Here is a 57,671-nt window from a genome sequence, read left to right as displayed (position 1 = left end):
CACTTCCAGTCGGTTTAAATACTCACTTTCAATCATATCGTCTGGATTCTCTCGCACTTTTGTTCCAACCCGACGGTCCACTACAATAATACCTTCCCTCTTCAAGGTTTGATAAGCCTTGTTCACCGTCATTGGATTGACGCCCAAATCTTGAGCCAGTTGCCTTGCGCTTGGTAAATTTTCTCCGTATTTTAAATCACCGCGGCCGACTCCTAACACAACTTGATCGCGAATTTGTTGGTATATCGGTGTTTCCGCTGATAAATCTATCTCCATTAACATGTTCTCACCCCTTCGATTCACTTCTTTCTATCTTCATTAGTTGTATTATATCATATAATACACCATATACACAAATCACGATAAAAAATAGACCGTTTAGTTAAAAACGCTCCATCTCATTGCTTACACCGCTTGAATAAAATTACCAATATTAACTGCACCTAGAATTAGAATCATAATAAAAATATAAGTTCTAAATTTGTCAGTGTCTATTTTGTTGTAAATTTCTCTTCCGATATACATGGCTAAAGCAACGACTGGAACTGAAAAGGCGAAGTAAATAGCCACATCCCAATTCCAAAAGCCACTTAAGGCATGACCGGAAATAACAAATACGCTCGAGATCAAGAAATGAGATTGAACTGTTCCTAGAAACTGACGTGGCGTCCAATCACGGGCCGCAGCATAAAGTACCACTGGAATACCGTTCATATTATAGGCACTCCCTAACATACCGCCTAGAAATCCGAATGGATAAGAGTAATTTGGATTTTCAAATTTTGCTTGTAAGTATTCTCGACGCGCGGGTGAGACCGTGAGTGAATACAGTGAATAAATCACTAAGATACTCCCTAAAATCAAGTTAATCACTGACTGTTCTGCAAAGCGAACTAGGATCAGTCCAACCGGAATCCCGATAATCGTTGCGAGTGTTAATTTCTTAATCACGACTGGATCTATATCTTTCCAACCTCTTTGAATTGACATCAATGCAGTTGTCATCCCAGTCAGACCAATTAATGACACCGATACGGAAAATGGAAACGGTAGTAGCTCTAATAATGGCATACTTACAACTGAGTCCCCAAAACCAAAGGTTGCACGCATGAGTGAGCCTAAAAAGACCGCTCCAACAACCATTAAAATTAGAGTATAATCCATCAAATAACCTCTTTCACTTAAATTTCAACTCTTTGAGTGTAGCATAGACTAAAGGGGGCGTCTATTAAGGAAAGGGGCATTTAGACAACAAAAAGCCCGAACACCCCCCATGTTCGAGCCTTCTTAAATTAAGCTTCTAAATCTTCACCATTTGTTGCGATAACTTTTTTGTACCACTCAAATGAATCTTTTTTCGAACGGTCGAGAGTTCCATTCCCTTCGTTATCACGGTCAACATAAATCATTCCGTAACGTTTTTTCATTTCACCGGTAGTGAATGAAACTAAGTCAATAATTCCCCAAGGAGTGTAACCCATTAATTCCACTCCATCATAATCGACTGCTTTAATTAACTCTTCGATATGGCCTTTTAAGTAGTTAATACGTTCTGGGTCATGGATGCTGCCGTCTTCTTCAACCGTGTCTACAGCTCCAAAACCATTTTCAACGATGAATAAAGGAACTTGATAACGATCCCACAAGCGATTTAATACATATCGTAAACCAATAGGGTCAATAGTCCAGCCCCAATCACTCGCTGATAAGTACGGATTGTCTACTTGATAAGGAATCTTACCATGAACGTTTGCTTCCTCATCTTCACCTTGCCCGCTATTAATATCAACCGCATTCGACATGTAGTAACTGAACCCTAGATAATCAACGGTTCCATTAGCTAAAATATCTACGTCGCCGTCTTTCATTTGAATATTCAGGCCTTCACGTTCGAATTCTTTTAGAGCATAATTTGGATAGTAACCATTTACTTGAACATCTGGGAAGAAGTAACGTAGGCGCATTGATTCTTCAGCAAGCATCACGTTTTTAGGGTCTGAATTGATTGGATAGATTGGAATATGAGAAACCATTGCGCCAATTTCGAAATCCGGATTAATTTCTTTACCAATCGCAACAGCTTTTGCACTTGCTAAAAGAACATTATGCGCAGTTGTATACATGACTTCTTTAGGATTCTCGCCTTCTTTAACTTGAACCCCGACGTTCGTCCATAAGAAGATTGGATTAGTATAATCCATCATGTTATTAATTTCATTGAAAGTCATCCAATATTTTACTTTATCTTTATAACGGTTAAATACAACTTCAGCGAATTTCACAAAGAAATCAATGACTTTACGGTTTCTAAATCCCCCATATTCATGAGTCAAATGCAGCGGCATTTCAAAGTGAGTTAAGGTAATCACCGGTTCGATATCATGCTTTAATAACTCATCGAAAAGATCATCATAAAATTGTAGACCTTCTTCATTCGGTTCTGCTTCGTCACCTTTTGGAAAAATACGCGTCCAGTTAATAGACGTACGGAACGCTTTTAAGCCCATCTCAGCGAATAACGCCACATCTTCTTTATAACGATGATAGAAATCAATCGCTTCGTGGTTTGGATAGTATTTACCGGCTTCAACGGTTTCTGTAATTTCACGAGGTTGTCCAATGGCACCTACGGTCATTATATCCGCAACGCTCGGCCCTTTACCACCTGCATTCCAGCCACCCTCTAATTGATGGGCAGCTACTGCCCCGCCCCATAAGAAATCTTTTGGTAATTTACTCATAAATATATCCTCCTCATTCTTTGTCAATCTTCATATTCTTAAAATTTTGAATAGTATAGGCATAATATTAATTATACCCGTACATTTTGTCAAGCTAAAGCTTCTATGGTATATTAATGAGGACAAACAAACTAAGTAAAGGACTAATAACATGCTTAAATACGAATATATAGCCAAAGAAATAATGAACTTGATTGAAGATAAAGATCTTCGTCAAGGTGACAAGTTACCAAGCTTAGATGAACTTGTGACTCAATTCGAAGTTAGCAAGAATACAGTCATTAAGGCTTTAGATGAGTTACAAAGTCATGGTCTGATTTACCAAGTACGAGGTAGCGGGATTTTTGTGCGCGGTCGTCGCCAAAAAGGGTATATTAATATGATGGAAATTGAAGGTTTCAACAGTATGCTACGCGAATTTGACCTCACATCAAAAGTTTTAGAACTAAAAGAAGTCATCCCGTCTGAAACCGTTCAGGAACATCTACACATCGACGCTGACCAACCAGTTTATTACTTGAAGCGACTCCGTTATATCGAGGGACGCATCTTTTGTATTGAAGAATCTTACTTTGATAAAAATATCGTCATGTATTTGAATGAACAAATCGCAGAAGATTCCGTCTTTAATTACTTAACGAACAATCTAAAACTGCAAATCAGTTTCTTAGACCATTACCTCAGAGTTGGTAAGTTAAACCAACAAAATGCCGTTTACTTAGAACTACAAGAAGGCGACCCAGGTATTCAAGTCGAATCGATCTTTTATTTGGCTAATGGTGTGCCATTTGATTATTCAAAAATCATCTACCATTATGAAGAGTCCCAGTTCTTTATTCAAGGAAATAGCTACTACAACTTAATGAACTAAAAAAAGAGCAGGCATCTTAGAATCATTGATTCTAAGATGCCTGCTCTCACTATATTTAATGTTCAGTCTTTCGGATTAACAAGTTAAAGATTAATTGTGTAATAAAAACGATAATTAAGATCAACACAGTTGCAACTAGGATAACGTCCATACGACTACGTTGGTAACCTCTCGCAATAGCCATCGTACCTAATCCACCCCCACCAACAGTTCCGGCCATCGCTGTTAAACCGATGACATTTATAACTGTTGAGGCACTTACACGTAATAAAGCTGTTAGCCCTTCGCGTAAATAAACACGCGTAATAATATCAAAACTTGATGATCCCATGGCTTCAGCAGCTTCAACTACCCCTGGATTAACCTCTAATAAGGCAATCTCAACTTGACGAGCAAAGAATGGAATCGTACTTACAATAATTGGAATTGTTGCAGCTGTTGGTCCAATCGTTGTTCCAACAATCGCTCTTGTTACATTTATTAATAAGGCCAGTAAAATAATAAATGGAATTGATCGGAAAATATTCACCAGTGAATCTAAGACCTTATAAACGACTTTATTCTCTAAAATCCCATTGAAACCAGTCACTGTCATAACAATACCTAGTATCAAACCGATTAAACCACCGATTCCAATAGATACGAGCATCATATAAACTGTTTCCCAAATGGCTTCCAAAAATTCTTCTCTTAATTCCCAGGCATATGGAATATGTGTTTCTAAAAATGTAACAATACCTGACGACACTTCTTTCGAACTACTTCCAATTGTTAAGACTAATTCGCTCATGTTATCCCTCCCTCTTCACGTATTCTTTTACTAAATCATTAAATCTTTGTGTGCTGACATCACTATTTTCAAGATGCTCAATCACTTTATCAACATTCTCTGATGTCCCTTCGACTGCGATTAACATATTCCCAATCGGTGTATTTTGTAAAATTTCCACATGTCCATAAAGGATATTGACGTTTACATCAAATTCGCGTACTAAGTTACTTAAGATTGGTTTCGTTGTTTCATCTCCAACGTAACTCAAGCGAATAATCTCACCATTCTCATCAATGTTTTGAATCATTGGATGCGTGAGAACTAAACCGATTTCTTGATCAAAATGGGTAGCTGTATTAATAAATTCTTTTGTCAATGATTTTTGAGGATTTGTGAACATATCAACGATTGAACCTTGTTCTAATACATGCCCGTCTTCCATAACAGCTACGCGGTGACATAGGTCTTTGACTACAGACATCTCATGTGTAATAATCACGATGGTTAAACCTAATTGTTCATTTAATTTGCGTAATAAATCTAGGATTGACGATGTTGTCTTGGGATCCAAAGCACTTGTTGCCTCATCACATAGCAGTACATCTGGATCATTCGCTAAGGCACGTGCAATCGCGACACGTTGTTTTTGACCTCCAGATAATTGACTTGGATAATTATCTGTCTTCTCTTCTAAACCAACGAGATCTAATAACTCAGCCACTTTATGAGCGACCTCATCTTTACTTAAGCCACTTCCTTTTAACGGAAAAGCGACATTATCAAAAATTGTACGCGAATCCATTAAGTTAAAATGTTGGAAAATCATTCCAATCTTTTTACGCGCTCCACGTAATTCTTTCTTACTTAATTTTTGCATTTCTTGTCCATTTACCGTAACCGTTCCTTGTGTGGGTGGCTGTAGTAAGTTAATCGTACGTACTAAGGTACTTTTACCTGCCCCACTGTAGCCAACAATTCCGAATATTTCACCGCGATCAACTGTAATATTCACGTCTTTAACCGCCGTGACAACTTTGTCATCATTACTAAAAATAACATCGATATCTTTTAATTCAATCAATTTTTTATCCTCCTATCTATACAAAAAAGCACATTCATCTCTTTAAAAAAGGACGAATGTGCATAAAAAGTTCGTGGTACCACCTTAATTCGCCAAACCATTACTAGTTTAGCCTCATACAGTACAAATCTCTAAAAAATATTTATACTGCGACGATGTTAACGGTTGTTTCCGTTCATTCTTACTTACCTTCAGAATGACCGCTCCATGGCCATGTTCACAAGCTATCTCTTTACTCACTTTCACCATCTGCGAGCTCTCTTTGAAAGTTGTCACTTCTTACTTACCATTTCATAGCGTTTAGTATTTTTTTATCTGTGTGTAAGCATATCTAAAAATGAGAATAATGTCAATGCACTTTATGTATTTCTCATAATCAAAAACAGCAAAAACTACAATACTTAAAAAGCACACTATCACTTCAATCTTCCTAAAGTTAAATAATTATGGTATTATGATGTTGATATTAAGATTAAAATCAGATGAGTTTATTCTATACAATGCAATACTCAGGAGGAATATATATGACAAAAAGGAATACAAAAGAAACGTTAAAATCTATCAAACCGAGTCCGATTCGTACCTTTAATGATAAAATTTCAGGTATCGAAGGCTTAATTAAATTAACTTTAGGTGAACCAGATTTTCCAACACCACGTTTCATTAAAGATGCAGCAATTCAATCCATCGATAAAAGTTTTAACGGATACAGCCATTCAAAAGGGTTGGCTGAATTACGTGAAACGATTAGCGGTTATTTAAAACGTAAGTACGACCTAGATTACCGTGCTGAAGATCAAATTATTGTAACCGTGGGTGCGACTGAAGCGATCTTCGTTTCATTATATACATTACTAAATCCTGGCGATAAAGTTGTTACCGCTGCGCCGAACTATGCAGTTTACAAAACTCAAGTAAACTTAGCTGGTGGGGAATTTGTACCGGTAGACGTAACAGAAGATGACTTCATCTTAACGCCAGAACGCTTAGACAAAGTGTTAACTGAAGATAAAGACATTAAAGTCTTACTAATGAACCACCCATCAAACCCAACAGGACATACTTATACAGCTGAGCAAATCGAAGGCCTTGCTGAAGTCGTTAAAAAACATGATATTTGGGTGATTTCAGATGAAATCTATTCAGAGTTAACTTACAAAGGCAAACACGTCTCAGTAGCCAAATATCTTCCAGAACACACGATTTTAATCAATGGTGCATCTAAATCGCATTCTATGACTGGATGGCGTATGGGAATTGTGGCTGGGCCTGCAGATGTCTTAAAACAAATTTTTGTTATTCATCAAGGTGCAATCAATGCGCCAACAACGCAAGCACAATTTGCTGGACTTGCTGCTTACTCAGAAGAAGGAGACGCAGCCATTGAAGAAATGCGCTTAGAATACAAGATCCGTCGTGATTACTTATTGGGCCGATTCCGCGATATGGGCTTCGATGTCTCAACACCGAACGGTGCCTTCTATCTATTCATCAAGATTCCAGATTGGTTTGAAGGCGACGACATGGACTTCTGTCTTAAAGTTGCTCACGAAGCAAAAGTTGGTCTAGTGCCTGGTCAAGCATTCGGTGAAGCTGGTAAAAACTACTTCCGTCTAAGTTATGCTGCAAATCTAGAAAACCTAGAAACAGCCGTTGACCGTATTGAAGCATTTGTTGAAGAGAACAAACCTAAATAAGTATAGTGATAATTATCAACACCTCCAAGTGATGCTTGGAGGTGTTCTTTGTATTGGTTAATCAGTGGTTAAGTAGAAGAATTATTATTTATTCTTCCGGTTAAACCAATTAAATGGAACTATTTTTATTTATTCTTATGGTTAAAGTGATTATATGGAACAATTTTTATTTGTTCTTCCGGTTAAACCGATTAAATGGAGGAATATTTTTTTATTGTTCCGATTAAACCGATTAGATGGAAGAATATTTTATTATTGTTCTGGTTAAAGTGATTAAATGGAACAATTCTCGCCTATTCTTCCAGTTAGCACCCGAATCTTTAAAAATCTGCAAAGAAAAAACACACAGCGGACTGTGTGTTTTTATTGTTAATGAAAACGGTCTGTTGCTATATGGTTCTAGAATTGAACGACACCTAAGAGTGTTGCAGCTATTAATGTAATGATACTTGCTGCCCACATAATTGGTAAGTTTGCTTTAATATGCTCACCAATGGTTGTACCAGCCAATGATACCCCAACGTAGTTGGCAGCAACTGTTGGACTGATGTAAGTACCATAAGTACCTGTAATTAAGAACGTTGCAGCAACTGTCGATGCTGAAATTCCAAACGGCTCTACAATTCCGATTACAATTGGGAGTAATGCGAAGTAGAAAGCATCTGTACCAAGAACCATCATTAATGGTACTGAGAATAATGCTAAGAACCAGTGAGTATGTGGTGCGATAAATTCTGGTAATGCGTTAATAATCGTTGTAGCCATTGCTTCAACCATTCCAGAACCTTCAATAACACCAATAAATATACCTACGGCGAATAATGTCATCGTCATAACGATAGCGTTATTACCATATTCTTGGATCTTCTTACCTTGTTCTTTCACTGATCTAAAGTTACCTAGGATTGCGAATGCGTAGGCAACCATGAAGATAAAGTGCATTGGTAAACCAGTATCAATGAATAATAAAGCTAACATAATTAATGTTACAACTAAGTTATAGATATAAAGACCTTTGCTTGTTTTTGGTTCTGAAGTAACATCTCCAGCTAAATCAACAATATTTATATTACCATCGACTGAGCCTTCACGTTTACGACGCGAGTTAATCACAGCGTTAATGATAGCTAATAAGAACATTACAACAACAGCTGGTAAGATGAATGAATAAAGATCTGAAACCTCTACCCCTGCAACAGAAGCTGCACGAATTGTTGGTCCACCCCATGGGATAATGTTCATTGCTGCCATTAATCCAGTCACTGTCCCTAAGAACACGACCGGTTTAACCCCTAATTTATCCATGATTGGTTTGAAAGCTGGAATGGCGATTAAGTATGTTGAAGCCCCACTACCATCCAAGTGAGCTACAGTTGAAACTAGTAAAACCGCGATAAAGATTGCAGTAATTTTGTTACCAACTTTACTAATTACAAAATCTACTAACGGGTCGAATAACCCCTGTTCTGACATTAATGTAAAGAACGAGATCGAGAATAAGAACAGCACTGCTGTATTTAAGATAGACGCTAACCCATCGTTAACATATAAACTTATATCCGCAATACTTGCTCCAGAAACTACCGCTGCGATTAATGGTAAAATGATGAAAGCCATCGGTGGAGACATTTTCTCTCCGATTAAGACAAACATCAATATGATTATGAGTATAAAACCTATTATTGCTAAATTCATTTTTTCCTCCTATATATATTATTTTGTGAAACTTCCCCCAAACACTCACTCAGAAACCGTTTACAGTTACATTCTAATATAGTAATCCTATTTAAACAATATGCGCACTGTCTTTTAACTGTTCTTTGCATGTATATTACTTCACATAAAACCCAATAGAAAATCGCTTATCCTAAAAGAATATTCGCGATTGCTTCTTGTGATTCTTCAATTGAATGTTTACGAGAACGAGCACATTCTTTAGCTGGACGGTCGCAAATATAACATTGACGCTTTCCTACTCCAACCTCTTCACGCTTCAAACTGCTTAATTTTCCGTCTTCTAATTTAACGACATCTAAATCAAAGACACGGCCTTTTGAATGCATTTCTTCAAGTGCTACCATTCTTTTTTTCAATTCAATACTATCAATATCCACAAAGAAATATGCTTCTGGCCCAGTTGGTAAGTTCAAAACTTCTGAAAACCGAATCGTCACATCGTCTAACTTTGTTTTTATCACTGTCAGCATTTCTTCAAAGACACCCACTAGATAAAGAGATGTTTTAATATTACCTGGTATATTCAAAGTGACAGATAATAATGAACCCGGAGAATGTTCATTTATAATCTGGGTCTGTCTGAATGCACGTTTTTCACGCGCATCCAGCATCTCCATTAAACTCACTTCCGGGCCATTAAATACTTCATCCTTATACATTGCGAACAACGTCGATCATCGTACCATCACGGTATTGAATTAAAGCAACGTCTTTCTCTCCATATTCAATTGGTTGAGGTGTTCCTACTATTGCGTAAGCTTTCTCTTTTAATTCTTCAATTGTAAATTGTGGAATATCAACGTTCTTGAAGTGTTCTACTAAATCTCGACGTTGTGGATTAATGGCAATACCAATTTCAGTAACAACTACGTCAACACTTGATCCTGGTGTAATGACTGTGTTAACTTGCTCAACAACTGTCGGTATTCTTCCTCGAACTAACGGTGAGATAACTAATGACATCTTACTTGCTGATGCTGTATCTGGGTGACCACCAATTGCCCCACGAATTACTCCGTCTGATCCAGTAACAACGTTAACATTGAATTCTGTATCGATTTCAAGTGCCGATAAAATACATACATCCAGCTGGTTGATCGCAGCCCCTTTAAATAATGGGGAAGCGTAGAAAATCGCGTCAATTTCCGTATGCTCAGGATTACGTCCTAATGATTCTCCTGATGGTGCATCGAAGTCTTGAACATCAATTAATTTATCTACTAAACCTTCTTCATGTAGCTCCACCATTGCATTTGTAATACCCCCTAATGCAAAACTAGCTGTGATATTCTCTTTAATCATATCTTCACGCAAGTAACGCGATACAGCTAATGATGCACCACCTGTACCTGTTTGGAATGAGAATTTATCTTTAAAGTATGGTGAGTTCGTAATCACTTGGTTAGCGTATTTTGCGATAACTAATTCTTTAGGGTTTTGCGTGAATCGAGTTGCCCCTTTAGCAATCCCTGAAGGATCTCCGATCGCATCAACTTCAACAACATAGTCAACATCTGTTTGAGGAATGCTGATTGGTGTATTTGGATAAGGCATTAATGAGTCTGTAATGGCTACAACGTTGTCTGCATATCTTGCATCCACTTTCGCGTAACCTAACGATCCACAAATTGCTTTACCTTTAGTACCATTTATATTTCCATACGCATCTGAACTTGGCGCACCTATGAAGGCAACGTCAATTTTGATTTCGCCTGATGCAATTGCTTGTGCACGTCCACCATGAGAACGTAGTACAACTGGGTTTTCCATAATTCCGTCAGAAACTGCTGCTCCGACTTTATCACGTAAACCACTTGATGTAATGTTTGTGACCACACCATTTTTAATGTGTTCGATTAATGGCTCATGAACGTTAGCAATTGAACTTGGTGCAATCGTTAAATCTTTAATTCCCATTGCTGCAATCTCATCCATGACCATGTTTAGTACATAGTCACCTTCACGGAAGTGGTGGTGGAAAGAAATTGTCATACCGTCTTTAAGTCCTGTTTTTTCAATCGCTTCACGTAAGCTATCTACTAATTTGTCATCACCTAGTTTAATAGGATTGATTTTACGGATAGTCTCTTCATATTGTGTGCTGTATTTAGATTCTTCTCCATAAGCACCGTATTGATCAACAATATGTTGTGGAATATCGCGACCGACTGTATTCTTAACCATAATTATAGTTCCTCCTCTGTAATGATATTCGCTGCTTTAGCTAAAGCAATCACACGCTCAGCACGTTCAACGATTGGCTTATCAACCATTTTTCCGTTAACAGAGATAACCCCTGAACCTTTTTCTTCAGCTTCTTGAATTGCCCAAATAATTTCTTTTGCATTGTCAATTTCTTTTTGAGTTGGTGTGTATTCATCATGAACAATTGGAATTTGACGAGGGTTGATAATTGATTTTCCATCGAAACCTAATTGTTTAATACGTTGTACTTCATTTCTGAAGCCTTCTTCGTTATCTACGTCTGAATAAACAGTATCTAAAGCTGCAATACCTGCATCTCTCGCTGCATGTAGAATGAAGCTACGTGCGAAGAATAATTCTTCTCCAGTGGCACTTCTTTCAGTCTTCATGTTTGTCACGTAGTCTTCTGCTCCTAGAGCGATACCGATTAAGCGGTCTGACGCGTGAGCAATCTCACGTACATTTAAAATACCTGTAGCTGATTCAATCGCAGCCATAATATTTGTTGTACCCACTTCGATGCCGTTTTCTCTCTCAACTCGTTCGATAACAGCTTCGACGTCTTTGATTTCTTGTGCATTTTCAGTTTTTGGTAAACGAATCACGTTCACGCCACCTAATACTGATGCTTCGATATCCTGATCTCCACCAGCTTTTAAATCGTTAATACGAACAACCGTTTCAACGTTACTATAGTCAATATTTTTTAATGCATTATGTACTAACATACGTGCAGTATCTTTCTCGTTCAATGATACAGCATCTTCTAAATCAAACATTACTGCATCTGAGCCGTATAAAGGTGCATCTCTAAGCATCGCTGCGTTAGCACCAGGCACAAACATCATCGTTCTTCTTAAACGCTCCATGTTGCAATCTCCTTCCAGTTAAATGTTGTTTCATCAGCAGCGCGGTAAACAGCTGCAATTGTTCTTGCTTGAACGGTACAATCTAATGCACCTTGGTCAACAGCCGTTACTTTTGCGTTTTCCACTCCAAGTTTTTCTAAAGTTTCTTTGATGACTTTACGGATTTGTGCTCCGAATTGTTTCTCTACACTACTTTCTAGTTCAATCACGATACCATTATCTGATTGAGCCACAGTGACCATAATGTCAGAAGACTCTACTGTCCCTGCGACACCATTTTGTTTAATTTCCATCTTTTTCACCTCAAATTTATTTTTTGTTTTGAATATAGTCATACGTTGTACTTGGAACTAAATTCTTAATGCTTTCCGGATGACCTTCCGAAAGTGCTTGACGTACTTTCGTTGCACTAATCACTTCACCTTCTACTTCTAGTCTTGGAATAATTTCTAATTCCAATTCATCTTGAAAAACTTCACTCATACTTTCGTTATAAATCTCTGTTACGCGTGAATAGGGCTCTTTACCGACGAGGCGGTGTTTGATATTAAGAATCGGAGCCACTCTTTCTTTAAATAACGTAGCATCAACCGTCGCTTGAATTCGTGCGACACTTTCTTGAGCACGATCTCGCAAGAAGTATGATGGGAATGTTGCCGAAGAGACCATGTAATCATTCGTTGGTAAGACAATGACATTTGACATGTCAGCGGTTGCACGTTTTACCAACATCATTCGCTCCTCATCATTAAATTCAGAACGATCTTCAGACAGAACGAATACATACACGTAATCACTTTGTTTGGCTGTTTCTTCAATTAAGTGAAGGTGTCCATGAGTAATCGGGTTGGCGTTCATAACGACTGCACCATTGTTTCCTTCTTTTTTATGATTACTTAACATAGATAAGTAATCTTCAAAATTAGGATGACCAAATTCCATGAAGGTAACATTCGACGTCTCTACAATTTTATTAAAGCCTAGTGATTTAAAGTAAACACTATTCTTTGGACATGTATAGACGAAATAATGATTTGAGCCATTACTTCTTAGTTGATCCATTAGATGGACAACAATATCCGTCAGAAAGTTTTCTGATCGATAGTCTGAATGAACGGCTACACATTTAATAACGTTGCCAGCATATGAACCAGTTGCAACGAGATCATCACCTTTATAAATCCCGACTGTATAATCGGTCTGTTCCTGAGTGCTTAAGTTGGAAGCTTCTAATAAGTTTTCCCAATCTTTGCGTGCACTTTGGCTTCGATGAATCCATAAACGTTTCGTTGTATACACTATCATCATCCTTTTTTATTGACTAAAAGTTCTATTGCCTGCCCCAAACCAATATTGTATGAAGAAAATCATTTATTTCTTCATTCCACTATTCATTATATATTAATTATATTAATCGTGTTGTTTTTCCCCTGTATTTTATAATTCTAATCCTTATTCTGCCTAACATGTTAACGTTATCAGTCGATTAGAATGTTATTCTGATGTAAATATTATGACAGAACAAACCTGTAAAACAGCTGCATTGAATTTACTTCTTCTATAAGAAGCCGTTTTAATTAGGCGTTTATATAAGTTTTTTTAGAGGTATATTTAGTCTTGTTTTTATTTTATGCAAAAATTTATACGCAAAAAAACACCATTAGAACAGTATTTTCCTAAAAAAGAATTTCATTCCGAGGTGTTTTCGCTTACAATAAAGATAAATATAACTTATGAGAAAGGTTGATATATATATGGTTGAAGTACGTATTAATGAAACCGTCTTGAGAGATGCGCATCAAAGTTTGATGGCAACTCGCATGTCGACAGAAGATATGCTTCCAATTATTGAGAAAATGGACTCGGCGGGATATTACGCACTTGAATGTTGGGGGGGGGCAACTTATGACTCAGCGATTCGTTTCTTAGATGAGGATCCATGGGAACGACTACGCGAAATTCGTAAACGTACGCCGAATACGAAATTGATGATGTTACTTAGAGGTCAAAACTTAATCGGTTACCGTCACTATGCTGATGATGTTGTTGATAAGTTTATTCAAAAGGCTGTTGAGAACGGCATTGATATCTTCCGAATCTTCGATGCGTTAAACGATTCACGTAATGTTCGCGCTTCACTTGAAGCAGTTAAGAAATACGGTGCACATGCACAATTAGCAATTGCATATACAACAAGTGATGTTCATAACGTTGAGTATTACACAAAACTAGCAAAAGAATACAACGATATGGGTGCTGACTCAATCTGTATTAAAGACATGGCTGGTATCTTAACTCCGGCTGTTACTCGTGAATTAATTCCAGCGATTAAAGCTGTGATTGATGTTCCATTAAACTTACACACGCACGCAACAAGTGGTGTGTCACAAATGACTTACTTAGCTGCTGTTGAGAATGGCGTTGATATTATTGATACAGCGATTTCTCCATTAGCTGAAGGAACAAGTCAACCACCTACTGAATCAATGGCATTAACATTAGAAGAATTAAATATTAATACACACTTAAACATTGATACTTTAGAAGAAATTGCGGACTACTTTAAAGGCATTCGTGATAAATATTTAGCAGACGGAACATTAGACAGTAAAATGATGTTCGCTGATCCTAAAGCTTTAATTTACCAAGTTCCTGGTGGTATGTTATCGAACTTAAACTCACAACTCCGCCAAGCAGGTGCTTTAGATAAATACGATGCTGTACTTAACGAAGTTCCTTCTGTTCGTGAGGACATGGGCTTCCCACCACTTGTAACACCCTTGAGTCAAATGGTTGGAACACAAGCGGTATTCAACGTCTTAGCTGGAGAACGCTACAAGATGGTGCCTAACGAAATTAAGGACTACTTAAAAGGCTTATATGGTAAATCTCCTGCACCAGTGGATGAGGAATTCCGTCGCTCAATTATCGGTGACGCAGAAGTCATCGAAACGCGTCCAGCAGATCGTTTAGAGCCAGAGTTCGAAAAACTTAAAGCTGAATTAGGCGACCTAGGTAAAAATGATGAAGACGTATTAACTTACGCTTTATTCCCACAAGTGGGTCAGCAATACCTAGAAAGAAAATATCAACCTAAACCAGTCGCAGGAGAAACAATTAAGATTCATGCCCGCTACGGTCAATAGTAAGTCGATGAACGAAGGAGGAATTTAATTAGATGGAATCAATTAGTATTATAGACGGTTTAATGTTAACAGTCGTTTCTATGCTTACAGTGTTCGTAGTCCTTATAGCTCTTTGGGGTATCACAGAATTAACTGCAAAGTTTGTTAACGGAAGCGAAAAAACAGAATCTACACCCGCACCTGCTGAACCAAAGCCTGCAGTAAACACTAATAACTTAGCACCCAACAAAAAACATCAACAAGTTGCTGAATTAGTTGCTTTAGCATTAGCGTCAGAAGATGAGCCCAACAAGAAGTTAGAAATCCAAGAATCAAAACGAATTAAATAATCGGAGGATATAAATCATGAAAAAATACGAAATCGAAATTAATAATGAAGTATACCGCGTATCGGTAAAAGAATTACCTGCTGATGCAGATATGTCAACGGGTCAAACAGCTGCTCCTGCTGCTCAAGAAACACAAAGTGCTTCAGCACCTGCTGCAGCATCAGGCGGAACAGAAATTAACGCACCAATGTCTGGAACTATCTTAAAAGTTGCTGTCACACCAGGTCAAACAGTTGCTCAAGGGGATACATTAATCGTCTTAGAAGCTATGAAGATGGAGAACGAAATTGTTGCACCAGCTGACGGTGTTGTTGGTGAAATTAGTGTCAGTCAAGGTGACAGTGTACAATCTGATCAATTACTACTGACTATATAGGAGGTATTCGTTTACATGTTAGACACAATTAATGAACTTATACAAACTTCCGGGTTTTTAAGTTTAACTATACAAGAAATCATCGTCATTATGTTGGCATTGGTTTTAATCTTTTTAGCCGTTTCTAAAAACTATGAACCCTATTTATTAATTCCAATTGGATTCGGTATGTTACTTGCTAACTTACCTCTAACTGGATTAATGGATCCTGCTACTGCGACTGAGAATGGTGGACTATTATACTACTTATATCAAGGGGTCGGGCTCGGAATATTCCCACCACTGATCTTCCTCTGTTTAGGAGCTTCAACTGACTTTGGTCCGCTTATTGCGAATCCAAAAACATTGTTATTAGGGGGAGCTGCTCAATTCGGTATTTTCGCTGCATTCTTCGGTGCTTTAGCCTTAGGAATGACGCCAAGCGAATCTGCTGCCATTGGTATTATTGGGGGAGCAGATGGCCCAACAGCTATCTATATTTCTTCTCAATTAGCTGAGCATATCTTACCAACAATTGCGATTGCTGCTTACTCATATATGGCGCTTGTTCCAATTATTCAACCGCCAATTATGCGCGCGTTAACAACTGAAAAAGAAAGAACAACTGTTATGAAGCAAGCACGTCCAGTATCACAGAAGGAAAAAATCATTTTCCCAATCGTTGTTACTTTATTCGTAAGTTTACTAATTCCTTCAGCTGCATCATTAGTTGGGATGTTAATGTTAGGAAACTTAATTCGTGAAAGTAAAGTTGTACCTTTAATCACAACAACTTTAGAGAACTCAATGATGTATATCATTACAATTCTTTTAGGTGTTTCAGTAGGTGCTTCCGCAGATGCTGCTACTTTATTATCACTTGATACAATCAAAATCATTTTCTTAGGTTTATTCGCCTTTGTTATTGGTACGACAAGTGGTGTCCTTATGGGTAAACTGATGTACAAAATAACAAATGGTAAAATTAATCCATTAATTGGCTCTGCAGGTGTTTCTGCTGTACCAATGGCTGCGCGTGTTGCACAATCTGAAGGGATTAAAGCAAACCCTAATAACTACTTATTAATGCATGCAATGGGACCAAACGTAGCTGGAGTTATTGGATCAGCTGTTGCAGCTGGTATCTTACTAAGCTTCTTTGGATAATCAATGTAACAAATGAGTTTATAACGAAGGTATACTTTTAACGAAGTATACCTTCGTTTTTTGTTAATATTTTATATATGTATGTTGAATTGAAGCTATTACCATAGCTTATTGAATTTCAACTCAAATAAGTATACAATTCAAGTGCAATGTTTAATCACATATTTTGTTCTTTGAAAAGAATAATAAATAATTTAGGAGGTATACAATGGATTCTACAGTTGAAGCCGTTAAGGCAAATTTAGATATCAATTCCAATCAAACGTTAAAAGTTTCTGTCTATCATGCATTTAAGCGTACCATTATCTTAGGTGAAATTCCCGCAGGTGAGCGTATTAATGAATCGGTTTTCTCAGAAGAAATGAACATTAGTCGAACTCCAATTCGCTATGCGCTCGAACAACTTTTAAAAGAAGAACTGGTTGAACATGTTCCAGGTATCGGGATGATTGTTAGAGGGATTAGCATTAAAGACGCTTATGAAATTTATGATATTCGTAAAGCACTCGACACACTTGCCTTTACTAAAGCTATGCACCTGATGACCGAGGAAGAATTCGATGAACTTGAGCGGCATTTACAAAGCGGTGATAGCATTCAGACAAAAGAATCTGATGACCGCATTGATAATTTAATTAATAATTTCTCTGGGTTTAATGCGTATGTTTATGAAAAGTCACAGATGCGTCGTCTACCGAAAATTATTGATGAGTTGCAGGCCTATCTCGTTTACTTTAGAGAATTATCCATTCGTTCAGAAGTACGCAGTAAAATTGCGTTAGAAGAGCACTTCTTAATCTTAAGAGGGATGCGAAATAAAGACGTTGAAGCGATGACTATGTTAATTCATGAGCATCTCGATCATTCATTGGAGTTTATTATTGAAGATATGGAGAATCGTAATATTGGATAATGTACACTCAATCCATAATCGCATTCCCCGTCTCGCAACGAAAGCGTTGATGTATGAAGTCTCTTTATCACCTAAACCAGGTTTAGTGGATCGTTTCAATAACGGTTCGCACCGAGATATGAACTTTTACACGTTTGTTGATAGCGTACTTTCTTTTGAACCCTTCTTTAAGCAGTATTATGACTTAGGAAGAAACTTACATCAAACAGAAGATTTAAGTGAATTATTTAACGGATCAAGACGTATTGGAATTAATGCGGAAATCGCTATGTTTGAAGCAACGCATGGTATTAATACTCATAAAGGTGCTAACTTTTCATTCGCCCTTTTTCTTGTAGCTGTAGGTTATATTATTGAGCGTGAGCAGTTGTCGACTTGGTCAGCTTCTCACACAACTGAGGCGTTTCAATTGATTCGTTTAATGACCAAAGATATCTTACTGAAAGATTTTGATGATGTTCATACAAGAGAAAAATTATCTCATGGCGAGAGATTGTATATTGAACATGGCATTACGGGGATTCGCGGCGAGGCAGTCAGCGGCTACCCTATCTTACAAGATATATTGATGCCTTATTTACGAAGTTTAGATGATCCAATACTAGAACATAATTTATTAAAAGCATTGCTACTCATCATGGGACACATTGAAGACGGCAATATTATTCACCGGGGTGGGTTCGAAGCTTGGGAAACCATTAAGATGGAAGCACTTACTTTGTTTGATGATCCTAATGAGCCGAGCGAATTTCTAGAAGCGCTGCACGAATATGACCAAGTGATGATTGAACGACATCTGAGTCCTGGTGGAGCGGCGGATGCTTTAGCTTTAGGTATCTTCTTGTCTCTATTAGAACAAGCGGAGTTTTAATACAGCGCCCTTCTTCCTTAGTGAGCTATATTTTCTAACAAAAATACAGTATAATGAAGATATAATTGGAAACAATTAAATAAAAGATAACAGAGTAAAAAATAAGCGTGAAGTGTTCTTAGATGGGATGTTGCTAAGAAACGAAACTTGGTTCACTGAACTAGGTGCGATTTATTTTTGCATTCGCTGCATATCACTATGTGGCTCTCTGTGAAAGAGGAGAGTATTCATATGAACAAGAAGGTAGACGTCGAGCAGAACATTAGACCAAGGAAAGTTACAACGTCGCAGTTAACTTTAATGGCGGTTATGATCGCCGCAAGGATTGTCTTAAGTTTCATACCGTCTTTAAATTTCGGTAACTTAGTTGAAATCGGCCTTGGCTTTGTCGGTACAGCCTTTAGTGGGATTTTATTTGGTCCACTTTTCGCTTTGCTCGTGTCAACAGTTACGGACTTAATCACTTTTTTCATTAGTGGGAGTGGGTTCTTTTTCCCTGGCTTCACGTTAAGTGCCGCTTTAGGTGGATGGATTTACGGTTGGGTTCTATGGCGTAAGCCAATCAGTTGGAAACGTGTGTTTGTTGCGGTTTTACTCGTGACATTAATTATCAATTTAGGTTTGAATTCCGTGTGGATTCGCATGATGTATGGCCGCGCATGGGCTGCCTTTATGCCAATGAGAATTGTTAAAAACCTAATCTCATTACCAATTAACACGATTATATTAACGTTCCTATTCAAGTCACCAACCATCGAAAAACTCATTAAAAAATATCAATTTTAAAAACATTCAATAAATACCCTCTGTCTAGCGTGCGAGTCCAGTGATTACTGGCACGTTGGGCAGAGATTTTTTGTTTTTTTACATAAAATTCCTTTATAATATAAGGAACAAGTAATCAGGAAAGGTGATAGTATGGTTAAAAAAATTGCAATTATTGGTGGGGGTATTGTCGGTTCAACGGCGGCTTACTATTTAGCGCGATCTGGTCACACAGTCACAGTCTTTGACCACGGAGTTGGCCAAGCTACGCGCGCTTCTGCAGGTATTATCTGTCCTTGGTTCTCTTTACGTCGGAATAAGCCTTGGTACTTTCTAGTATCTAAAGGGGCTGAGTTTTATCATCAGTTTATGCAAGATTTGAAAGATGATGGTTATAATACAGACGCCATCTATCAAATCGATGGTACGATCATGATTCGAAATACAGATAAACGCGTTCAAAAAGACCTTGATCAAGCAGAAGCGAAACAAGAAGCTTCACCTTCAATTGGAGAAGTTAAGAAACTTTCAACAGAAGATATCTCGGATTATTTACCTTTAATTGAATCGGATCATCCAGCGACGTGGGTTGAAGGTGGGGGTCGCGTTCATGGTGATGCCCTTATTGATACACTTCACCAAGCGATTCAAGACTTAGGTGGGAAAATTATTCGTGAAAAAGCCCAACTTAAGAAAGAAAGTGGGGATATCTACATTTCTACCCCTTCGGTGGCTAAGCATAATTTTGACCGCTTACTTCTTTCTCCTGGTCCTGGTTTAACAAACTTATTAGAACCTCTAGGATACAAGGTTGATATTCGTGCTCAAAAGGGTCAACTCTTTGTGCTTAAACATACTGACTGGATTTACCAGCATTGGCCAGTGATCATGCCTCCAGGACAAAGTGATATCATCCCATTCAATAATGGTGAAATTATCATTGGTGCAACACACGAAGATGACCAAGGCGACAACTTAGATGTTGATGAAGCTGTGCTACATGAATTACGAGATGAAGCTAGAAAATGGATGCCAAGTGTTGATGACCATGACATCGTTGAATCTAAAGTAGGAACACGGGCGCATACGTCAGATTTCTCAGTGCTTGTTGGTGTAGTACCAGACTTAGACAATGTCTGGGCAGTCAGTGGCTTAGGATCATCTGGTCTAACAAGTGGGCCATTCTTAGGCTATCAGTGGGCAAAGCTCGTTGAAACTGATGCTTGGGACATTGATAAAGAAGCTTTTCCGATTGAAAAGTATATTCAGGCAAATAACGCTCAATAGTCAGCTAACACTGCCAAAATAAGTAATTCTTATAATCACATGATTAGAGTTTTAATTGAAAACGTGGTATATTTGAATTAGCAATTTATTTTTATTATTATCATTGAGGAGGATGTTCTTATGTGGAAAGAGTTTAAAGGCTTTATTGCGAACGACAGCATTATCACTATGGCAACTGGTATTATTATGGGTTCAGCATTTACTGCAATTGTTAATTCATTAGTTAACGATATTTTCATGCCGATTATTGTGGCACTTACAGGTCAAGCAGATGTATCCGGTGTTGCTATTTCAATTGGTAACACTGAATTAGCTGTTGGGTTATTCTTACAAGCTGTTATTAACTTTATCTTAGTGGCTTTATTTTTATACTTAACACTTAAAGCTTTAGAGAAAGTACAAAATAAAAAAATCGTTGCTCCAGACGAAGAACCTGCTGGACCAACTGAAAATGAATTATTAGAAGAAATTTTAGGAGAATTACGTAAAAAATAATTCTTTAGACATCAAAACTCAGGCACCCTGTTAAATTAACAAGGTGCCTGAGCTTTTTTTTCTTTTATTCGTTGTTTTGACTTCTGAAGTCCACTACACCAGATAGGGCTGCAAAGATCATAGCTGCAATCGGCCAAAGGAACCAACTGCGTCCCCAATCCGCTGTGATAAACTATAACCAAAGAAGATGGCAGTCACTATTGGCCAGTAAATACCGGCTATACGATCAACCACTTCACTTTCCTCATCCTCTGACTGACGGTGATTAAGTAATGTATTCAAACTGCCCCAATAAATCCCTGTAGAAATCAACATATAGATAGCCATAGAAACCACTGCTAGAAAAACCCCTACAACATAGCCAATATGTTCCTCTGCAAAACTTGGAAATAGTAGGTTAATGATAATGATTGGAAGTACGCTCACTATGATTAAAGCAACGCCAAAGGATAATTGTCGCGTATGAATCGGACGATAATTCTCAATCTCTTTCTCGACAAATCCGCGAACACCGAACTCCAACTCAAAAGCTTCTTCTAAAAACGCAAAGTTTTGCATACGCATATTCGCAAAGATCATCACACCGACACCTAAGGCTACAAGTAAGAACAGCGCACTAATTCCAATCGCTTCACTGACATTCTCTGGAATTATTCGAAGCATCGAGGGTGTTGTTAAAGTCAAATCGGAATGACACTACTTATTAGTAGCACAACCCCTATACCAATTCGGTGAGCAAAATCTGACTTCTCTTCTATTATTTTACACTTAATTTATTTTAGAACCTATTTAATTTTTAACGAAAGTCACACCCTAAATCATGGTCATTGATAATGCCAATGGCTTGAAGGTATGAGTAAATCGTGACACTGCCAATAAATTTAAAGCCTCGCTTCTTCATATCTTTTGTCACTGCATCACTTAAGGGGCTTTGAGTAGGACGTTCCTCATCTAATTGACTCACGACTTGCTCACCTGAAACAAAGCCCCAGATATAGGCATCAAAACTGCCGGACTCTTCTTGAACTTTCATAAAGGCTTGTGCGTTTGCAATCGCCGCTTTTATCTTCCCTTTGTGGCGAATAATTCCTGCGTCGTTCGCTAAGCGTTCAATATCTTCTTCACCGTATTCAGCAACTTTTTCATAAGCAAAATGATCAAAGGCGTTTATAAAGTTCTCTTTTTTGGATAAGACGAGTTGCCAGGACAAGCCGACATGAAAGCTTTCCAATATTAACCATTGAAATAACGATTGATCGTCATGTTCCGGCACTCCCCAGATATGATCATGGTATTTCACATAATAATCCGGTTTGCCCGCAATCCATTCACAGCGTTTGATTTCAGTCATTTTGTCCACTCTCCTTAATTTAAAATATCGAACAAGCCAATCGCAATTAATAAGATGATAAAAGCGTAATTCAGCTCGCTAGTAAGTAAAATATAAGCTATATATTCACGAATAATTGAGAATGGCCATAAATACGATGGTGTACCTGCGCCTTGATAGTAGGCTTTAAAGCGACTTTGGCGCGCAATATAGGTCGACCGCATCAAGTGAAAGCGGCTCGTAATGACCGCCACTTTCCCGGACAGGCGATGTTCTTTAATTAGCTCATTGGCGAATTTAAAGTTTTCATCCGTATTTTTCGCTCGTGGTTCTAATAAGATATCTTCGGCTGGGATTCCTTTTTGAATTAAATAATTCTCCATCCCTTCAGCTTCTGAATACGTTGATTGATGCTGAGGACCTCCGGTAACAATAATTGTGATTTTTGAATGAGTTCGGCTCTTCTGTCTATAATACATTTGAATTGCCTCGTCTAATCGTCGTCTCAAGACATTCGTCACATTATCTATGTCATCTAACTGACTTCCTAAGACTAGTAAAATCGTTGCTTGCTTCCCTCTCGACCACAAACTAATCGCAAAATTTAGCGTAATATAGCACAGAAACGTCCCTACAAAGTAAATCGATAAGTAAATATAAATACCAATAATTTCTTGGATTTGAATATCATTCAAACGTAACAATGCCCAAATCGTTGCCCCGACAAAGACAAGCAAGGTAAAAGCTAGGATAAGATTAAAAATCGTCCTTGAAATCCTCGGTGAAGGTTGCCGGACGGTCTGATTAATTGCTAAGATCGCAATCAGTAATAAGACAAAGGGCACTGCCGCAATGAAAAAGCCACTAATAATATATAAAAAATATCGAAACATAAAGACAGGTGTCCAATTACTTTGTAAAACCAAGCCCATTAAAAAGCTATTTAAACCGTACAAAGCGAAGGCAGACGGTTGGAGCCAAGAATAATTCGTCAAAAAAGAGAGGAGAAATAGCACCAAAAATACAATGGCAATTCCATACAATAGCACTCCTTTTCCCCCCTCTGAATATTTTTAAGTTAAGTTATGATAATCATTATAAACAATTTGCTTTTTAACTTCACGAATTTTTGCAACTTCTTTAATGGCATCTTTCGCTTGAATCCCTTTGGTGGTCATCATTAATTCCACATGTTCTTTATAAGGTAAATTCGATACCGCTTCGTCTATGGCTGTTTTCACAGAGCCACCTTCGATTAATAGGACGCATTCCCCTTTAAGTTCACGGTCTTTAAGATGTTCACTCACTTCCGCTGCACTCGCGCGAATGTATTCTTCATAACGTTTTGTTAGTTCACGCGCGATGACAACCTGCGTGTCTTCTCCTAAATGCGTCACAACTTGCGATACAGCTTGTTTAATCCGGTAGGGTGATTCATAAAAAATCGCCGTCTCGTCTCTTTGCCCGACAATTTCTAAAGCCGCTTTTTGATCTGCTTTACCTCGTGGGAAAAAGCCGTAATAAGTAAACTGTTCACTTGGTAAACCTGAAGCAACTAGGGCAGTTAAAGCCGCATTCGCTCCTGGTAACGCCACCACTGGCAAATCCTCTTCCAGACAAGCTTGAACTAGAGGTTGCCCAGGATCATTAATTAAAGGCATTCCGGCATCACTAACTAAGGCGATTGTCTTACCTTCATGTAGTTCATTAACCCAAGCTGTGACTTCATGACTGCGTGAATGTTCATGAAAACTACGTAAATTCGCTTGAATATCAAAATGATTTAATAACTTAATCGTATTTCGTGTATCTTCAGCTAGGACAATATCAGCCTCTTTTAAGATATTGACGGCCCTAAACGTCATATCTTCCAAATTACCAATCGGTGTTGGCACTAAATATAATATTCCTGCTTCTTGTTGTTGGAAACTATGTTGTTGCACACTGATCCTACTCCTCTATTGGCTCTTCGTCTTTATTATCGGTAAATTTATTTACAAAGACAAGTTGTTGGCTTTTAACATCTGCTTGTCCATGCTCTTTTAAGTATTTTTCCTTTTGGGGGCGGGTTAATCGTTTAAATTTTGCTTCAGCACTCATTGCTAACGACTTGCTCTCCCAACGTTCCGCATAGATCATGCGAACCGGAAGTCGTTTGCGAACACGGGTATATTTCGCTCCCTTACCCGCATTATGGGTAGCCAAGCGGTTAGCTAAGTCAACGGTATAACCTCCGTATAGCGTGCCGTCTTGACAGAATAAGACGTAGAAATAATATGCCTGTTTACTCGCCATTATACATCGCCATCAATGTCGGTGTATATTCATTGTTATCTTCATGAACTACAATTACCGGTTCAATCTTCACACCGCGACGTCCTCCGCGATATATCGCTTCAATTAGGACACCATTCGCATTCATGTCTTTCTTCGGATGAATAAACTGAATACGGTGAATACTGAAATGGTGATTTAGCAATGTTTCGATTAAATCATCTAAACGACTCGGGCGGTGAACGATAAATAATTTACCTTTTTCTCGCATAATTTGACTTGCCTTTTTGACCCATTGTTCCATCGTCAGCATCAATTCATGACGCGCTATAGCATGACTTGTCAAACGGTGGGTCGCATTACTACTTTCTGCTAGAAAGTACGGTGGATTACAACTAATAATGTCATATAATTGCCCTTGTGTATGTTTTAGATCATTAATATCTCCTTGAACAAAGGTAATTTGGTCCTCTTTACCATTCCACTTCGCACTGCGTCTTGCCATATCTACTAAAGGTTCTTGCAGTTCAATACCGTTTAATGGTGCCTCTGTTCGATGTGACAGAAGTAGCGGGATGACCCCATTGCCACTACAAAAATCCAAGTATTTAAATTTATTTCCTTTAGGTAATTTAATGAAATTTGCTAGCAACAAAGCATCCACTGATAAAGTAAAATACTCTGTACTTTGAATAATACCTAACTTTCCACCTAAAAATGAATCAACTCGTTCAGTTGAATGAACGAGTTGAGATTTATTTTGAACATCCATGAACAAGCCTCCTCAAAATGTATATTATGAATGATTTTCTAAGCGTTCTAGAATTTCCTGGCAGAACAAACATTGCTCATTAGAAGAACGACGTGATCCAAAAAACTCATGACACACATGAATCCCTTCGTTATAAAAGCCTAGAAGACTCTCGCGCCCACTACTTGTCTGACTATCCTCTTCCCCTTCAGTCACTTCTTCTTGAGCGTCTGTTTGGAATTTAATTAACAGACTTTTCAAATCATTGTTACTCATACGTAGTTTATTGTTTTCCTCAACTAAGTTGTCAATGACTTCTCTCAGCTGTGCCACTGTATCACTTAACTGAAGCAAATGTGTCTCTGCTTCATCAAACATTTCTAAGTAATTTTTTTTGTCTCTCATTGTTTGGCACACCCTCTCTTCTTCGTATATATTATTGACTTGCTAAGATAGCAAGGCGTTCCGTAGCTAACTGAGGCGCAACATTTGCCTGTAATCGTTGTTTCGTCTCAAGAATCAAATCATTTAATTCTAAAATATGTGCTAGCGACGGTTGTTTCGTTTTAATCACTTCGTTAATAAAATAAGCTTGGGTTAAATTCTCTACTTCAGTATTTGACAATATTCTCAACATGCTATGATTTAAGATTAATAAATAATCCATACCGTCTAAAGCCTGTTGAGTACTCAAGGAGTTTTTTAGTTGGGTTTGAACTAAGATCACTGCATGAAGATTCCCATGAGCCAGTGTCGAATAAAAATAATTCAACGATTTAAACCAATTCGTTACGTCTGCTTCTTCATAATCGCTCACAAGTCTTTGGGCAGTTTCCGAAGACATCTTTGCGAAAATACGGGCATGCGCCTCGGATACCCCAGTTTCAATATAGTAAGCTACTCGCTCACTCACATTCGCTCTTGGAAAGTGAACACTTTGAACACGGGATTGAATCGTTGGCAGCAGATTACTTTTGTCTTGAGTATAAAGAACTAAGTAAACTCCTTCAACAGGTTCTTCTAAAAAGGTCAGTAAGGCATTCGCACTCGAAGGGTTCATTGTTTCAGCACTTTCAATGATTGCTAACTTGAAGTTACTTTCAATCGGACTGGTTGATAACCATTCTTTCAGTTCACGAATTTGATTCACTCGAATGGATTGCCCGTCCGGCTGAATTGAAACGACGTCAGCTAATTGATGATTTTGTGCCTTTTGACAATGTTCACATACGCCACAAGGGTGACCTACCTCATCCTTATTCAAACAACCTAATGCTTTAATCAGTTCGGTTGAGACATGCTCTTTACTTTCATAATCATCACCCGTAAAGACATAGCCATGCACGAGTCGGTTTTGGTGAATTAATTCATAAAAATAATGACTTAATTGCCCCATATAGACACCTCTAGACTAGAATCGGTAGAAGCTATCAATTGGTAATACGAATACAATCGCTCCACCTACTTCAACTTTCATCGGGAATGACGTTGCGACGTCTAAGTTCATATCTAAGTTCGCTGGGTAAGCAACGACTTGATCTCTTTGCTCTGAACAATCGCGAATAATACCTAAGACTTTATCCACATTATCGTCTTCCACTCCAACTAAAAAGGTCGTATTCCCGTGTTTTAAAAATCCACCTGTACTACTTAATTTAGTAGCGGAAATATTGGCCTCACGAAACGCATTTCCTAATACAGCTTCATCCTGGTCTTGTACAATTGCAATGACTAATTTCATGATGATCCTCCTCTTAATCTATAAGTTCCTTGTCTTTTAATATTGCGATACACTCTTGTGCAACCTCTTCAACACTTTGGTTGCCGCTCACTAATATAATTCGGTCATTATCTTTTTCAAAATTCAAGAAAGCTTCTCGCACCATTTGGTGGAAATCAATACTCTCTTGATCTAAGCGGTCAAATTGACGTTGGCCTTGGGCTTTATAAATACGCTCCAAACCAACTTCTGCTGAGACATCAATGAGCAATGTTAAATCAGGCATATGGTCTTCAATCCCAAATTTGTTAATCGCCCAAATATCTTCAACTGGAATGCCTCGCGCAATGCCTTGATATGCAATAGAGCTATCTACAAATCGGTCTGTAATAACGATTTGGCCTTTTTCTAAGGCTGGTAAAATCGTCTCTATTAAATGTTGACGACGACTCGCAGCGAATAGTAAAGCCTCTGTTCTTGCATCCATAGCGGTATTATCCACATCTAGAATCACTTCTCGGATACGTTCCGCTATGGGGCTCCCACCAGGTTCTCTCGTAGTTAATACATCGTACCCAGATGCCTCTAATATTTCTTTTAGTGCTCTTACTACACTTGTCTTACCTGAGCCATCAGGTCCTTCAAGTGAGATAAATTTTCCTTTAGTCATCTCTACACTCCAACTCATTTATAACTCGCGTCTACCTTCAATGGCTCTAAATAAAGTCATTTCATCTGCGTATTCAATATCACTACCTACAGATAAGCCGTGGGCCAGACGTGTTACTTTAATCCCGGCAGGTTTGATTAAGCGTGATAAGTACATCGCCGTCGCTTCACCTTCAGCGGTAGCATTGGTCGCTATAATCACTTCTTTTATTGTCTCATCCTCAAGTCGTTTAATTAAACTTGGGATATTTAAATCCTCTGGCCCTGTTCCTTCCATCGGTGACAAAACGCCACCTAATACATGGTACAGGCCACGGAATTCTTGCATTCGTTCCATTGACATGACATCTCTAGTATCTTCTACAACAAGCACTTGGCTACGGTCACGACTTTCATCCGTACATACAATACATGGATCAGAGTCTGTAATATTTCCACAAATACTGCAATGCGTTAAGTCACGCTTTGCGTTAATTAAGTTTTGTGCAAATTCCAAAACATCTGCTTCGTTCATATCAAGCACATAGAAAGCATGTCTTGCGGCTGACTTTGCTCCAATCCCTGGTAATTTCGTAAAGGAATTAATCAGCTTCGCAATCGGCGCTGGATATTGCATACAGTCTCCTACTTTCTACTAAAACGGTAAGTTTAATCCTTGAGTGAATTTCCCTAAACGTTGTTCAGTTGCTTTATCAACTTGTGCTAAAGCATCGTTCACAGTCACAATGACTAAGTCTTGTAACATATCGATATCTTCTGGATCCACTAAATCTTCTTTGATTTCTAATTCAACGATACGTTTTGCTCCAGTTACTTTAACTGTTACTAAGTTATTGTTATCAGATGCTTCAAAAATTGACGTTTCAATCGCTTTTTGTTCTTTCTCCATATCTTTTTGCATCTTTTGCATTTTTTGCATCATACCTTGCATGTTTCCCATTTTCATAAATATATCTCCTTTTTGTGCTTTCTGGGCGAGCAATATTTTACTTAAATATTCGCTCACTCAGCCTCTCACTTTTTATTATTGTTCATTATATATACTAATATAATGTTTTTCTTACTTATGTTAGTGCGATAGAGCCAATGATTTCATCCGCTCGTCAAACGATTCATCTTATCTTTCTTTTTATGCATCATTCTGTCATTTTTGCACAAACAAAATAAGCTTAAATGCTTAGCTCTATTATAACATAATCTCATGTTTTTCGGACTACCAACGGCATTTTTCATATAATAATCTATAAAGGCTTTTCTTATTCCTAGATTAACAATATTATTGCTATAATTTTCAAAATACTATACTAAAAAAAACCATCTAGCCTATTTCTTGTCCGATATTGACAAGGCCTAAGCTAAACGGAGTTTTATTTAAGTATTTTATTTAAAACGGTCAAAGACCGGCTTTATTGGCCAATATAGTAACGGGACTAGAATAGCTGTGACAACGCCAGTAAATAAAGAAGCTGGCAGTGCTGAAATCGCGCTAGCCACTGCGCCACCAAGGACTGAACCTAACATCAATTGTTGGATGATGTATTTGAAAAATATCAACACAATCTTAGTCACTGCTCCGACAATACCTAGTGCGATAATGTTTCGCATTCGGTTATCGTAATGAAACACGTAACGAAAGATGCATTCTACCACTAATAGAACGATAAAGTTCTCAATTAAGGTGAAAAGTACGACTGGTAAATAGCCGGACGTAATATCAAAAATCGCTAAGCCAAGTAAAGCGGCGATCGTTCCCTTTTTAAAGCCCATAAACAATATAGCTAATATCACTAAGGCGTTCCCTGGATGGACAAACGTATTACTAATCGCTGATGGCATTGGGATTCGAATCATATAAATAGCCAAGACAATTAAGGCAGCATACGTAGCTATCTGAGTTAAATCTCTTGTATCAATCTTTTCATTATTCATATTCAATACCTCCTCTCATATCTTTAACGATCATAATAAATATTTACATTCTCTTCACCGAACAATTCGATGGCTTTGCTCACAATCTCAGGGGGTCCCTCCTCTTCTTCGGGTTCATTATTATCTAATTCCATAGTGCGATGACTGGGTGATCCTTCTTGCGAGAAGATGTCATCAATACTTCTCGTCGAATTCGGCAAAGACGCTTCAAGTGAATCCATCGAATGATTTGATTCTTGGGGCTCTTCTGCTGGAGCTTCCTGACTCTCTTCTCTAACAGGCGTTTCTTGTGTCTTTTCAGACACTTCTTGAGTGGATGTTGCTTGCTCGTCAACGACTTCCTCTGTATCAGTTTGGTTATTTAGCACTTCACTTTCAGCTATTGTCTCGACTTCGACTGTTTCTTCTACGTCGTCAGTTTCATCTTCTTCAATTGGAATCGGTGCGCCGTTATTTTTCTTACGTAACATCGCATAGTTCTTACGGACATCCGCCCATTCACTTGCTAAGATGATAATGATTTTCATTGAGATGCCAGTTTTTTGCTCAACAACGTCTTCAATGTACTTCATTAATTCACGGTCGTGTTGGACGTCTCCAGCATAGGCTGGATTCGGGAAGCTAATTAAAGCACTGCCTTCACCGGCTGCTAAAGGTTCTGTTTCAAAGAATTTTGCTCGTTGTTGAGGTGACAATTCACCTAAGACCGCTGGCCAATGCTCTTTCATCAAACGAATATGTTGATGTGTCGCGTTATTCAATACACGGTATACATGATTTAATCTCAATTTATAGCGCGCTTGTTGGCGAGCAGGTCGTTTACGTGGGACTTTCGGTGCTTCTTCGGCCACTGGCTTCGCATCATTAGTCACTTCCCCGTTACCTTCTTGATTAATCGGTTGGACACCTTGATTAGTCGGCTGGTTCTCTAAGTAAGCACGAATTAATTTATCCTGACTTTGCACTTGTTGGGACAAGGCCGCAAGTTTTTCTTCCAACTGACGCACTGTATCCATTAAAGCGCCATTAACTGCTTCATTGGATGCGCTAGCTGTATTAGCTTGTTGCCCACCGCTCACCAATTGTGTTTTATCCGTTTGGGCTAATTGAATCGTCATCACTTCAATATATAAGTTTGGTGAGGTACTAAAACGCATTTTCCCTTGTGTTTCATTCAATGTATCAATGAGTACATAATAGAAATTTACGGGAACTTCTTCACGTAAAGGTTGAATTTCTTGCTCGCTGAGGAGTGTTTGGTTTTGCTTAATATGTAAAGTTAGTAACATATCACGACTGAATAAGATTAATTCATCAATAAAGCGTGCCGCTTGTTTCCCTTTTTGTAGTTGGTCATTGACGATTTCTAAGGCTTCTTCAATATTTTGACGGTAAACTGTTTGGATATAGTTTAATAAAGCCATTTGGTTTAAGCTTCCTGACACCTCAAGTGCGGTTTCAACAGTCACTTCTTCCGTATTAAAAGAAATCGCTTGGTCAAGTAAACTTACGGTGTCACGCATTCCACCATTGGCTGAACGCGCAATGATTGCTAAAGCTTCTTCGTCATAGTCGATGTTGTCATGGTTAAGAATTTCTTCCATTCTTCCAATTAACTCTTGATCTGTATAAAGTTGGAAGTCAAACCGTTGCGTACGCGACAGGATTGTAGCTGGAATCTTATGGGCTTCGGTCGTCGCTAGGATAAATACCACTTGCTCAGGCGGTTCTTCCAATGTCTTCAACAGAGCATTAAAGGCTGCTGTCGTAAGCATATGAACCTCATCAATAATATATACTTTATAACGTGCTTGGCTAGCTGCATAGCGAACGTTCTCACGTAATTCACGGATTTCATCTACCCCATTATTTGACGCGGCATCAATTTCAACCACATCACCTAACTGACCTTCGGTAATTAAGCGACACATGTCACAGTTATTACATGGGTTTCCATCCGTTTGGTTCGGACAGTTAATCGCTTTTGCTAGAATCTTAGCAGCACTGGTCTTACCTGTTCCACGCGGTCCAGTGAATAAATAAGCGTGACTAATATGATTCGATTTGATGGCATTTTTTAGTGTTTCTTTAATAATGGGTTGTCCAACCATCTCGTCAAATGTTTGCGGGCGCCAAACCCGGTAAAGTGCTTGATAACTCATTTATTTTCCCCTTCCACATGTTCATAGTCTACTCATTATAAACAAAAATACCCTTCATGACTATGAAATAAAATATATTTCACAGTCATAAGGGAAGTCATCTCTTACTAATATAATCTTACCATATTACAACGCGGTCTTCTGGTGCAAAATACATTTTGTCGCCTTCTTTAACATCAAATGTTTCATAAAACTCATCCATATTACGCACTTGGATGTTCGCACGTAATTCTGCTGGCGAGTGAACATCAATCGAAAGAAGTAGTTGTTGGTACTCAGGACGGGCTTTCAAGCTCCAAATACGCGCCCAGTTCATAAAGAATTCTGATAAGTTCGCATCATCTTCTTGTTTTGTTGCTTCTAGCGCTGCAGTTAAGCCACCGCCATCGGCGATATTTTCTGAGACAGTCAATTTACCGTTTACTTTTCCACCCGCAAATTCAATGCCATCCCATTGCTTAATCATCGCTTGCGCTCTTTGATCAAAGGCTTCCAGATCTGCTTCTGTCCACCAATTGTTCATATTTCCTTGAGCGTCAAATTTTGCTCCATTATTATCAAAGGCATGAGACACTTCATGGGCAATGACTGCACCAATTCCACCGTAATTCTCGCTACGTGTTTGATCTACACTATAGAAAGGTGCTTGTAAAATCGCGGCAGGGAAACAAATTAAATTGTGGTTTGGATGGAAGTAGGCATTCACAGTCGCGGCACTCATACCCCATTCACTGCGGTCAACCTCTTTGTTCCAACGAGCAAAATCACGTTCATTAAACTGTCGCGTAAATTCTGCTGTATTTGAGTAGAAACTCGCTTCATCGTTCACTTTTAATTTTGTGTAAATTTCTGGATACGTATCAGGATACCCTACAAAAATATCTAACGCATCGAGCTTTTTAATTGCTAACTCGATGGTCTCTGCCGTTAACCACGTATTGGCTTTTAGACGATTTTGGTAAACGCCAATCATTGCTTCTACCATTTCACGTACATCTAGACGCGCTTTGTCTCCAAAGTATTTCTTACCATAATAATCCCCAATCACTTGACTAAACATACCAATCGTTATGTAGTAAGCGTGTTTTTCAGGACTTTGCGTCTTTGGACTGCCTGATAAAGCTAATTGATAAAGGCTTCCTGCTTGGCGTAGTTCTTCAGATAATAATGCCGTTTGGCTATTTGCTAAATTTACAATCATCCAAGCTCTGAGTAATTCAATCTGTTTATTGTTAACAATGGCATGGAAAGCTTCGAAAAACTCTGGCTCAGAAACAATGGCTTTATCAATATCTTGACCGATGAGTTCTTTGAATAAAGCTAAGAAGTCAAAGTCTTGTGAGTAGTATTTGATCTCCTCTGCTGTACGGGGGTTGTATGTAATCGTATAATCCGCTAATTCTTCAGAACTTTTCATATGTGGAATGAATAAAGCATCGAACTCAACTGCTTGTTCAACTAAGTTTGCAGCTTCATCTGCGTCAAATCCCATTAACTCTAATACTTTTTGACTCATATCTTTATACACTGTTAATAAGCGTTCGCCCGCTTCATTACCTGGTTGATAATAAGTTGTATCTGGTAAAATCGTACCCGGCACAGATAAACTTAAGATGTATGTTGATGTATCTTTCATATCCGGTTCAATGCCTAATGAGAAAGGTAAAGGCAAGCCGTAACGTGCCCACTCCGGTGCAAGTGTCTGCAAGTCTTGAATTGTTTCTAGAGCTTTTAACTTTTCTAGTAACGGTTGAACAGGTGTCTCCCCAAGCGCATTGCGTTTGTCGAAATCCATCGCTTGTTTGTAATACTTAAGCATTTCAACTTGTTCATCGTTTGTTAATTCAATGTCTCCAGCAACCATCTTGTCCAGATCAGTCATTAATAATTCCTCTACGCCATCACGCAGATTCATAAAGCCTCCGGTTGACGATTTGTCATCTGGAATTACAGCCGTTTCAAGCCATTCTCCGTTGACCGCTTGATATAAATCATCTTTAATGAGTTCTTTGTCTATTGCCATTCGTTTCACTCCTATTTGAATATTTAGTCTATTATAGCACTTTTATATTAAGCTAGAGTGAAGTGACGCTCACACTTACTAATATTTTTCCCATAAAATAAGAGCCTAGACAATCGACAGAATGTCAGCATCTAAGCTCAGAAAATATCATTAAATTCCTAATTCTTTACGAAGATCAGAAGCCATCTTCTCGTATGCTTCTTCCTCGAGGAATGTTTCACCATGATTCATCGCAAAGGGTGTTCACTACTCAAATTCGCCTTCATATTTAGGTACAACATGGAAGTGAAGATGCGAACCACTGTCGCCGTAAACACCATAGTAAATTTTATCTGGTTGGAAAATGTTTATGCATTGCTTTAGCAACTTTAGTTATATCAGCAAAGTAGTTATTTCACTCTTCATCTGAAATATCGACCATTTCACGCACGTGATCTTTTTACCCAACAATGGTACGACCTGGGTGACTTTGCTTACGGAAAATAATAACCAGTGACGTTTCCAGCTCACCTACAAAATAGCCAAACTCATCTAATCATTCACCTTTTTGACAATAACCGCAATTTGGATCTAAACCATATAACATATCGCCGTCTTTAGTTAATACATGCTTTAGCAGGAAGATTTAGAATATAATTTATATCCTATCTCCATCGACTTAATGTCCGGTGATTTCTTTATCGCTTACTTTTCACAACTTTATTTAACTGATCTGCATCATGATTTCTTGAATCGGTTCATTACGATTGTGCAGACGCATTTGATAGTATAAAAAGATATCATTAGATTCTTCGAAGAATCTAACGATATTTTTATAATTTATTTTCACTATATTTTTACAATGATCTGTGTCAGGATACTCGTAACAACCACAACTGTTAGTACTTGAGCGGTTGCAGTTGGCGCATACTCCATATATTCTGGATTCATGGCTCCAATAACAGCCGGGGTACACTCAGCGATATACCTGCTGCTGACATCATTGAAAGTGAAGCCATGCCGTTATTTTTCAATACTTTTGTATCCAAGGGGTATTGGTAGAGATTAAATAAGTAATAAACACCTACTAATAATACGCCGATTAAACCTGATTGAGTCGCATCCGTTAAGTCTAACCCTTGTCCAATATTCCATCCTAATAAAGGCAGTAAAGTAGCGACTCCTGGTCCGAACAATTTATTGAACTCTTATTCGATATTTCCAAGTATTATTCCTAAAATCACTGGAATCAGCGTTGAAATGAGTGACATCCATTCAAATCCTTCGGCTGAAAATAAACTATTGATAAATGCCGGCATTAATGGAATGGAGAACAAAGAGGTAATACCAAAGACTGTCTTGGCTTCCTCTTTTCGAAATTCATTAACTAAGGCTAAATAAACCACAGGATTAATATTTCCAATCGTCAAAATGAAGCGCGCAAGTAATAGCACACCATGATTTTTCACTACTTTCTTTAAAGCACCAAGCTTCATCCCTGAACCTAAAAGTAATCCTCTGTTAAGCAACCAACATGAAATAATTCTTGCCAAAATGTATATATAAACGCTGATAATATCATTGGAACTAAGAAAGTGCCCGAAGGAATCTTATTGATCGACTTCAACATCTTATCATCCCCTATTTGATATTGTTAAATTATGTTCAATATACACTATCGTAGAAGAATAATCTTGGTATAGTCTCATTTGAAGGGCCAGACGTGTTTACTAATAAAAAATAGAACGCTTGGATTTACAATCGTTCTTTCATTTAAATAATTGCACAAAAAAAGGCACATAGCTTCACCACTTATAGCTGCTACCTTCCGGTCCTGACTCATTCATGGTTCCACTATTGCCAACACTTATAATAACATAAAAGACACTCGAATGCAAAAACTTTTTAGCATTAATTATCGATTTCTAATATTTCCGCTTGAACTAATTGTTGAAGCACTGGAATAACCTCTTCTTCAAACCACGGATTAATCTTTAACCAGCGCTGATTCAAAGGCGATGGATGTACCAGTGGGAAGAACTCTGGCAAGTAATCTTCATAATGGCGAACAGTCTCTGTTAAATTTCGCTGACGTGTTTTTTTAAGATAATGCTTTTGTGAGTAATTTCCAATCAATAGAATTGTCTTCAGATTTGGTAACTCATCGATAATACGCGGATGCCATTTCGGTGCGAACTCTTTTCTAGGCGGAACATCCCCAGTCTTAGCCTTACCTGGATAGTAAAAGTCCATAGGTAGCTGAGCAATTTTATTTGATTCATAGAACTGTTCACGAGTCAGTCCCATCCATTCCCGCAAACGGTCCCCACTAGGATCATTCCAAAATAATTGCGTTTCTTCCGCTTTACGTCCTGGTGCTTGCCCAATAATCGCCATCGTTGCTTCTTTCGGCGCTTTGAATAAAGGCGGTACCCCGCGCTCGGTATAGGCCCGATTCAATTCATCTTCCATGATTTCTTGATAAATCTTATCCATCATACTGCTTGTCATCCTTCCATTTAATTAACAAGTTGTCCACAATTTATTTTATGTTAAAAATAAAGCCTCAATTCCTATCAAAATAGGTTAATTTTTCTTAAAATATACGATAAATGCTTCAATTTATCAACAATCAGGTAGTTATCAACAACTCAAGTTGTGCATAAGTCTGTTGATAAGTCATTTTTCTGTGCATAGTTGAGAGTTTTGAACAGACGTTCCCGTTTTTCTGTGGGTTATACACATCAATCTGTGGATAACTTTCTTTTTTTCTTATTTTCACGTAATTCTCTAAAGAAATTGGTTAAAAGTTGTCCACATTCTTCAGCTAAAACCCCTTTAATCACTTGAGTTTGGTGATTAAACCGCTCGTCTTCCAATAGATTCATGAGTGTTCCACCACAACCAGCTTTTAGATCCACTGCTCCGTATACTACATTCTCAACACGTGAATTAATGAGGGCTCCCGCGCACATGGGGCATGGCTCTAAAGTGATATACATTGTTGTCCCTTCGAGTCGCCAGGCGTCAAGTGCTTTATTGGCGGCCTGAATGGCCTTAATTTCTGCATGTCCTGTAGCATCTAACTCCAACTCACGGACATTATGCCCTCTGGCAATAATCTCACCATCTTTAACAATAATTGCACCGATCGGGACTTCTGCCTTCTCTTTAGCCACTAACGCTTCTTTTATCGCTTCTTCCATCCACTTTTCGTGCTCTAATCGTACTGCTTCTCTCAATTCAATTGCTTCTAACATATTTCACCTCAGATTGTTTACTTCTCTTCGTTCGTTATACACAGCTTTAAGAATTTTCATACACAAAAAACCGAGCAAACCACTTCACTCTTCAGTGTACATGATTCACTCGGATTTATTAACTCTTTTACAGATTATTCAAAATACTCTTGAACGCGGTCAGTCACGTCAGAAGACATGCCTTTTGCACGATCCATAATAGAAGAGAATGCATCAGATGCTTGGTCTTTCACGTTTCCAGCACCACTTGCTAACTTAACGATTGTGTTTACTTCAGAATCACTTAAGTTATCAACAGCATTTACCAAACTATCTGAACCATTTAATTTATGTTTTACAAATAATTTAGCGCGTTCACGGTTCACAACACCTTCAACTCTATGACGAAGGCCATCGTTGTAGTACATCATTGCTGCAATTCCGGCAACTGCTGTAGCTGAACCTAGTAATATTAAGCCAAGTGACACATTATTTCTTTTTTTACTCATTTAAATTTCCTCCTTTTATGCTATATAAATTTATAACATCTTCATATTCAATTGATAAGTATATTATAGCATAAAACGCTATCACAACCTATTAATACGCCGTGTCTGGAAACGAAATTTTATAGTATATTGCGGTAACCTACTATTCGAACGCGTTATTGTAGTATATTTAATTTTAAAATTGATAGTTTAAAATTTATTTAATATCGCTTACCCTTATCTAGCAAGATTTATACGAACAAAAAGCGAACTAAAATCTATGATATTCAATTTATCCTAGCATAATACGACATGTTGGGTTAGAATACAGTAGCAGCACAATATATAGTGCTAATGGAACATTTTCACAAAGGAGTAATATAAATATGACTCAAACAACACATCAACATGTGACATGGAACAAAGAACAATTAAATAAAGCCATCGAAGCATTTCCACAAATCTTCCCTATGACAAGCGATATGAATATTACGCACAGTGGGGTTTCAAGAATGGTTATTTTAGATCGCTACTCATATAAAGATGCGGCTAAATCAACGTTAGCGGTTGGAGACCTCGTTATCTTAACGATTAAAGCAGATCCTAAATACCCAGCGAGAGGGATTGGGATTGTGCAAGCCATTGATACAGCTAACAACGAAGTCCTTATTTGGATTGAAGAAGAATACCGAGGTTCATTAGAAGATGAAACAGAACAAAAGACCGGACTTGTCACTCGCAAAATCGAAACGATTGATAAACCGTTAGAAATTTATTATGAACAGATTGCAAAGCGTACCGCCAAAGGTCTTTCGGATGTTGAAACAGATACAGTTAAACGCGAAGAATTAAATGGTCAATACTATACACAATTGAAAGAAATGAATTTTGTTCCCGCGGGTCGTGTGCTTTACGGAGCAGGAACAAACACTGATGTAACTTACTTTAACTGTTATGTGATGCCTTTCATTCCAGATTCACGTGAAGGTATTTCAGATCACCGTAAAGAAGTCATGGAAATTATGAGTCGCGGAGGCGGCGTGGGTACGAATGGGTCAACACTACGTCCAAGAAATACGCTCGCTCGTGGAGTGAACGGGAAGTCATCTGGTTCAGTATCTTGGTTAGATGACATTGCTCAACTGACACACCTTGTAGAACAAGGTGGAAGTCGTCGCGGTGCACAAATGATCATGTTAGCGGACTGGCACCCAGATATTATCGAATTTATTATCTCTAAAATGCAAAACCCGCGCGTTCTACAATACTTAATTGAACAAACAGATGATGAACAAATCAAAACGCTAGCCAAAGAGAAATTAAAATTCACACCTTTAAATCAAACAGAATTATCAATGTATGAAAATATCGTTCGTTACAAATCAATGCCTGGTTTTGGTGGCTTCTCAGAACAAAATATCAAAGACGCTGAAGCTAAACTGCGTGATGGCGGTACTTACAGTGTTAATAATCCTGATTTCTTAACAGGCGCAAACATCTCCGTGACTTTAACAGATGACTTTATGGAAGCCATTGAACAAGACGGCGACTGGACATTAAAATTCCCAGATGTTGAGAACTATACACCTGCTGAAATGGCTGCTTATAATTCAGAATGGCCTGATTCAGGTGATGTACGTGAATGGGCTGACCAAGGATACGGCATTAGAGATTACCGTACGATTAAAGCGAAAGAACTTTGGAAATTAATTAATATTTGTGCAACTTACTCAGCTGAGCCTGGAATTTTCTTTATTGATAATGCGAATAAAGATACAAATGCGAAAGCATACGGTCAAAAAGTTGTCGCGACAAACCCATGTGGTGAACAACCTTTAGCACCATACTCTGTATGTAACTTAGCTGCCGTTAACTTAGCGAATATGGTAAATAAAGACACACATACTGTGGATTATGACCGATTAATTGAAACAGTGAAGACTGGTGTACGTATGCAAGATAACGTGATTGATGCGACACCGTATTTCCTAGAAGAAAATAAAAAACAAGCCCTGGGCGAACGTCGTATCGGTCTAGGTGTAATGGGCTTAGCTGACTTACTCATCTATACTGAACACGTTTATGGATCAGCAGAAGGAAACAAAATTGTTGATGAGGTATTCAAAACAATCGCAGTATCTGCTTACGAAGAATCGATTGCTTTAGCAAAAGAAAAAGGCAGTTTCCCATTCTTAATCGGTGAAAATGATGAAGAAACTCAAGTTCTTCGTCAAAAATTCGTTCAAACAGGCTACATGCAAAAAATGCCGGATCATATCCGTGAAGGTGTGTTAGAACACGGTATTCGTAATTCACACTTATTAACTGTCGCTCCAACTGGAAGTACAGGAACAATGGTTGGTGTAGCAACTGGATTAGAACCTTACTTTGCTTTCAAATACTTCCGTAGTGGACGACTTGGTAAATTTATCGAAGTAAATGCTGAAATTGTTCAAGAATATCTTGATGCACACCCAGAAGCAAACGCTGAAAATTTACCAGAGTTCTTCGTTGAAGCTATGTCACTTGCGCCAGAAGCACACGTTGATGTTCAAACAACGATCCAAAGATGGGTTGATAGTTCAATTTCTAAGACTGTAAACGCACCTAAAGGTTACCAAGTCAGCCAAGTTCAAAGTATTTACGAACGCTTATACAAAGGTGGCGCTAAAGGTGGAACGGTCTATGTGGACGGCTCTCGAGACTCACAAGTATTAACACTTGCGGCTGAAGAGAATGAAGCAGAAAATATCGAATTATTCCCAATGGAAGAGGCGCGTATCGTTGATGACAGTAACGAATTAAGACAATTAGTTGACCTAGCTGAGTCAGAGCACGTTAAAACACAAGGACATACAGACGACGTTGTCTTTGGTTCAGATATTGGAGATACTTGCCCAATTTGTCGTAGTGGGATTGTTCAAGATATTGGTGGATGTAATACATGTACTAACTGTAACGCACAATTACGCTGCGGTTTATAATAAGGAGTATACTTATGCAAATTTACACACGGACAGGCGATTACGGTACCACTCGCATCATCGGTGGAAAGTCTGTTCATAAAGATAGCCAACAAGTCGAGGCTTACGGAACGGTGGATGAATTAAACAGTATTATCGGGATGATTGTTGCTTTAGAAGAAACGCCCAGTGATATGAAAGAAGAGCTCATGCGCATTCAACACTATTTATTCGACTGCGGCAATGACTTAGCAACACCCGAAAAACATGATAAGTATCCATATCGTACGAATGCAGACCTGGTAACTTGGTTAGAAAGTCGCATCGACGAGTATGCAACGATACCTCCAACGGTTGAATCATTTATTCTACCGGGTGGAACGCAACTCGCTGCTCAACTTCACTTTGCACGCACCGTTACAAGACGCGCCGAGCGCCGGATTGTTAGCTTGCAACAAGAACAGACAATTAATCAGCATGTATTAAAGTTTATTAACCGTCTATCTGATTACCTCTTTGCCCTAGCACGTGTGGCCAATAGCCAAGCTGGTGTCGAAGACGTCTTGTATGAACGAAGCGGACGTGTCTTCCATACTGAATTGACAAAAAAAGATATACCAAAATAATTTCAAAAGAGCCATCAGAAAAATTTCTGATGGCTCTTTTATGTGTTACAGTTGCAAAGTCTCCTATTCGTTATCCTTTTGAAGTCATAAATCGTTTTTGAATAATTGGCACCAGTGTCGGCTCTAGCACTAAAAAGAAGGCCACATTCCCAGCCGCATGCATTAAATCAAATGAAATCCCTTGGGCATAATAAACCCAGAAATTAACGACACCAAACATTTGTGAAGAAAATATTGAAATGACAAAACCGTAAATTAATCCAGTCGCTCCAGCGAACACCGCAAAGATTACTCTTCGCGCATTCTGATGGTCCTTTAATCGATTGTATAAAGCCTTTAGAGCACTTGTAAGTAATACAATGATGCCATAGGCCGTAATTTGATAAAGTGTCCAAGGACCCATTCCAAGTAGCATATTCGAAATGACCATCGAAGTGATGGCTACTAGGAGTCCATCCAAAGTTCCCATCTTTAAAGTAATAATTATTAAAATCACTGTGACTGGTTGTACATTTGGTATAAATTGAAAGGCAATTCGCCCAATATGACACAGAGCGGTCAGTAAGGCCAATACTGCTAGACGCTTAACTGTGAAGTACTTACTCATCCTTCGATGGCTTCAAGTTTCCACTCAACTAAGTCACCGTCTGATAACTCTAATTCAGCCGCACCAACTTCAGCCATTTCTCCGTTTAAGTCAAACAACCAGTATTTCCCTGCCTCTTCATCTTGTTCATGTCCGTTAATTGCAGAGATAAAGCCGTCAGCTTCTTCAAGTTCATAATGCTCTTTCATCACATCTAATAGAATCGCGCCTTCTTCAACTTCTAAAACTTGTTCGCCCTCGTCAATTTCTTCTCCATCAACTGTTACTGACACAGTCACCTCAGCTAATACCGCTTGTTCACTTGATTCAACCGGTGTTGAAGCCGTTTCTTCTGTTTGTGTCGTTTCACCACAACCAACTAATACTAAAGTTGACGCTAATAATAGTAACCATTTTTTCATTCTAAATGCCTCCCATATGATTTTGTGACAGATGACAGTATTCACTTCAACTATTTGGAGGGAAAAGCATGGGTTTATTCGAATGGATCGGATATCACTCACTATTTTGCCTCGAAATAGTATGTCGGATAAGTATGCTTGAACAAAGACCTGACTCCATGCCTTTCGCATGATTACAGTGGCGGGACCGTCTCGGAATTTAACCGAACTTCCATATTCAAACTACTTTAAATTTGTATCTATCTCTCTTTATAATAATTATTAATGTAGGACAATGCAAGTTAATTGTCAGTAAAAATAATTGGTCAAACGAAGAATTGAGTATTATAATCTTTATATTCGCATTTTTTGAATGCAAATTTTTTAGACGAAGGAGTTAATTGATTGGAAAATTTTATGATCGGATTCAATGCAGTCATGCCAATGATGCTATACATGGCTTTAGGTCAGTTTTTTACACGCGCAGGTTTCATTAAACAAGACGCTTATGCTCAGTTCAATAAAGCGATTTTTTCTATTTTACTGCCATTGAATTTATTCTCAAATGTTTATAATACGAATATTGCGACGGATTTTAATGGGTTAACTTTATCTTTTAACATTATTTTCGCTGTTTCTGCATTTATTATTTTGGCTTTTATTGTACCTATTTTCGAAAAATCAAATGCAAAACGAGGGGTCATTCTTCAAGGTTCGATTCGTTCAAACGCGATTTTATTCGGTTTACCAATGGGAATAGCTTTACTCGGCCCAGATAATTTAGGTATGGTAACGATTGTTCTAGCAACAATTGTACCTTTAAATAATATCTTCTCTGTAATTGCTTTTTCAATTTATACTGATGAGAAATTCTCATTGAAACGAACAATTAAACAAGTATTGACTAACCCAATGGTTATCTTTACTTTCGCAGGGGTAGTTGTAGCGGTATTGGGTATTAAATTTCCAAGTGTGATTGAAACGACGATGAGAAATTTAACACGTATGACGACACCACTTGCACTCATTGTTATGGGTGGAACGTTTAACTTTGGTAAATTAAAGGATGCTGACTGGTCTCTTTACGGAACTGTTCTTGCACGTTTAGTAATTATTCCTACGATTGCTTTATTCATTGCAGGTGGTTTATTTGACTTTCGTGGAGATGACTTAATATCAGTTTTAATCGCGACGGCTGGACCGACGGCTGTATCTAGTTATGCTCAAGCAGTTGTTGCCGGCGGTGATGGCGATTTAGCAAACCAAATTGTTGTCTTCACAACGGTCGCTTCAATGTTCTCGCTTGTTGTGTTTATTATGATTTTAAAGAATTTAGCTTACTTCTAATACGATGGGCTATCAAGGAAAAACCAGACTTTTCTGAAGTTTGGTGTTTTTTTATGCTTTGTGGTCTTAAGCCAAATGGACTTGCGGTTCGTCTTTAGTTCAGCTAACTCAAGACGAATGGATTCGCCGTTTGGCTTTAGTTCAGCTAACTCAAGACAAATGGATTCGCCGTTTGGCTTTAGTTCAGCTAACTCAAGACAAATGGATTCGCCGTTTGGCTCTAGTCTCAGAAAAAAATCGTGCCAGCGAGATTCCTCTCACCGACACGATTCATCTGTATTATTTAGAACGGTTATTGATATTGATTGCTCCTTGGCGGCCACCAATGGTGATGTTATCACCTAGTTTGATATCTCCACTTAGCATCATTTCACTTAACTCGTCTTCTATTTGTTTTTGAATTGCGCGACGGATTGGTCTTGCTCCATATTCTGGATCGAAGCCAGCGTCAGCAATAATTTCTAGAGCTGTCTCTGTTACACGGGCTTCAATCTCAAGATCATGTAGACGGTTGATGATATCTTGCGCTTGTAATTTAACAATCTCTTTAATTTGATCTTTAGATAATGGGTGGAAGACAATAATTTCGTCAATACGGTTAATGAATTCTGGACGGAATCCACGTTTTACTTCTTCCATAACGCGTGCTTCCATTGCCTTGAAGTCATCTGTGTAGTCCACAGCACCGAATCCGACTGATTTGTCATCACGAAGAGCTGTTGCTCCCAAGTTCGAGGTCATAATGATAATTGTATTACGGAAGTCGACACGACGCCCTTTACCATCTGTCATATGACCATCATCAAATACTTGTAGTAACATATTAAATACATCTGGATGGGCTTTTTCAACCTCATCTAAGAGAATCACACTGTAAGGTTTTTGACGAACTTGCTCAGTCAATTGACCTGCTTCATCATAACCAACGTATCCTGGAGGTGAACCTACTAAACGAGACACACTGTGTTTTTCCATGTATTCAGACATATCCACACGGATCATATTGTCCTCGCTACCAAAGATAGATGCGGCTAAAGCTTTCGCTAATTCAGTCTTACCTACCCCAGTTGGGCCTAAGAACATAAATGAACCGATTGGTCGTTTAGGACTCTTCAAACCACTATATGCACGGCGGATTGCTTTAGATACTGATACAACAGCATCATCTTGACCAATGACCCGTTCATGCAACTCTTCTTCTAAGTGAACAAGACGTTTTGATTCGGCAGCATCTAATTGTTTTACTGGGATCCCTGTCGAAATGGTAATTACTTCTGCGATATCTTCAGGACCCACTTTAAGAATTGCTTCACCTTCACCCTTATCTTTGCTTTCTGCTTTCGCAGCTGCTTCGATTTGAGTTTCAACTTTTTGTTCTTCTTCACGGATTTTGGCTGCAGTGTCAAAATCACGGGCTAAGATAGCTTTTTCTTTTTTATCGGATAATTCGCCTAATTTTTTCTCAAGGTCGCTTAAGTTTGTACTGTGCGTCGTTGCATCAATACGTACTTTAGCTGAAGCCTCATCAATTAAATCAACGGCTTTATCTGGTAAGCGACGTTCAGTTAAGTAACGTGTACTTAATTTAACCGCTGCTTCGACCGCTTCATCAGTAATTTCTACATTGTGGTGTTTTTCGTAACGATCTTTAAGTCCATGAATAATTTGAACAGACTCTTGTTGAGTTGGCTCATCAATTTGGACTTTAGAGAAACGACGCTCTAAGGCTGCATCTTTTTCAATGTGTTTTTGGTACTCATCTAAAGTAGTTGCACCAATGATTTGAATTTCTCCACGAGCTAATGCTGGTTTCAAGATGTTCGCTGCGTCAACAGCACCTTCGGCTGATCCTGCCCCAATTAATGTATGTAACTCATCAATGAAGAGAATCGTATTACCATCTTCGGTAATTTCTTCAATGATTTTCTTCATACGTTCTTCGAATTCACCACGGTATTTCGTTCCCGCAACGAGTGAACCCATATCTAACATCATTAAACGTTTGTTAGCAATGTTTTCAGGCACTCCACCAGAGACAATACGTTCTGCTAGACCCTCTGCGATTGCAGTTTTACCAACACCAGGTTCCCCGACTAATACGGGGTTATTTTTTGAACGGCGACTAACAATTTGTACGATACGACGTATTTCATTCGCACGTCCAACCACTGGATCTAACTTCCCGTCACGCGCTAATTGTGTTAAATCACGTGCAAGTGAATCTAAAGTTGGCGTTGTGGAACTTGCTACTCCATTTTGTTGCTGTTGTTGTTTTTGACGTCCACGACGGCCATTTTGAACGCGTCCTGTTGAATCATTCACGCCAACCATTTCGTAGATTGTTTTTCTTAATTCATTTAAGTCGATACCTAAGTTCTTTAATAGAACTGTTGCTAAGATTTCTTCTTTTAACATACCTAGTAATAAATGCTCTGTTCCAACTTTTGGCACACCTAAACGTTTCGCATCATTCGATGCATTCATAATAATTTTCTTCGAACGTGGTGAGTATGGAATAACAATATCCCCTTGCATACGTGGAGCATTCACTTTACCGTGAATAATTTCTAATTCAGTTAGTAACGTTTGGTAGTCTGCGCCCATACCACGTAAAGCTTTTCCAGCAATACCTGACTCTTCACGAGCTAGACCTAATAAGATATGTTCTGTGCCTACAGCCTGATGTCTTAAGTAATACGCTTGCTCAGCAGCAAAAATCATTACTTGGCGAGCACTTTCAGTAAATAATTCTTCAAACATACTTTCACCTCTTTATTTATATGTAATTCGTAGTTGTTCTAAAAACTTCGACAGAATCAAAGCTCTTGCTTCTTGTTCATGTAACGAGATTGTTTGTAGTAATGCTTTATCAATCAGTGATAATATTAATGCGCCTTCTCGTTCTGTCATTATACTATGGTTGACTAATGTTTCAATAATATTGATTGCACTGCGGTGATTTATACGCGGTCCTATCATTTGGATCATATCGTCAAGGGCGTCGATTTCATCAACTAACTCAACTTTTAGAATCCGTATATAACCCCCACCACCCCGTTTACTTTCTACCATATAGCCATGTTCTTGAGTAAAGCGTGTATTAATAACATAGTTAATCTGTGAAGGTACACAATCAAATTGTTCTGCAATATCACTTCGTTTGATTTCAATTCTTTCACTATTTTTCAAAAAGCTTTTTAAATAAGCTTCAATAATATCCGACATATTTCTTTGTGCCACTATGATCCCCCTTCCACTAACATTGACTATCTTTGACTATTATATAATAAAAAAACTTTCTCGACAACTATTCAGTTTAAGGAAAGAGGACGTTAATGAAGTGATTGTGTGTCTTCTGACCTTCTTTGACCATTATAGCATATCTATTAAAAAAATCAACAATTTGAATTGAAAAAGAGCCCTGATGTCTATCTTAGATAGACATCAGGGCTCCATTTTGTTTAAATATCTTGAATATCTTCTGGCGTCAATATTTTATGACGGAGGGCTTCAAAGGGTTTCAATCTTAAGCCTTCTTCTTCATATTCATTCATTAGAGAACGCTCTTTGGCTTCTTCTCGAATCTGTTTACGGTAGCTTATATCCAAGCTAAATAGTTTATAGATTGTTGCAAAGACCGGTACCCCAAGTAAAATACCTGAAATTCCGAACAAGCCACCACCGACAGTTACGGCTGCTAAGACCCACATACCTGGAAGGCCGATTGAATCACCGACCACACGCGGATAGATAAAATCTCCTTCGAGTTGTTGAACGACAATAACGAAAATGAGATAGATAAATGCATTAATTGGCGATATGGCAAATTGAATAATCACACCAACAAAGCCGGCTAAAAAAGCACCTACTAAAGGAATAAACGCTAAAGCTCCTTGCAAGGCACCTAACATGGCTGCATAAGGCATTTTAATGACCCAAAGTCCGATGGCGACGATAAAGCCTAAGACAAAAGCTTCAATGACCGTTCCAGTAATATAGTTGGAAAAGACATCATCGGTCACATTCAAGATGTTCTTAATAATTCTTACTTGCTCGTCACTCAAATATGAAATCAGGATGTCGTTGAAATTTTTACCTAACCTTTCTTTAGACATTAAAATATAAAGGGCAAACATCACTGATAATACAAATGTTGTCACAGCTGAAGCTGAACTAGATAAAAATGATACAGAAGACTCTGCCACACCTCGAAGCAGTCGGTTTCCAATCTCTGCAAAACTAGACATCACACTACTCCAATTAAAGTCCACTTGTTCCATTAAATCATTAAACATCGGAATAAGATGCTGTTGCTCTTCAACCCAAGTTTGTAAGGAATCTGTCACGGTTGGTACAGCCTCAATTAAAGTAGTAACAGCCGTCACAAGTTGCGGAACAACTAAACCAATGATTCCCGCAACGACTAAAGCAATGACTAGGATTGATAATACAATCGCGAGTGGTCGGCGCGTATGTTGTAACCATTTTTTATCCGTATTGGGATACAATCTTTTCTCAAACTGGTTCATGAGTAGGTTTAAAACGTAAGCCATCATTCCCCCTAAAACAACTGGATAAGCAACCTGCCAAACCACTCCGAGGGCACCTGCTACTTGTGACCAATTAAAAATAATTAAAATAACAACCGCAATAAATAATATCTTTGCTATAAATTGCTTATCAAGTTTAAAATGATTCAAAAAAACACCTCTCTCTTAGTTATAGAATAGGCTAAGAGAGAGATGTAGTCAATTAAATTTGTTTTTGTTTCTAGTCTTTATTAGACTGCGTTATTATGTGTTTCGTTTGCTGTTTTAGCTCCAGCAAAACCAGCGAATGAAGTAATAAACATTGCTACTAATAAGCCTAAGAATACATATAATGAGTATTGAGAAGTTTTATTTGCAACTTCTTCAGCAACTTGTGCACTTTCAGCAAATGCTTGTTCAGCTTGTGCTTGTAAGTCTTCAACAGCTGCTTGAGCATCATTCAATGCTTGTTCAGCTTCTTGACTTGCTTGTCCATAAGCTTCTTGGATATTCGTTACTGCTTCTTCTGCTTCTTGTTCAGATAAATCAGTATTATTTGAGATTGCTTCAGTTAAAGCATCTTCATCTAATTCTTGACCGATTTCGTCAATACGACCTTGGATATTGCTAGTTACGTTCTCAATCTCTTGTTGTGGATCTTGTCCATTAACAACAATATTATAACCTGCTGTGGATACGTCATCAATTGTCGCTTGAACTTGATTATCTAAGTAATCAGGTTGTAATTGTTCAATTTCAGTATCTTCTAATACATCTGTCACAGTTTGTTCTAAATCTTGTGAATCAACATTGATTTCTTGAGCGATTGAATCAAATGCTTCTTGAGATAATGATCCAACAGTATCAGCTGTTCCTGAGATTGCATCTCCTGCAACTTGTCCTGTATAGCCTAAAACTGTTCCTAAAGAATTAAATGCCATACCAACTGCGGATGTCATTAAAGCAAACATCACAATGACACTTACTGCCCAAGTTAAGAAACCATGGATAAAACCAGCTCGATTAGCTGTAATCCCTGTTACATAACCAGCGGCTGCTAGCGATACGATTAATGCTATAATTGTCCAAATAACTAAACTAGTCCCGACACCATCTAATGGGTTTTGGCTTGTAAAATCAGGTGCGCCAAAGCCAATCGCTGCTCCAATTAGTGAGAATAAAATACTAATCGCTACGAACGTTACAACTCCAGCGAAAATCGCACGCCATGACATGTTATTTCCCGCTTTTTCATTGATACCATCTAATATATACTTTTTCATTTCTTCCCCTCCTAAATTTAATGTAATATAATTGTATTAGTATTGTATTACAAAGTCAAAAGATACGCCTTAATGACGCCGAACATACCATTTATAACCAAATATATATTGATTCAATTTATTTATTCGCATACATTATATTGCTTCGATTAATTAACACATAAATCCTTAAGAAGACTTGATATACGGGTAACAAAGACGGATAGTAATGAAGCTTTGTCTTAGAAATTTAGTCGTTCATGAAGCAGATCATATTGTGATGAAAATAATCAAGTCGATTAATCAAACCTATGTTATGATGCTAGATTGAATTGTCTGGGTTTTGTTTATCCTATATACTAAAGACACTTACGAACAAGTTCTTATGAAGTATAGCTTAATAAATCTCTTTTCACTCAAGCTTGCTGGCATCAAGTCTATATCCAGCTAAGAAACTCTCTTCAAACCGGCCTTTGCCACGCAAGTACAACTTACCAAACTCATCAATTAAGCCATGGAATTCTTGGGCTTCCCAGATTGTAAACTGCGGATCAAGTGAAACGAGTCGCCTCATTGCCTTATAATTATCCATTCCAGGAATGCCTAATTTGGTATACAACTTCTGAGCGTACTTATCCGCTACAAAAACCGGCTGGTCGAATATATATAACAAAAGCACATCTGCTGTCTCATCGCCAACTCCATGTAGTTTCAATAATTCCTGGCGTAAGTTACTTTCATACTTTCTAACAATGCCTCTTAAGTCATTATCGTGCTCATTAAACCAGTGAAGTACAGAATGAACTGCCTTGCTCTTATTCTTATAGAAGCCAGCCGGACGAACTAATACCTCTAGCTCTTCTCTTGGCAAGTCCAAAATAGCTTGTGACTCAAATTGCGTCACTTGACCAATATTCATAACCGCTCGCTCAGCATTCGCTGCCGTCGTGTTTTGAATCATAATAGCTCCTACTACAATCTCGACTTTTGATTCTGCCGGCCACCACCCCGTCTCTCCCATCTCTTCAAGTAATCGGTGGAACAATTCATATTGGGTCATTTCTTGCATTCAATTTCCTCCATTATCCAAAGTGTATTCGTATCATTATTGTATCAAATTCATCAACCAAACAACATTTACACCAAATAGCAAAGTTCTCAAACCACCTTTTCATTGGTTTTTCTTCGCATTCAACAACAGCATAAACAGCTTGACCCACATAGTTAACGGGAATATAATTTGAATCAATCCCGTCTGTACTAGATATTTTTGGCTACCTATAGTAATTATATCTGAATCTTGAAGCTTATCTGGATTGCCAACAGCTAAGACTTCACTCTCTGCCAAATCATAAATTTGATCATATAGGCAAAGTCATTGGGTTGTAATTTACTCGTCAATTCAGCCACTTGAAAGTTTCTATCAACTTCTGTACTCAGATAATACTATAAAGTAAATTAAATAGACCTCCTTCCAAATTCCTCTTTTAAATAGCACACGTTTTTGATTCGAGTGATAATTTAATCGGAAGCTATAATCCCATCCCCGCCCACAACAAAAAACACGAAACTCAATTTCTCAAGTTTCGTGCTCGCTCAATTATAAAACTACTCAACAACAACGTGTTTCAATTGCACATCAACAAAGGCATCGGGATGCATATTTTGCACAAAGTCTTTGGCGACGTAAGCATTACTATAAAAGTAAACGGGTACTGTTGGCATCTCATCCATGAAGACCACTTCAGCTTGCTTCAATAGCTCAACTCGAGCCGCTTCATCTGTCTCTACATTGGCTTCATCTAACAATGCTTGATACTCAGCATTCTCCCAACCAGTACGATTCATTCCATTATCTAGTTCATAATACATCTCCAAGAAAGCATTCGGATCATTATATTCCGCCACTGAACCGAGACGTCCTAATTGATAGTTCAAGGTTAATAAGTTATCTAAGTGGACTTGCCATTCTTGGTTGGCAATCTCTACATTAATACCTAAATTACTTACCCAACCTGCCTGTAAATATTGAGCAATGGCACCATGAGTTTCACTTGTGTTGGTTGTCAAAGTAACCGTTAATTCCGAAGGATCATTGAGTCCTAATTCCTCTAATCCTTTAGCTAAATATTCACGCGCTACCTCAAAGTCACCGTCTTGGAAATAGTTATTACTATCTTCAAAACCACGCATCGCTGGGGAGACTAGACCTAAGGCCGGTGTTTCATTAGCTTTCGTAATATTATCAATTAATGTTTGACGGTCAATTCCATAAGCTAACGCTTTACGAATGTTTACATTCGACAACTGTGAATCGGTTACATTCATCTTGTATTCATATAAGGCCGCAAAGTCAACAGTTTCAAGTGTTCCGTCCGCTCTATACGTATCTAAGGCATCTATAGATACAGCATTGAAAGGGATTCCTACAAAATCAATCTCACCTGCTTGGAAAGCCGCATTCGCAGTCGATTCCGCTTCAATAATTTGTATCTCAACTGTCTCTAATTGAACATTCTCATTATCCCAGTACGATGGGCTTTTGCTAAAGACAAAGTAACTATTATGTTCCCATTCTGATAATGTAAAGGGCCCATTTGTTACATAATTTTCTCCACCTTCCAGAGCCCACGACGAATTCTCTTCCACTGTTCTTGGGTTAACTGGATACATCACAGTTGTTCTTGCGGTCAGATCAAGGAAATAGGGTGTTGGATTCTCCAATGTTACCTCCAACGTCTTATCGTCTAAGGCTTTAACACCAACATCTTCTAGCTCTGCTTCACCTAAGTAATAAGCTTGTGCATTTGCTACCTCAAATAAGTCTCCTGCCTTTGGTGATGCTATATCCGGATCTAAGACACGCTTCCAAGCAAATTCGAAGTCCCCAGCAGTCACTGGATCCCCATTCGACCAAGACGCCTCTCTTAGATGGAATGTATAAACTAAACCATCTTCACTCACATCCCATGACTCAGCCATGGCAGGTTCTGGGGCACCCTCTGCATCTGGACGAGTTAAGCCTTCCATTAAGTTTTTAATCATAATACCAGAATAAGTATCAGGAACTAGCGCGGGGTCTAAGACGGGATCACTCGCTAAAGACGTTCTCAAAACACCTGGTTCAGGCGCTTGTGCGAATACACCATGAGCACCTGGTGCAAACATTAAAGAAACTAGCAATAATAAGAATAATTGTTTGATTCGTTTCATTATTTCTCTCTCCTTTTAATTGTTTAGATAACGATAAGCATATTCAGCCATCACTCGTGCACCGTTCTTCAACGCTGCCTCATCCACATTAAATTTATTATGATGATGTTCATAGTGGGTTGCTTCGTCATCACTTTGTGCGCCGACAACCGCGAAGGCTCCTGGTACACCGCCATTCACCATGTAGAAACTAAAATCTTCACCACCCGTCGTCTTACCTTGCTTGACAACATTCTCCTCACCGAAAAACTCGCTTGCTAATCCTTGAACCCTTTGAGCACTCGCTACATCATTATTAACGGGTTGAGTAACATGTTGATAACCAAACTCCACAGACCCACCATACATCGAAGCCACTGCTTGAGCGTAACGTTTTAAGGCTGTTTCTGCTTTTTCGCGCGTAACGGGGTTAAACGTTCTAACTGTTCCTTCTAAGTATGCACGCTCCGCAATGACATTGAAGCGGTCTCCAACATCCATCTTACCAATAGTTACAACAACTGATTCTATTGGACTCATCTCCCGCGCTACAACAGCTTGTGCATTCATCACAAAGCTACTTGCCATCACTGCTGCATCCACACATTTCTCAGGTCTGGCAGCATGCCCCCCCTTTCCGGTAAAGTTAACCGTTAGTAAATCATGTGACGCCATCATCTCGCCTTCTGGACACATGACAACACCTGTTCTAACTCCGCTTTGAATATGGATACCAAAGACGTTATCCACTCCTTCAGTGACACCCTGTTCAATCATCTTCAAAGCACCTTGTCCATTTTCTTCAGAGGGTTGGAATACAAAGCGAACCGTTCCTTGTAAGTCTGCCTTCTCTTTATTCAAAGCTTTCAATGCCGTCAACAACATCGAAGCATGGGTATCATGACCACAAGCATGCATTACACCGTCATTTTTAGAACAATACTCTAAGTCCCGAGTCACTTCATATATAGGTAGAGCATCGATATCGGCTCTCAATAAGACCGTTTTACCTGGCTTATCTCCCACAATCTCACCCACTAATCCCGTGGGTTCCATGAATTTATATGATAAGCCCACTTTATCTAATTCACGCGCAATGCGTTTAGTTGTCTCATATTCTTCCATTGATAACTCAGGATATTGATGTAGTTCGCGACGGAATGCAATCATGTTGGCCTCTTCTTGTAGAATAGACTCATAAAGTTTGTTTGTTAAGTTCATTGTTTTTCCCCTTTTCTAATAATAAAAAATACACCCACCTAGTAATTTACTCTAGGTAGGTGTATTTAATACGACCGGCAAAAAATGCAACACTTGTCACCTTAGCCTACCTAGATATTATGTCTAATATCTATATAGGCTCCTTCAAATAACAGCTTATTATAGATATCGTCGTTCGATAATAATAATAATGCTGTTAATAATATTTGAAGTTGATACGTTAGCAAATGTTGACATATTTTTCACCTCTCTTGTTAATATATTAGAATAATACTTGTATTTCTAATGTTAGTCAACCATTTTCTTGCTTTATTCACACTAAATTCTCATTAATCGTTCTATTTCTTTGAAAATGTATGCAGTAATTGAATAATATGCTCTACACCTTGATAGTAATCTTCAATCCGAATATTCTCATTTGGTGCATGTGCTCCGGACTCGACCCAACCTGTTCCAGCACCTAAGATAGGTACATTCAGGTATTTGCCGAACCCATACATCGGCCCTGTTCCTGCAGAATTTAATTCTAAGATGACATTCTCTTCTCCGTAAACTTCTTTGGCAGAGTTTATCACATCTTCTGTGAATGGATCGGATATATCCGTTCTAAATGGCTTTACTCCAGTTAATAACTCCAAATCAACATCTTTAAAGCCATGATTATCAAAGTGATTGCGTAATAATTCATAGACTTTATCAGGTTCATAACCCGGAACGAGACGAACATCAATCTTAGCCATCGCTTGTCTTGGTAAGACCGTCTTAGTTCCTGGTCCTGTATAGCCTGATAACAAGCCACTAATTGTCATCGTTGGATAAAGAATTAATGCCTCTTGGGCAGAATAATCTAAGCCATCCGTAATTAAAGGCTGCTTTAATCCATAAGTATCTATCGTTGCGGCTTCATTATAAGGAAATGCTGCAACACTCGCTTTCTCAACGTCGGTTGGTTGTGTGCGCATTTCTTTGAACCCATCAACCGTAATATTATTATCCACATCACGCAAAGTTGCTAAAGCATGGACTAAACGCCAAGCCCCATTATCAATCACCGCAGCTTGTGAAGAGTGAATATCAATATCCGCACTGACAACGGATGCTTCAAAGTAGGCAATCCCTTTAACCCCCGCACTAATTACCATTCGCTCTTCGCTATCTTTACTGCCCGATTCCCAAATACAGGCATCTGCACTGAACTTATCTGCATAAGTCTCTAGATACTTATCAATATTAGGACTTCCAATCTCTTCCTCACCTTCAACAAAGAACTTCACATTACAAGGTAAGCCGCCTTCAGTATCTTGAATGGCCTTAATCGCGACAATCCGCGACATAAAGTTCGCCTTATTGTCAGACACACCACGAGCAATAATTTTGCCATCAACAACCGTTGGTTCAAAAGGATTTGTCTTCCATTCATCAATTGGATCTTCTGGTTGAACGTCGTAATGGTTGTAGAATAGTAATGTCTTGTCACTATTACCATTAGCACCGGCTTTGAAATAGCCGTAAACGACAGGATGCCCCCCTAGATCTCCTAGAATTTCACTCTCACCACCAGCTTCAATAATAGTATCTCTAACAAAATTGGCAGTCTCAGGAATTTCACGACCTTGCGCTGAGACGGTCTCATAGCGCAAGTACGTAAATAAGTCCTCCATATATTTGTCTGCGTAATCTTTTGCGATTGCTTTATAATCTACTGTCATAATTATTACTCACCTTTCTACGTGTCTCGACTATTCATTTATTGTAACTTCCTTCAATTGTACATCAACCATACCATCTACGAATAAGTTATTCATACGCTCACTCTTAACTTGTGGGTTACTGTAGTAGTAGATTGGAATAAATGGCATCTCATCCATTAGAATGCGTTCTGCTTCCATATACATCTCATGTTGCACAGCTTCATCTTCTTCAAACAATACTTTATCGAGGATTTCTTGATACTCGGCATTCTCCCAACCCGTTCTGTTCTGGCCTGTATCTGCTGAATAGTAATGTTCTAGGAAAGCATAAGCTGAGTTAAAGTCAACGGTTGGTCCGATGCGTCCGATTTGGTAATTCAATTGATTCATACTTTCAAAATGAACATTAATCTCAGTTGTTTCAATCGTTGCTTGAACACCTAGTTCACGCTCCCACTCACTTTGAATAAATTGCGCTACTGCCATATGTGAATCATTATCGTTCGTTTGAATAACAATTGGCATAGCGGCCGTATCATCATAACCCAACTCTTCCATACCTTGAGCTAAGTAGTCCCGCGCTGTATCATAATCTGCATCTTCAAAGTATCCACGGTCTTCTTCAAAGCCAGCAACGGTTGGTGCAATGCCACCTTTAGCTGGCGTTTGCTCTCCTTTTACGACGTTATCAATCAATTCTTGACGGTTAATCGCTAGTGACAAGGCACGACGAATATTGACATTCGACATAATCTCATCCGTTGTATTCAGCTTGTACATATAGGTTGCACCGATCTCAGTCACATCCATGTCACCATTCGCACGATAACTATCAATCGCATCAGCAGGAATGGTATTGAACGGAATACCAATAAAGTCCAATTCACCACTTTCAAAACTCATGTTCGCTGTCATTGAATCTTCAATAATACGTACATAAACCCCATCTAAATCAACATTATCCACATCCCAATAGCCTTCGTTCTTCTTTAGCGTATAGTCCCCGTTATGATTCCACTCAACGAAGTTAAAGGGCCCATTCGATACAAACTGCTCACCAGCTTCCGTTGCCCAAGAAGGGTTTGCTTCAACGGTCGCTTGATGTACCGGCATCATCGTTGTTTGACGCGCCGTTAATTCAATAAAGTATGGTGCAGGTTCAGTCAATGTCACTTCAAATGTCTCCTCATCCACGGCATTAATCTTAACATCTTCTTGAGACCCTTCGCCCATAAAGTAAGCTTCTGCCCCTTCGATAATGAACATCTTAGACGCATTCGCTGCTGCCGTCTCAGGATTAATGATTCGTTTCCACGCATATTCAAAGTCATTTGCCGTTACAGGATCACCATTATTCCACTGAATCCCTTCACGAAGATGGAATGTATACGTCTTACCGTCTTCACTCACATCCCATGATTCTGCCATTGCCGGTACGATCTCACCGTCATTCGTTGGACGAGTCAAACCTTCCAAAATGTTCTTAATCATTGGCATGGAATAAGAATCTGTTACAAAAGCTGGATCCATAACTGGCTCTGAAGCAACGGATAAGTTCAAAACTTTATCTTCCTGGGCTTCTCCTGTAACATTTGAGGTAAATTGATTGTAAACTTGAATTCCAATTACTGCGACAATCATCACCACAATAATTTTTTTAATGTGTTTCATATGTTGTATCCTCCTAAAATTTATAAAAACAAAAAACCTGCTAAGAATGACGAAAATCTTAGCAGGTTCAAAGATACAACACAGCGTCCCATGTTATCTAAACTTATTATTCCCGCATAAGATTTTCGTCCTATGCGGGACATGCTTAATTAGCACACCACATAGAACCTGAGTAATAATGCTGCGTCTAATAATAAGCTATTTAATTGTAATGAGTTTAGATTGTTCATGAGTAGGCTCCTTTGCTTTTATTTGAGATTAGTATAAATGATTATAAATTAAAAAACAAGGGTTTATCTCATTTATTTTTAATTAAT

Annotated in this window: 56 protein-coding genes, 1 other RNA gene, 1 pseudogene, 2 riboswitches and 1 other annotated feature (1 of these 61 running past the window's edge); of the genes and pseudogenes, 14 read left to right on the top strand and 44 right to left on the bottom strand. The window is 38.4% G+C overall.

Annotation, left to right across the window (positions count from 1 at the left end; genetic code table 11):
* The 3 genes from HW423_RS01060 to HW423_RS01050 all read right to left on the bottom strand — a co-directional run.
* Window positions 1-282, bottom strand: the 5' portion of a protein-coding gene (locus HW423_RS01060; RefSeq protein ID WP_218930104.1) for a GntR family transcriptional regulator. The gene continues 102 nt to the left of window position 1, outside the view; only the first 282 of its 384 coding nucleotides appear in the window; the start codon lies at window positions 280-282; the stop codon falls past the left edge of the window.
* A gap of 123 nt (window positions 283-405) precedes the next feature.
* Window positions 406-1,164, bottom strand: a complete 759-nt coding sequence (locus HW423_RS01055) for a sulfite exporter TauE/SafE family protein (RefSeq protein WP_218930103.1) — start codon at window positions 1,162-1,164, stop codon at window positions 406-408.
* A 128-nt stretch (window positions 1,165-1,292) separates the two neighbouring features.
* Window positions 1,293-2,741 carry a 6-phospho-beta-glucosidase gene (locus tag HW423_RS01050; protein ID WP_218930102.1) on the bottom strand — a complete coding sequence of 483 codons (1,449 nt, stop codon included), beginning with the start codon at window positions 2,739-2,741 and terminating at the stop codon, window positions 1,293-1,295.
* Between the two features lie 151 nt (window positions 2,742-2,892).
* Between HW423_RS01050 and HW423_RS01045 the strand changes: the two genes are divergently transcribed.
* Window positions 2,893-3,612 (top strand): GntR family transcriptional regulator, encoded by a 720-nt coding sequence (locus tag HW423_RS01045; protein ID WP_218930101.1) that lies wholly within the window; start codon window positions 2,893-2,895, stop codon window positions 3,610-3,612.
* Between the two features lie 55 nt (window positions 3,613-3,667).
* Here the strand turns inward: HW423_RS01045 and HW423_RS01040 are convergent, their stop codons facing one another.
* Window positions 3,668-4,348 (bottom strand): methionine ABC transporter permease, encoded by a 681-nt coding sequence (locus tag HW423_RS01040; protein WP_408014876.1) that lies wholly within the window; start codon window positions 4,346-4,348, stop codon window positions 3,668-3,670.
* A 55-nt stretch (window positions 4,349-4,403) separates the two neighbouring features.
* A complete protein-coding gene (locus tag HW423_RS01035) occupies window positions 4,404-5,465 on the bottom strand; it encodes a methionine ABC transporter ATP-binding protein (RefSeq protein ID WP_138403872.1) in 1,062 nt (353 codons plus the stop codon).
* A gap of 45 nt (window positions 5,466-5,510) precedes the next feature.
* Window positions 5,511-5,769: a binding site (T-box leader), on the bottom strand.
* A gap of 220 nt (window positions 5,770-5,989) precedes the next feature.
* On the opposite strand from HW423_RS01035, the gene HW423_RS01030 reads away from it, so the two are divergent.
* Window positions 5,990-7,162, top strand: a complete 1,173-nt coding sequence (locus HW423_RS01030; protein WP_218930099.1) for an aminotransferase class I/II-fold pyridoxal phosphate-dependent enzyme — start codon at window positions 5,990-5,992, stop codon at window positions 7,160-7,162.
* Between the two features lie 399 nt (window positions 7,163-7,561).
* Here HW423_RS01030 and HW423_RS01025 read toward each other — a convergent pair whose 3' ends face one another.
* From HW423_RS01025 to citC, 6 genes are all read right to left on the bottom strand, one after another.
* Window positions 7,562-8,857, bottom strand: coding sequence for an SLC13 family permease (locus HW423_RS01025; RefSeq protein ID WP_218930098.1), 1,296 nt, complete (start codon window positions 8,855-8,857; stop codon window positions 7,562-7,564).
* Between the two features lie 167 nt (window positions 8,858-9,024).
* Entirely contained in the window at window positions 9,025-9,558 is a 534-nt protein-coding gene (citX, locus tag HW423_RS01020; RefSeq protein WP_218930174.1) for a citrate lyase holo-[acyl-carrier protein] synthase, read from the bottom strand.
* On the bottom strand, window positions 9,551-11,083 hold the full coding sequence (gene citF, locus HW423_RS01015) for a citrate lyase subunit alpha (protein WP_218930097.1): 1,533 nt from the start codon (window positions 11,081-11,083) through the stop codon (window positions 9,551-9,553). The genes citX and citF overlap by 8 nt, the downstream gene beginning before the upstream one ends.
* A 2-nt stretch (window positions 11,084-11,085) precedes the next feature.
* Entirely contained in the window at window positions 11,086-11,973 is an 888-nt protein-coding gene (citE, locus tag HW423_RS01010) for a citrate (pro-3S)-lyase subunit beta (RefSeq protein WP_218930096.1), read from the bottom strand.
* Window positions 11,961-12,266: a citrate lyase acyl carrier protein gene (gene citD, locus HW423_RS01005; protein WP_218930095.1), complete on the bottom strand. Its 306-nt coding sequence runs from the start codon at window positions 12,264-12,266 to the stop codon at window positions 11,961-11,963. The genes citE and citD overlap by 13 nt, the downstream gene beginning before the upstream one ends.
* A 16-nt stretch (window positions 12,267-12,282) precedes the next feature.
* Window positions 12,283-13,281, bottom strand: a complete 999-nt coding sequence (gene citC, locus HW423_RS01000) for a [citrate (pro-3S)-lyase] ligase (protein ID WP_218930094.1) — start codon at window positions 13,279-13,281, stop codon at window positions 12,283-12,285.
* A 446-nt stretch (window positions 13,282-13,727) separates the two neighbouring features.
* Between citC and HW423_RS00995 the strand changes: the two genes are divergently transcribed.
* The 9 genes from HW423_RS00995 to mscL all read left to right on the top strand — a co-directional run bounded on the left by HW423_RS00995 (window position 13,728) and on the right by mscL (window position 21,301).
* Window positions 13,728-15,119 (top strand): oxaloacetate decarboxylase subunit alpha, encoded by a 1,392-nt coding sequence (locus HW423_RS00995; RefSeq protein WP_218930093.1) that lies wholly within the window; start codon window positions 13,728-13,730, stop codon window positions 15,117-15,119.
* Window positions 15,120-15,151: 32 nt separating this feature from the next.
* Entirely contained in the window at window positions 15,152-15,448 is a 297-nt protein-coding gene (locus HW423_RS00990; protein ID WP_218930092.1) for an OadG family protein, read from the top strand.
* 16 nt (window positions 15,449-15,464) lie between these two features.
* Entirely contained in the window at window positions 15,465-15,824 is a 360-nt protein-coding gene (locus HW423_RS00985) for a biotin/lipoyl-containing protein (RefSeq protein WP_218930091.1), read from the top strand.
* A gap of 15 nt (window positions 15,825-15,839) precedes the next feature.
* A complete protein-coding gene (locus HW423_RS00980; protein WP_218930090.1) occupies window positions 15,840-16,970 on the top strand; it encodes a sodium ion-translocating decarboxylase subunit beta in 1,131 nt (376 codons plus the stop codon).
* A 208-nt stretch (window positions 16,971-17,178) separates the two neighbouring features.
* Window positions 17,179-17,883, top strand: coding sequence for a GntR family transcriptional regulator (locus HW423_RS00975; RefSeq protein WP_218930089.1), 705 nt, complete (start codon window positions 17,179-17,181; stop codon window positions 17,881-17,883).
* On the top strand, window positions 17,876-18,754 hold the full coding sequence (gene citG / locus HW423_RS00970; RefSeq protein WP_235956193.1) for a triphosphoribosyl-dephospho-CoA synthase CitG: 879 nt from the start codon (window positions 17,876-17,878) through the stop codon (window positions 18,752-18,754). Before HW423_RS00975 ends, citG begins: the two co-directional genes overlap by 8 nt.
* 88 nt (window positions 18,755-18,842) lie before the next feature.
* A riboswitch (THF riboswitch) is annotated at window positions 18,843-18,945 on the top strand.
* Window positions 18,946-18,985: 40 nt separating this feature from the next.
* Window positions 18,986-19,540: a folate family ECF transporter S component gene (locus HW423_RS00965; RefSeq protein ID WP_138403885.1), complete on the top strand. Its 555-nt coding sequence runs from the start codon at window positions 18,986-18,988 to the stop codon at window positions 19,538-19,540.
* Between the two features lie 132 nt (window positions 19,541-19,672).
* Complete coding sequence (locus HW423_RS00960) at window positions 19,673-20,806, top strand: NAD(P)/FAD-dependent oxidoreductase (RefSeq protein ID WP_218930087.1); 1,134 nt, start codon at window positions 19,673-19,675, stop codon at window positions 20,804-20,806.
* Between the two features lie 120 nt (window positions 20,807-20,926).
* Complete coding sequence (mscL, locus tag HW423_RS00955; RefSeq protein WP_218930086.1) at window positions 20,927-21,301, top strand: large conductance mechanosensitive channel protein MscL; 375 nt, start codon at window positions 20,927-20,929, stop codon at window positions 21,299-21,301.
* Between the two features lie 117 nt (window positions 21,302-21,418).
* Here mscL and HW423_RS00950 read toward each other — a convergent pair whose 3' ends face one another.
* The 22 genes and pseudogenes from HW423_RS00950 to HW423_RS00840 all read right to left on the bottom strand — a co-directional run bounded on the left by HW423_RS00950 (window position 21,419) and on the right by HW423_RS00840 (window position 37,886).
* Complete coding sequence (locus HW423_RS00950; protein ID WP_218930085.1) at window positions 21,419-21,985, bottom strand: hypothetical protein; 567 nt, start codon at window positions 21,983-21,985, stop codon at window positions 21,419-21,421.
* A gap of 112 nt (window positions 21,986-22,097) precedes the next feature.
* Window positions 22,098-22,652: a DNA-3-methyladenine glycosylase I gene (locus HW423_RS00945; protein WP_218930084.1), complete on the bottom strand. Its 555-nt coding sequence runs from the start codon at window positions 22,650-22,652 to the stop codon at window positions 22,098-22,100.
* A gap of 14 nt (window positions 22,653-22,666) precedes the next feature.
* The gene (locus HW423_RS00940; RefSeq protein ID WP_218930083.1) at window positions 22,667-23,524 is read right to left on the bottom strand and encodes a YdcF family protein; all 858 of its coding nucleotides are present in this window, start codon (window positions 23,522-23,524) and stop codon (window positions 22,667-22,669) included.
* Window positions 23,525-23,704: 180 nt separating this feature from the next.
* Window positions 23,705-24,574 (bottom strand): 16S rRNA (cytidine(1402)-2'-O)-methyltransferase, encoded by an 870-nt coding sequence (gene rsmI / locus HW423_RS00935; RefSeq protein ID WP_408014873.1) that lies wholly within the window; start codon window positions 24,572-24,574, stop codon window positions 23,705-23,707.
* Window positions 24,575-24,581: 7 nt separating this feature from the next.
* A complete protein-coding gene (locus tag HW423_RS00930; RefSeq protein WP_218930082.1) occupies window positions 24,582-24,926 on the bottom strand; it encodes a GIY-YIG nuclease family protein in 345 nt (114 codons plus the stop codon).
* Window positions 24,916-25,677 (bottom strand): tRNA1(Val) (adenine(37)-N6)-methyltransferase, encoded by a 762-nt coding sequence (locus tag HW423_RS00925; RefSeq protein WP_218930081.1) that lies wholly within the window; start codon window positions 25,675-25,677, stop codon window positions 24,916-24,918. Before HW423_RS00925 ends, HW423_RS00930 begins: the two co-directional genes overlap by 11 nt.
* 24 nt (window positions 25,678-25,701) lie before the next feature.
* Window positions 25,702-26,061, bottom strand: a complete 360-nt coding sequence (locus HW423_RS00920; protein ID WP_218930080.1) for an initiation control protein YabA — start codon at window positions 26,059-26,061, stop codon at window positions 25,702-25,704.
* 31 nt (window positions 26,062-26,092) lie between these two features.
* Window positions 26,093-27,052: a hypothetical protein gene (locus HW423_RS00915; protein WP_218930079.1), complete on the bottom strand. Its 960-nt coding sequence runs from the start codon at window positions 27,050-27,052 to the stop codon at window positions 26,093-26,095.
* 15 nt (window positions 27,053-27,067) lie between these two features.
* Window positions 27,068-27,397 carry a cyclic-di-AMP receptor gene (locus HW423_RS00910; protein ID WP_218930078.1) on the bottom strand — a complete coding sequence of 110 codons (330 nt, stop codon included), beginning with the start codon at window positions 27,395-27,397 and terminating at the stop codon, window positions 27,068-27,070.
* Between the two features lie 13 nt (window positions 27,398-27,410).
* The gene (tmk, locus tag HW423_RS00905) at window positions 27,411-28,046 is read right to left on the bottom strand and encodes a dTMP kinase (protein WP_218930077.1); all 636 of its coding nucleotides are present in this window, start codon (window positions 28,044-28,046) and stop codon (window positions 27,411-27,413) included.
* 18 nt (window positions 28,047-28,064) lie between these two features.
* Window positions 28,065-28,661 carry a recombination mediator RecR gene (gene recR / locus HW423_RS00900; RefSeq protein ID WP_138403897.1) on the bottom strand — a complete coding sequence of 199 codons (597 nt, stop codon included), beginning with the start codon at window positions 28,659-28,661 and terminating at the stop codon, window positions 28,065-28,067.
* Window positions 28,662-28,679: 18 nt separating this feature from the next.
* Window positions 28,680-28,997: a YbaB/EbfC family nucleoid-associated protein gene (locus tag HW423_RS00895; RefSeq protein ID WP_425328879.1), complete on the bottom strand. Its 318-nt coding sequence runs from the start codon at window positions 28,995-28,997 to the stop codon at window positions 28,680-28,682.
* 428 nt (window positions 28,998-29,425) lie between these two features.
* Window positions 29,426-29,974: an ECF transporter S component gene (locus HW423_RS00890; RefSeq protein WP_218930076.1), complete on the bottom strand. Its 549-nt coding sequence runs from the start codon at window positions 29,972-29,974 to the stop codon at window positions 29,426-29,428.
* Window positions 29,975-29,997: 23 nt separating this feature from the next.
* Window positions 29,998-32,136, bottom strand: a complete 2,139-nt coding sequence (dnaX, locus tag HW423_RS00885; protein WP_218930075.1) for a DNA polymerase III subunit gamma/tau — start codon at window positions 32,134-32,136, stop codon at window positions 29,998-30,000.
* 118 nt (window positions 32,137-32,254) lie between these two features.
* Window positions 32,255-34,159: a M13 family metallopeptidase gene (locus HW423_RS00880; protein WP_218930074.1), complete on the bottom strand. Its 1,905-nt coding sequence runs from the start codon at window positions 34,157-34,159 to the stop codon at window positions 32,255-32,257.
* An 828-nt stretch (window positions 34,160-34,987) separates the two neighbouring features.
* Entirely contained in the window at window positions 34,988-35,074 is an 87-nt protein-coding gene (locus tag HW423_RS11470) for a hypothetical protein (RefSeq protein ID WP_408014875.1), read from the bottom strand.
* A gap of 11 nt (window positions 35,075-35,085) precedes the next feature.
* Window positions 35,086-35,634 (bottom strand): annotated as a pseudogene (locus HW423_RS11000) (2-keto-3-deoxygluconate permease).
* 8 nt (window positions 35,635-35,642) lie between these two features.
* Complete coding sequence (locus HW423_RS11465) at window positions 35,643-35,720, bottom strand: hypothetical protein (RefSeq protein WP_408014874.1); 78 nt, start codon at window positions 35,718-35,720, stop codon at window positions 35,643-35,645.
* Between the two features lie 195 nt (window positions 35,721-35,915).
* An RNA gene (gene ffs / locus HW423_RS00855) (signal recognition particle sRNA small type) lies at window positions 35,916-36,008 on the bottom strand.
* 41 nt (window positions 36,009-36,049) lie between these two features.
* Entirely contained in the window at window positions 36,050-36,634 is a 585-nt protein-coding gene (locus HW423_RS00850; protein ID WP_235956202.1) for a uracil-DNA glycosylase family protein, read from the bottom strand.
* Between the two features lie 248 nt (window positions 36,635-36,882).
* Entirely contained in the window at window positions 36,883-37,398 is a 516-nt protein-coding gene (tadA, locus tag HW423_RS00845) for a tRNA adenosine(34) deaminase TadA (protein ID WP_218930068.1), read from the bottom strand.
* A 134-nt stretch (window positions 37,399-37,532) separates the two neighbouring features.
* On the bottom strand, window positions 37,533-37,886 hold the full coding sequence (locus HW423_RS00840) for a hypothetical protein (RefSeq protein ID WP_218930067.1): 354 nt from the start codon (window positions 37,884-37,886) through the stop codon (window positions 37,533-37,535).
* Between the two features lie 365 nt (window positions 37,887-38,251).
* On the opposite strand from HW423_RS00840, the gene HW423_RS00835 reads away from it, so the two are divergent.
* Both HW423_RS00835 and HW423_RS00830 read left to right on the top strand, forming a co-directional pair.
* Complete coding sequence (locus tag HW423_RS00835; RefSeq protein ID WP_218930066.1) at window positions 38,252-40,849, top strand: vitamin B12-dependent ribonucleotide reductase; 2,598 nt, start codon at window positions 38,252-38,254, stop codon at window positions 40,847-40,849.
* Between the two features lie 14 nt (window positions 40,850-40,863).
* Window positions 40,864-41,454, top strand: a complete 591-nt coding sequence (locus HW423_RS00830; protein WP_218930065.1) for a cob(I)yrinic acid a,c-diamide adenosyltransferase — start codon at window positions 40,864-40,866, stop codon at window positions 41,452-41,454.
* 70 nt (window positions 41,455-41,524) lie between these two features.
* On the opposite strand, the gene HW423_RS00825 is transcribed toward HW423_RS00830, so the two are convergent.
* Entirely contained in the window at window positions 41,525-42,061 is a 537-nt protein-coding gene (locus HW423_RS00825) for an ECF transporter S component (RefSeq protein WP_218930064.1), read from the bottom strand.
* Entirely contained in the window at window positions 42,058-42,462 is a 405-nt protein-coding gene (locus tag HW423_RS00820) for a DUF4430 domain-containing protein (RefSeq protein WP_218930063.1), read from the bottom strand. Before HW423_RS00820 ends, HW423_RS00825 begins: the two co-directional genes overlap by 4 nt.
* A gap of 92 nt (window positions 42,463-42,554) precedes the next feature.
* Window positions 42,555-42,701, bottom strand: a riboswitch (adenosylcobalamin (AdoCbl) riboswitch).
* A 145-nt stretch (window positions 42,702-42,846) separates the two neighbouring features.
* Here HW423_RS00820 and HW423_RS00815 point away from each other — a divergent pair.
* A complete protein-coding gene (locus HW423_RS00815; RefSeq protein WP_235956191.1) occupies window positions 42,847-43,788 on the top strand; it encodes an AEC family transporter in 942 nt (313 codons plus the stop codon).
* Window positions 43,789-44,067: 279 nt separating this feature from the next.
* Here HW423_RS00815 and HW423_RS00810 read toward each other — a convergent pair whose 3' ends face one another.
* The 9 genes from HW423_RS00810 to HW423_RS00770 form a co-directional block, all read right to left on the bottom strand.
* Entirely contained in the window at window positions 44,068-46,548 is a 2,481-nt protein-coding gene (locus tag HW423_RS00810; protein WP_218930062.1) for an ATP-dependent Clp protease ATP-binding subunit, read from the bottom strand.
* A 12-nt stretch (window positions 46,549-46,560) separates the two neighbouring features.
* Window positions 46,561-47,028: a CtsR family transcriptional regulator gene (locus tag HW423_RS00805; protein WP_218930061.1), complete on the bottom strand. Its 468-nt coding sequence runs from the start codon at window positions 47,026-47,028 to the stop codon at window positions 46,561-46,563.
* A 221-nt stretch (window positions 47,029-47,249) separates the two neighbouring features.
* Window positions 47,250-48,488 (bottom strand): AI-2E family transporter, encoded by a 1,239-nt coding sequence (locus HW423_RS00800; RefSeq protein WP_218930060.1) that lies wholly within the window; start codon window positions 48,486-48,488, stop codon window positions 47,250-47,252.
* Between the two features lie 80 nt (window positions 48,489-48,568).
* Complete coding sequence (locus tag HW423_RS00795) at window positions 48,569-49,600, bottom strand: hypothetical protein (protein WP_218930059.1); 1,032 nt, start codon at window positions 49,598-49,600, stop codon at window positions 48,569-48,571.
* Window positions 49,601-49,991: 391 nt separating this feature from the next.
* Entirely contained in the window at window positions 49,992-50,648 is a 657-nt protein-coding gene (locus tag HW423_RS00790) for an endonuclease III domain-containing protein (protein ID WP_218930058.1), read from the bottom strand.
* A gap of 539 nt (window positions 50,649-51,187) precedes the next feature.
* Window positions 51,188-52,792 (bottom strand): peptide ABC transporter substrate-binding protein, encoded by a 1,605-nt coding sequence (locus HW423_RS00785; protein ID WP_235956190.1) that lies wholly within the window; start codon window positions 52,790-52,792, stop codon window positions 51,188-51,190.
* A gap of 15 nt (window positions 52,793-52,807) precedes the next feature.
* Window positions 52,808-53,992: an amidohydrolase gene (locus HW423_RS00780; protein WP_235956187.1), complete on the bottom strand. Its 1,185-nt coding sequence runs from the start codon at window positions 53,990-53,992 to the stop codon at window positions 52,808-52,810.
* A gap of 338 nt (window positions 53,993-54,330) precedes the next feature.
* Entirely contained in the window at window positions 54,331-55,701 is a 1,371-nt protein-coding gene (locus HW423_RS00775) for a M20/M25/M40 family metallo-hydrolase (RefSeq protein ID WP_218930057.1), read from the bottom strand.
* 30 nt (window positions 55,702-55,731) lie between these two features.
* The gene (locus HW423_RS00770; RefSeq protein ID WP_218930056.1) at window positions 55,732-57,354 is read right to left on the bottom strand and encodes a peptide ABC transporter substrate-binding protein; all 1,623 of its coding nucleotides are present in this window, start codon (window positions 57,352-57,354) and stop codon (window positions 55,732-55,734) included.
* Window positions 57,355-57,671 lie beyond the last annotated feature (317 nt).

It is taken from the genome of Ruoffia halotolerans (assembly GCF_014049385.1).
Taxonomy (GTDB): Bacteria; Bacillota; Bacilli; order Lactobacillales; family Aerococcaceae; genus Ruoffia; species Ruoffia halotolerans.
Note: the sequence above shows the minus strand (reverse complement) of the source record. Positions and strands in the feature narration are given on the sequence as shown.

Coding starts and splice junctions, on each gene's coding strand:
- HW423_RS00920 (WP_218930080.1), bottom strand. CDS start 26,061: ATGAGAGACAAAAAAAATTACTTAGAAATGTTTGATGAAGCAGAGACA.
- HW423_RS00785 (WP_235956190.1), bottom strand. CDS start 52,792: ATGAAACGAATCAAACAATTATTCTTATTATTGCTAGTTTCTTTAATG.
- HW423_RS00890 (WP_218930076.1), bottom strand. CDS start 29,974: ATGAATAATGAAAAGATTGATACAAGAGATTTAACTCAGATAGCTACG.
- HW423_RS00820 (WP_218930063.1), bottom strand. CDS start 42,462: ATGAAAAAATGGTTACTATTATTAGCGTCAACTTTAGTATTAGTTGGT.
- HW423_RS00840 (WP_218930067.1), bottom strand. CDS start 37,886: ATGAGTAAAAAAAGAAATAATGTGTCACTTGGCTTAATATTACTAGGT.
- HW423_RS11470 (WP_408014875.1), bottom strand. CDS start 35,074: ATGGAGTATGCGCCAACTGCAACCGCTCAAGTACTAACAGTTGTGGTT.
- HW423_RS00850 (WP_235956202.1), bottom strand. CDS start 36,634: ATGGATAAGATTTATCAAGAAATCATGGAAGATGAATTGAATCGGGCC.
- HW423_RS00965 (WP_138403885.1), top strand. CDS start 18,986: ATGAACAAGAAGGTAGACGTCGAGCAGAACATTAGACCAAGGAAAGTT.
- HW423_RS00915 (WP_218930079.1), bottom strand. CDS start 27,052: ATGGGGCAATTAAGTCATTATTTTTATGAATTAATTCACCAAAACCGA.
- HW423_RS00835 (WP_218930066.1), top strand. CDS start 38,252: ATGACTCAAACAACACATCAACATGTGACATGGAACAAAGAACAATTA.
- recR (WP_138403897.1), bottom strand. CDS start 28,661: ATGCAATATCCAGCGCCGATTGCGAAGCTGATTAATTCCTTTACGAAA.
- HW423_RS01055 (WP_218930103.1), bottom strand. CDS start 1,164: ATGGATTATACTCTAATTTTAATGGTTGTTGGAGCGGTCTTTTTAGGC.
- HW423_RS00940 (WP_218930083.1), bottom strand. CDS start 23,524: ATGTTTCGATATTTTTTATATATTATTAGTGGCTTTTTCATTGCGGCA.
- tmk (WP_218930077.1), bottom strand. CDS start 28,046: ATGACTAAAGGAAAATTTATCTCACTTGAAGGACCTGATGGCTCAGGT.
- HW423_RS11465 (WP_408014874.1), bottom strand. CDS start 35,720: ATGATATTATCAGCGTTTATATATACATTTTGGCAAGAATTATTTCAT.
- HW423_RS00825 (WP_218930064.1), bottom strand. CDS start 42,061: ATGAGTAAGTACTTCACAGTTAAGCGTCTAGCAGTATTGGCCTTACTG.
- HW423_RS01045 (WP_218930101.1), top strand. CDS start 2,893: ATGCTTAAATACGAATATATAGCCAAAGAAATAATGAACTTGATTGAA.
- HW423_RS00830 (WP_218930065.1), top strand. CDS start 40,864: ATGCAAATTTACACACGGACAGGCGATTACGGTACCACTCGCATCATC.
- HW423_RS00975 (WP_218930089.1), top strand. CDS start 17,179: ATGGATTCTACAGTTGAAGCCGTTAAGGCAAATTTAGATATCAATTCC.
- HW423_RS00945 (WP_218930084.1), bottom strand. CDS start 22,652: ATGACTGAAATCAAACGCTGTGAATGGATTGCGGGCAAACCGGATTAT.
- citE (WP_218930096.1), bottom strand. CDS start 11,973: ATGGAGCGTTTAAGAAGAACGATGATGTTTGTGCCTGGTGCTAACGCA.
- citF (WP_218930097.1), bottom strand. CDS start 11,083: ATGGTTAAGAATACAGTCGGTCGCGATATTCCACAACATATTGTTGAT.
- HW423_RS00770 (WP_218930056.1), bottom strand. CDS start 57,354: ATGAAACACATTAAAAAAATTATTGTGGTGATGATTGTCGCAGTAATT.
- HW423_RS00780 (WP_235956187.1), bottom strand. CDS start 53,992: ATGAACTTAACAAACAAACTTTATGAGTCTATTCTACAAGAAGAGGCC.
- HW423_RS00925 (WP_218930081.1), bottom strand. CDS start 25,677: ATGGATGTTCAAAATAAATCTCAACTCGTTCATTCAACTGAACGAGTT.
- HW423_RS00980 (WP_218930090.1), top strand. CDS start 15,840: ATGTTAGACACAATTAATGAACTTATACAAACTTCCGGGTTTTTAAGT.
- HW423_RS00795 (WP_218930059.1), bottom strand. CDS start 49,600: ATGAAAAAGTATATATTAGATGGTATCAATGAAAAAGCGGGAAATAAC.
- HW423_RS00990 (WP_218930092.1), top strand. CDS start 15,152: ATGGAATCAATTAGTATTATAGACGGTTTAATGTTAACAGTCGTTTCT.
- HW423_RS00880 (WP_218930074.1), bottom strand. CDS start 34,159: ATGGCAATAGACAAAGAACTCATTAAAGATGATTTATATCAAGCGGTC.
- tadA (WP_218930068.1), bottom strand. CDS start 37,398: ATGTTAGAAGCAATTGAATTGAGAGAAGCAGTACGATTAGAGCACGAA.
- HW423_RS00960 (WP_218930087.1), top strand. CDS start 19,673: ATGGTTAAAAAAATTGCAATTATTGGTGGGGGTATTGTCGGTTCAACG.
- citC (WP_218930094.1), bottom strand. CDS start 13,281: ATGATGATAGTGTATACAACGAAACGTTTATGGATTCATCGAAGCCAA.
- HW423_RS01050 (WP_218930102.1), bottom strand. CDS start 2,741: ATGAGTAAATTACCAAAAGATTTCTTATGGGGCGGGGCAGTAGCTGCC.
- HW423_RS00910 (WP_218930078.1), bottom strand. CDS start 27,397: ATGAAATTAGTCATTGCAATTGTACAAGACCAGGATGAAGCTGTATTA.
- HW423_RS00995 (WP_218930093.1), top strand. CDS start 13,728: ATGGTTGAAGTACGTATTAATGAAACCGTCTTGAGAGATGCGCATCAA.
- citX (WP_218930174.1), bottom strand. CDS start 9,558: ATGTATAAGGATGAAGTATTTAATGGCCCGGAAGTGAGTTTAATGGAG.
- HW423_RS00810 (WP_218930062.1), bottom strand. CDS start 46,548: ATGTTTGAAGAATTATTTACTGAAAGTGCTCGCCAAGTAATGATTTTT.
- HW423_RS01030 (WP_218930099.1), top strand. CDS start 5,990: ATGACAAAAAGGAATACAAAAGAAACGTTAAAATCTATCAAACCGAGT.
- HW423_RS00790 (WP_218930058.1), bottom strand. CDS start 50,648: ATGCAAGAAATGACCCAATATGAATTGTTCCACCGATTACTTGAAGAG.
- mscL (WP_218930086.1), top strand. CDS start 20,927: ATGTGGAAAGAGTTTAAAGGCTTTATTGCGAACGACAGCATTATCACT.
- HW423_RS00775 (WP_218930057.1), bottom strand. CDS start 55,701: ATGACAGTAGATTATAAAGCAATCGCAAAAGATTACGCAGACAAATAT.
- dnaX (WP_218930075.1), bottom strand. CDS start 32,136: ATGAGTTATCAAGCACTTTACCGGGTTTGGCGCCCGCAAACATTTGAC.
- citD (WP_218930095.1), bottom strand. CDS start 12,266: ATGGAAATTAAACAAAATGGTGTCGCAGGGACAGTAGAGTCTTCTGAC.
- HW423_RS01025 (WP_218930098.1), bottom strand. CDS start 8,857: ATGAATTTAGCAATAATAGGTTTTATACTCATAATCATATTGATGTTT.
- HW423_RS00985 (WP_218930091.1), top strand. CDS start 15,465: ATGAAAAAATACGAAATCGAAATTAATAATGAAGTATACCGCGTATCG.
- HW423_RS00930 (WP_218930082.1), bottom strand. CDS start 24,926: ATGGCGAGTAAACAGGCATATTATTTCTACGTCTTATTCTGTCAAGAC.